This window comes from Gammaproteobacteria bacterium (assembly GCA_041395445.1).
Classification (GTDB): domain Bacteria; phylum Pseudomonadota; class Gammaproteobacteria; order Xanthomonadales; family Marinicellaceae; genus NORP309.
Map to the genome: position 1 here is coordinate 532,501 of JAWLAO010000001.1, position 57,671 is coordinate 590,171.

Annotated in this window: 52 protein-coding genes, 2 tRNA genes and 1 pseudogene (2 of these 55 only partly in view); 24 read left to right on the top strand and 31 right to left on the bottom strand. The window is 38.4% G+C overall.

The window, feature by feature from the left end; genetic code table 11:
- Window positions 1-426: the 5' end (the start) of a polyprenyl synthetase family protein gene (locus R3F25_02455; GenBank protein MEZ5495680.1), read on the bottom strand. Its footprint begins 546 nt before the window's first position; the window shows 426 of its 972 coding nt (coding positions 1-426); it begins with the start codon at window positions 424-426; its stop codon lies beyond the left edge, outside the window.
- Window positions 427-584: 158 nt separating this feature from the next.
- On the opposite strand from R3F25_02455, the gene R3F25_02460 reads away from it, so the two are divergent.
- The 3 genes from R3F25_02460 (at window position 585) to R3F25_02470 (ending at window position 6,997) form a co-directional block, all read left to right on the top strand.
- Complete coding sequence (locus R3F25_02460) at window positions 585-1,760, top strand: MFS transporter (protein ID MEZ5495681.1); 1,176 nt, start codon at window positions 585-587, stop codon at window positions 1,758-1,760.
- Window positions 1,761-1,830: 70 nt separating this feature from the next.
- Complete coding sequence (locus R3F25_02465) at window positions 1,831-6,717, top strand: alpha-2-macroglobulin (protein ID MEZ5495682.1); 4,887 nt, start codon at window positions 1,831-1,833, stop codon at window positions 6,715-6,717.
- 1 nt (window position 6,718) lies between these two features.
- The gene (locus R3F25_02470; protein MEZ5495683.1) at window positions 6,719-6,997 is read left to right on the top strand and encodes a hypothetical protein; all 279 of its coding nucleotides are present in this window, start codon (window positions 6,719-6,721) and stop codon (window positions 6,995-6,997) included.
- Here the strand turns inward: R3F25_02470 and R3F25_02475 are convergent.
- Window positions 6,994-8,205: a choice-of-anchor Q domain-containing protein gene (locus R3F25_02475; GenBank protein MEZ5495684.1), complete on the bottom strand. Its 1,212-nt coding sequence runs from the start codon at window positions 8,203-8,205 to the stop codon at window positions 6,994-6,996. The two genes, R3F25_02470 and R3F25_02475, sit on opposite strands and share 4 nt — an antisense overlap.
- A gap of 260 nt (window positions 8,206-8,465) precedes the next feature.
- Between R3F25_02475 and pruA the strand changes: the two genes are divergently transcribed.
- The 3 genes from pruA to R3F25_02490 are packed head-to-tail and all read left to right on the top strand — an operon-like array spanning window position 8,466 to window position 10,897.
- Complete coding sequence (gene pruA, locus R3F25_02480; GenBank protein MEZ5495685.1) at window positions 8,466-10,094, top strand: L-glutamate gamma-semialdehyde dehydrogenase; 1,629 nt, start codon at window positions 8,466-8,468, stop codon at window positions 10,092-10,094.
- Window positions 10,095-10,100: 6 nt separating this feature from the next.
- Window positions 10,101-10,406 carry an antibiotic biosynthesis monooxygenase gene (locus tag R3F25_02485; protein ID MEZ5495686.1) on the top strand — a complete coding sequence of 102 codons (306 nt, stop codon included), beginning with the start codon at window positions 10,101-10,103 and terminating at the stop codon, window positions 10,404-10,406.
- A 2-nt stretch (window positions 10,407-10,408) separates the two neighbouring features.
- The gene (locus R3F25_02490; GenBank protein ID MEZ5495687.1) at window positions 10,409-10,897 is read left to right on the top strand and encodes a YdeI/OmpD-associated family protein; all 489 of its coding nucleotides are present in this window, start codon (window positions 10,409-10,411) and stop codon (window positions 10,895-10,897) included.
- A gap of 361 nt (window positions 10,898-11,258) precedes the next feature.
- On the opposite strand, the gene R3F25_02495 is transcribed toward R3F25_02490, so the two are convergent.
- From R3F25_02495 to R3F25_02505, 3 genes are all read right to left on the bottom strand, one after another.
- The gene (locus tag R3F25_02495; protein MEZ5495688.1) at window positions 11,259-12,386 is read right to left on the bottom strand and encodes a DUF4105 domain-containing protein; all 1,128 of its coding nucleotides are present in this window, start codon (window positions 12,384-12,386) and stop codon (window positions 11,259-11,261) included.
- A complete protein-coding gene (locus tag R3F25_02500; protein MEZ5495689.1) occupies window positions 12,386-13,228 on the bottom strand; it encodes a transporter associated domain-containing protein in 843 nt (280 codons plus the stop codon). The genes R3F25_02495 and R3F25_02500 overlap by 1 nt, the downstream gene beginning before the upstream one ends.
- 92 nt (window positions 13,229-13,320) lie before the next feature.
- Window positions 13,321-14,073, bottom strand: coding sequence for a lysophospholipid acyltransferase family protein (locus R3F25_02505; protein ID MEZ5495690.1), 753 nt, complete (start codon window positions 14,071-14,073; stop codon window positions 13,321-13,323).
- Window positions 14,074-14,170: 97 nt separating this feature from the next.
- On the opposite strand from R3F25_02505, the gene R3F25_02510 reads away from it, so the two are divergent.
- Window positions 14,171-15,016 (top strand): polyphosphate kinase 2 family protein, encoded by an 846-nt coding sequence (locus R3F25_02510; protein MEZ5495691.1) that lies wholly within the window; start codon window positions 14,171-14,173, stop codon window positions 15,014-15,016.
- Between the two features lie 90 nt (window positions 15,017-15,106).
- On the top strand, window positions 15,107-17,131 hold the full coding sequence (locus R3F25_02515; protein MEZ5495692.1) for a hypothetical protein: 2,025 nt from the start codon (window positions 15,107-15,109) through the stop codon (window positions 17,129-17,131).
- Between the two features lie 23 nt (window positions 17,132-17,154).
- Here the strand turns inward: R3F25_02515 and R3F25_02520 are convergent, their stop codons facing one another.
- Window positions 17,155-18,099 carry a diacylglycerol kinase family protein gene (locus R3F25_02520; protein ID MEZ5495693.1) on the bottom strand — a complete coding sequence of 315 codons (945 nt, stop codon included), beginning with the start codon at window positions 18,097-18,099 and terminating at the stop codon, window positions 17,155-17,157.
- A 54-nt stretch (window positions 18,100-18,153) separates the two neighbouring features.
- Between R3F25_02520 and nth the strand changes: the two genes are divergently transcribed.
- Both nth and R3F25_02530 read left to right on the top strand, forming a co-directional pair.
- Window positions 18,154-18,786, top strand: coding sequence for an endonuclease III (gene nth / locus R3F25_02525; GenBank protein MEZ5495694.1), 633 nt, complete (start codon window positions 18,154-18,156; stop codon window positions 18,784-18,786).
- An 84-nt stretch (window positions 18,787-18,870) separates the two neighbouring features.
- Entirely contained in the window at window positions 18,871-19,146 is a 276-nt protein-coding gene (locus R3F25_02530) for a polyhydroxyalkanoic acid system family protein (GenBank protein ID MEZ5495695.1), read from the top strand.
- Window positions 19,147-19,195: 49 nt separating this feature from the next.
- Here the strand turns inward: R3F25_02530 and R3F25_02535 are convergent, their stop codons facing one another.
- Window positions 19,196-19,645 (bottom strand): peroxiredoxin, encoded by a 450-nt coding sequence (locus tag R3F25_02535; GenBank protein ID MEZ5495696.1) that lies wholly within the window; start codon window positions 19,643-19,645, stop codon window positions 19,196-19,198.
- Window positions 19,646-19,823: 178 nt separating this feature from the next.
- On the opposite strand from R3F25_02535, the gene R3F25_02540 reads away from it, so the two are divergent.
- Window positions 19,824-19,914, top strand: a tRNA-Ser gene (locus tag R3F25_02540).
- Window positions 19,915-19,989: 75 nt separating this feature from the next.
- On the opposite strand, the gene R3F25_02545 is transcribed toward R3F25_02540, so the two are convergent.
- The 4 genes from R3F25_02545 to R3F25_02560 all read right to left on the bottom strand — a co-directional run bounded on the left by R3F25_02545 (window position 19,990) and on the right by R3F25_02560 (window position 24,658).
- Window positions 19,990-20,901: a hypothetical protein gene (locus R3F25_02545; GenBank protein MEZ5495697.1), complete on the bottom strand. Its 912-nt coding sequence runs from the start codon at window positions 20,899-20,901 to the stop codon at window positions 19,990-19,992.
- A complete protein-coding gene (locus R3F25_02550) occupies window positions 20,891-22,144 on the bottom strand; it encodes a hypothetical protein (protein MEZ5495698.1) in 1,254 nt (417 codons plus the stop codon). Before R3F25_02550 ends, R3F25_02545 begins: the two co-directional genes overlap by 11 nt.
- Window positions 22,145-22,208: 64 nt before the next feature.
- A complete protein-coding gene (locus R3F25_02555) occupies window positions 22,209-23,393 on the bottom strand; it encodes a heme biosynthesis HemY N-terminal domain-containing protein (protein ID MEZ5495699.1) in 1,185 nt (394 codons plus the stop codon).
- On the bottom strand, window positions 23,390-24,658 hold the full coding sequence (locus R3F25_02560; protein MEZ5495700.1) for a hypothetical protein: 1,269 nt from the start codon (window positions 24,656-24,658) through the stop codon (window positions 23,390-23,392). Before R3F25_02560 ends, R3F25_02555 begins: the two co-directional genes overlap by 4 nt.
- Before the next feature lie 218 nt (window positions 24,659-24,876).
- On the opposite strand from R3F25_02560, the gene R3F25_02565 reads away from it, so the two are divergent.
- The 3 genes from R3F25_02565 to R3F25_02575 all read left to right on the top strand — a co-directional run bounded on the left by R3F25_02565 (window position 24,877) and on the right by R3F25_02575 (window position 27,980).
- Window positions 24,877-27,132 (top strand): Calx-beta domain-containing protein, encoded by a 2,256-nt coding sequence (locus tag R3F25_02565; GenBank protein MEZ5495701.1) that lies wholly within the window; start codon window positions 24,877-24,879, stop codon window positions 27,130-27,132.
- A gap of 287 nt (window positions 27,133-27,419) precedes the next feature.
- Complete coding sequence (locus R3F25_02570; GenBank protein ID MEZ5495702.1) at window positions 27,420-27,644, top strand: DUF4238 domain-containing protein; 225 nt, start codon at window positions 27,420-27,422, stop codon at window positions 27,642-27,644.
- Between the two features lie 57 nt (window positions 27,645-27,701).
- Window positions 27,702-27,980, top strand: coding sequence for a hypothetical protein (locus R3F25_02575; GenBank protein ID MEZ5495703.1), 279 nt, complete (start codon window positions 27,702-27,704; stop codon window positions 27,978-27,980).
- Window positions 27,981-28,230: 250 nt separating this feature from the next.
- Here R3F25_02575 and R3F25_02580 read toward each other — a convergent pair.
- Together R3F25_02580 and R3F25_02585 are read right to left on the bottom strand one after the other, a co-directional pair.
- A tRNA-Met gene (locus tag R3F25_02580) sits at window positions 28,231-28,307 on the bottom strand.
- A gap of 85 nt (window positions 28,308-28,392) precedes the next feature.
- A complete protein-coding gene (locus R3F25_02585; protein ID MEZ5495704.1) occupies window positions 28,393-28,836 on the bottom strand; it encodes a MarR family winged helix-turn-helix transcriptional regulator in 444 nt (147 codons plus the stop codon).
- Window positions 28,837-28,936: 100 nt separating this feature from the next.
- Here R3F25_02585 and hppD point away from each other — a divergent pair, with 100 nt between their 5' ends.
- From hppD to R3F25_02600, 3 genes are read left to right on the top strand one after another with little or no spacing between them, the layout of a single operon-like run.
- Complete coding sequence (gene hppD / locus R3F25_02590) at window positions 28,937-29,962, top strand: 4-hydroxyphenylpyruvate dioxygenase (GenBank protein ID MEZ5495705.1); 1,026 nt, start codon at window positions 28,937-28,939, stop codon at window positions 29,960-29,962.
- Window positions 29,962-31,095, top strand: coding sequence for a homogentisate 1,2-dioxygenase (locus R3F25_02595; GenBank protein ID MEZ5495706.1), 1,134 nt, complete (start codon window positions 29,962-29,964; stop codon window positions 31,093-31,095). Before hppD ends, R3F25_02595 begins: the two co-directional genes overlap by 1 nt.
- 2 nt (window positions 31,096-31,097) lie before the next feature.
- Entirely contained in the window at window positions 31,098-32,078 is a 981-nt protein-coding gene (locus R3F25_02600) for a fumarylacetoacetate hydrolase family protein (GenBank protein ID MEZ5495707.1), read from the top strand.
- Between the two features lie 35 nt (window positions 32,079-32,113).
- On the opposite strand, the gene R3F25_02605 is transcribed toward R3F25_02600, so the two are convergent.
- Genes R3F25_02605 through R3F25_02615 form a run of 3 tightly spaced genes read right to left on the bottom strand, consistent with a single transcriptional unit; the run spans window position 32,114 to window position 34,527 of the window.
- Window positions 32,114-33,112, bottom strand: coding sequence for an ion transporter (locus tag R3F25_02605; GenBank protein MEZ5495708.1), 999 nt, complete (start codon window positions 33,110-33,112; stop codon window positions 32,114-32,116).
- Window positions 33,099-33,959 carry a prolipoprotein diacylglyceryl transferase gene (lgt, locus tag R3F25_02610; GenBank protein ID MEZ5495709.1) on the bottom strand — a complete coding sequence of 287 codons (861 nt, stop codon included), beginning with the start codon at window positions 33,957-33,959 and terminating at the stop codon, window positions 33,099-33,101. The genes R3F25_02605 and lgt overlap by 14 nt, the downstream gene beginning before the upstream one ends.
- A 40-nt stretch (window positions 33,960-33,999) precedes the next feature.
- Window positions 34,000-34,527 (bottom strand): GspH/FimT family pseudopilin, encoded by a 528-nt coding sequence (locus tag R3F25_02615; protein MEZ5495710.1) that lies wholly within the window; start codon window positions 34,525-34,527, stop codon window positions 34,000-34,002.
- A gap of 305 nt (window positions 34,528-34,832) precedes the next feature.
- Between R3F25_02615 and R3F25_02620 the strand changes: the two genes are divergently transcribed.
- Both R3F25_02620 and R3F25_02625 read left to right on the top strand, forming a co-directional pair.
- Window positions 34,833-35,390, top strand: coding sequence for a cation:proton antiporter (locus R3F25_02620; protein MEZ5495711.1), 558 nt, complete (start codon window positions 34,833-34,835; stop codon window positions 35,388-35,390).
- An 8-nt stretch (window positions 35,391-35,398) separates the two neighbouring features.
- On the top strand, window positions 35,399-35,926 hold the full coding sequence (locus R3F25_02625) for a cation:proton antiporter (protein ID MEZ5495712.1): 528 nt from the start codon (window positions 35,399-35,401) through the stop codon (window positions 35,924-35,926).
- Here R3F25_02625 and R3F25_02630 read toward each other — a convergent pair.
- Window positions 35,923-37,014 carry a bifunctional chorismate mutase/prephenate dehydrogenase gene (locus R3F25_02630; protein MEZ5495713.1) on the bottom strand — a complete coding sequence of 364 codons (1,092 nt, stop codon included), beginning with the start codon at window positions 37,012-37,014 and terminating at the stop codon, window positions 35,923-35,925. The genes R3F25_02625 and R3F25_02630 overlap by 4 nt on opposite strands.
- Window positions 37,015-37,097: 83 nt before the next feature.
- Here R3F25_02630 and R3F25_02635 point away from each other — a divergent pair, with 83 nt between their 5' ends.
- Entirely contained in the window at window positions 37,098-37,799 is a 702-nt protein-coding gene (locus tag R3F25_02635; protein MEZ5495714.1) for a CsgG/HfaB family protein, read from the top strand.
- A gap of 394 nt (window positions 37,800-38,193) precedes the next feature.
- Here R3F25_02635 and R3F25_02640 read toward each other — a convergent pair whose 3' ends face one another.
- Both R3F25_02640 and R3F25_02645 read right to left on the bottom strand, forming a co-directional pair.
- Window positions 38,194-41,154 (bottom strand): hypothetical protein, encoded by a 2,961-nt coding sequence (locus R3F25_02640; protein MEZ5495715.1) that lies wholly within the window; start codon window positions 41,152-41,154, stop codon window positions 38,194-38,196.
- A gap of 12 nt (window positions 41,155-41,166) precedes the next feature.
- Window positions 41,167-41,910, bottom strand: a complete 744-nt coding sequence (locus R3F25_02645; protein ID MEZ5495716.1) for a hypothetical protein — start codon at window positions 41,908-41,910, stop codon at window positions 41,167-41,169.
- A 141-nt stretch (window positions 41,911-42,051) separates the two neighbouring features.
- Here R3F25_02645 and R3F25_02650 point away from each other — a divergent pair, with 141 nt between their 5' ends.
- From R3F25_02650 to R3F25_02660, 3 genes are read left to right on the top strand one after another with little or no spacing between them, the layout of a single operon-like run.
- Window positions 42,052-42,996, top strand: coding sequence for a sugar-binding transcriptional regulator (locus R3F25_02650; protein ID MEZ5495717.1), 945 nt, complete (start codon window positions 42,052-42,054; stop codon window positions 42,994-42,996).
- On the top strand, window positions 42,989-43,948 hold the full coding sequence (gene deoC / locus R3F25_02655) for a deoxyribose-phosphate aldolase (protein MEZ5495718.1): 960 nt from the start codon (window positions 42,989-42,991) through the stop codon (window positions 43,946-43,948). The genes R3F25_02650 and deoC overlap by 8 nt, the downstream gene beginning before the upstream one ends.
- Before the next feature lie 43 nt (window positions 43,949-43,991).
- A complete protein-coding gene (locus R3F25_02660) occupies window positions 43,992-46,367 on the top strand; it encodes an aldehyde dehydrogenase family protein (protein MEZ5495719.1) in 2,376 nt (791 codons plus the stop codon).
- A 74-nt stretch (window positions 46,368-46,441) separates the two neighbouring features.
- On the opposite strand, the gene rpmA is transcribed toward R3F25_02660, so the two are convergent.
- The gene (gene rpmA, locus R3F25_02665) at window positions 46,442-46,699 is read right to left on the bottom strand and encodes a 50S ribosomal protein L27 (protein ID MEZ5495720.1); all 258 of its coding nucleotides are present in this window, start codon (window positions 46,697-46,699) and stop codon (window positions 46,442-46,444) included.
- A gap of 10 nt (window positions 46,700-46,709) precedes the next feature.
- Complete coding sequence (gene rplU / locus R3F25_02670; protein MEZ5495721.1) at window positions 46,710-47,021, bottom strand: 50S ribosomal protein L21; 312 nt, start codon at window positions 47,019-47,021, stop codon at window positions 46,710-46,712.
- A 281-nt stretch (window positions 47,022-47,302) separates the two neighbouring features.
- Between rplU and uvrA the strand changes: the two are divergent.
- Window positions 47,303-50,116 (top strand): annotated as a pseudogene (gene uvrA / locus R3F25_02675) (excinuclease ABC subunit UvrA).
- An 8-nt stretch (window positions 50,117-50,124) separates the two neighbouring features.
- Here the strand turns inward: uvrA and R3F25_02680 are convergent.
- From R3F25_02680 to ggt, 10 genes are all read right to left on the bottom strand, one after another.
- On the bottom strand, window positions 50,125-50,367 hold the full coding sequence (locus R3F25_02680; GenBank protein ID MEZ5495722.1) for a CDGSH iron-sulfur domain-containing protein: 243 nt from the start codon (window positions 50,365-50,367) through the stop codon (window positions 50,125-50,127).
- 32 nt (window positions 50,368-50,399) lie between these two features.
- A complete protein-coding gene (locus R3F25_02685) occupies window positions 50,400-51,959 on the bottom strand; it encodes a 2Fe-2S iron-sulfur cluster-binding protein (protein MEZ5495723.1) in 1,560 nt (519 codons plus the stop codon).
- Window positions 51,960-51,965: 6 nt separating this feature from the next.
- Window positions 51,966-52,367, bottom strand: a complete 402-nt coding sequence (locus R3F25_02690; protein ID MEZ5495724.1) for a hypothetical protein — start codon at window positions 52,365-52,367, stop codon at window positions 51,966-51,968.
- A gap of 70 nt (window positions 52,368-52,437) precedes the next feature.
- A complete protein-coding gene (locus R3F25_02695) occupies window positions 52,438-52,833 on the bottom strand; it encodes a hypothetical protein (protein ID MEZ5495725.1) in 396 nt (131 codons plus the stop codon).
- Between the two features lie 168 nt (window positions 52,834-53,001).
- Window positions 53,002-53,829, bottom strand: a complete 828-nt coding sequence (locus tag R3F25_02700) for a hypothetical protein (protein MEZ5495726.1) — start codon at window positions 53,827-53,829, stop codon at window positions 53,002-53,004.
- 36 nt (window positions 53,830-53,865) lie between these two features.
- Complete coding sequence (locus R3F25_02705; GenBank protein ID MEZ5495727.1) at window positions 53,866-54,129, bottom strand: hypothetical protein; 264 nt, start codon at window positions 54,127-54,129, stop codon at window positions 53,866-53,868.
- 153 nt (window positions 54,130-54,282) lie between these two features.
- A complete protein-coding gene (locus tag R3F25_02710) occupies window positions 54,283-55,815 on the bottom strand; it encodes an alkaline phosphatase (GenBank protein ID MEZ5495728.1) in 1,533 nt (510 codons plus the stop codon).
- 3 nt (window positions 55,816-55,818) lie between these two features.
- Window positions 55,819-56,214, bottom strand: a complete 396-nt coding sequence (locus R3F25_02715; protein MEZ5495729.1) for an MAPEG family protein — start codon at window positions 56,212-56,214, stop codon at window positions 55,819-55,821.
- Between the two features lies 1 nt (window position 56,215).
- Complete coding sequence (locus R3F25_02720; protein MEZ5495730.1) at window positions 56,216-57,058, bottom strand: MBL fold metallo-hydrolase; 843 nt, start codon at window positions 57,056-57,058, stop codon at window positions 56,216-56,218.
- A protein-coding gene (gene ggt / locus R3F25_02725; GenBank protein ID MEZ5495731.1) for a gamma-glutamyltransferase crosses the window boundary here: on the bottom strand, window positions 57,055-57,671 show its 3' portion. The gene runs 1,033 nt beyond the window's last position; only the last 617 of its 1,650 coding nucleotides appear in the window; the start codon falls outside the window, past its right edge; the stop codon is at window positions 57,055-57,057. The genes R3F25_02720 and ggt overlap by 4 nt, the downstream gene beginning before the upstream one ends.

Below are 57,671 nucleotides of genomic sequence, written 5' to 3' on the forward strand. Positions count from 1 at the left end.
GGTGTTTGTTGCGTTTGCCAAAATGTCCATAATTCCAATATTTTGCAAGGAAACCATCATTTGGAATGAGCGCGAATAAAGAAAATCACCAACAAGCACGCTTGCCGAATTTCCCCAAACTTCATTAGCTGTTTTATTTCCGCGACGCATATCTGATTCATCAACGACATCATCGTGTAATAAGGTTGCGGTATGAATAAATTCAACTATAGCAGCGAGCTGAATATGGTCTTTACCGCTATAAGCCAAAGCTCTTGCCATCAACACAACCAGAATCGGGCGAAGTCTTTTTCCGCCTGAATTAATGATGTATTCCGAAATCTGTTTAATCAAAACAACATGCGAATCCAGGCTATCACGGATGTTAGCGTTTACTTGCTGCATATCACCGGCAACGACATCCAGAACCTGTTCGATAGAATTAATTGAATTGTTAAGAAGTTTATTTTCCGCTTTCAAGTTACCAAGGGATCAATATCAAGAAAGTTGCTATTATACTGATATTATCGCAATTTACTTGGATTTCTTTTTGAAATCGTTATATTAGTCAGTCCTAATCATTTTGCACAAACTACTTTTTAACAATGAGCGGCTTAAATTCAAAAGAAAAGAAAGCAGCGGTGTCTGTTGCTATTCTGATTTCATTGCGAATGTACGGCTTGTTTTTAATTATGCCGGTGTTTTCCGTATATGCGAAAGAAATGCCGGGAACATCTCCATTGCTGATTGGTTTAGCTTTGGGAATTTACGGACTGACCCAAGCGTTGTTGCAAATTCCCTTAGGTCTGGCTTCAGATTTCTTCGGTCGTAAAAAAGTACTGACGATAGGATTGCTGCTTTTTATTACAGGAAGCATCATTGCTGCTCTTGCGGATAATATTCATCTAATCATTTTAGGCAGAGCCATTCAAGGCATGGGCGCAATTGCTTCCACAGGCATGGCATTGATTGCAGATGTTTCCAGAGCCGAACAACGTACCAAAATGATGGCAATGGTTGGAATGAGCATTGGCATGGCTTTTATTCTGGCGTTTATCACAGGACCGATCTTATCAGCCTGGTTTGGTTTAAAAGGTTTATTCTGGATAACCGCCATTCTTGCTAGTTTGGCTTTGATTCAATTGCATTTATTTATTGAAGAACCTGCCAACAAAGTCAGAAAATCATTTAGCTTTAAAGAGATGAGTCATTCACTAAAGGATTTGAAATTGGTGTCTTTAGACACAGGGGTGTTTGTCATTCATGCTGTTATGACGGCCGTCTTTGTGGTTTTACCTTTAATTCTGGTTGAAAAACTCGATTTCCCGACTGCTCAACATTGGAAAATTTATTTACCGGTACTTTTAGTTTCAATATTAATATTTGTACCGATGATAATATTGCATGAAAAGAAGAAAAAATACTTTACCGTGATTTCTTTAGCATTAATAGGGTTGGCTATTTCACAATTGATGTTTGCTGTTCTAGCACCAGCAATTTTCACAATCTCCATAATTCTGGTGTTCTATTTTGCTTTTTTTAACTTTCTGGAAGCCTCAATGCCGTCTTTACTTTCCCGAATTGCGGGAGAAAAGTATCGTGGAGCGGCAATGGGTGCATATTCCACATCCCAGTTTTTGGGAGCTTTTATCGGCTCATGGATTGCCGGAGGTTTAATGTCCGGTGGTTACAATTCAGTTTTTATTGTTACAGCCTTGTTAATACTTCTGAATTCGGTATTTATCGCCTTAATGTCGAAAAAAATTCAAAACCTGCCATAATTCATCATTTCTAATCATTCTTTTGTTATAATTATCGGATAAACTATCACTAAAAATCCGGTAATTATTTATGAAAAAAATACTCATTATTGCTGTTCTGTTCTTTCTTGTATCTTGCTCGGAGCAAACCGAAGAACAAAGCCCAAACACAAATACCCCCGCAAAAACAGGCAGAGTCAATACCGCTCATGAATTGAAATATTCTGAAAATGCTGATTTCAAAGTTTTGAGCATCACCGAAGATCAGTATAAAAATGCGCCGGCCTTGCAAATCAATCTCAGCTTACCAGCAGCCAATCAAATTTCCGAAGGCATTACAGTCACAACCAACAACCAATCGGTGAATGGTGACTGGATTTATAGTGATAACAAACGTGTTTTATACTTTCCATTTATCCAGCCGGAAACCGAATATCAGGTGGCTATTGAGGCCACATTATCATCAATTAATAACAAACAACTCTCCACACCCTTTGCAAAAACCATCAAAACCAATCCTAAGCAGAAAAAAGTTCGGTTTGTTTCTTCAGGCAATACTTTACTGCGTGAAAGTAACAAACTTCCGATTGAAGCCGTCAATGTGAGTGCTGTGGATTTGAAATTCTGGAAAATTCATCCCGACAAATATCATCGTTTTTTGATGAATCCAAATATGAAGGATATTTACTATCTGGACAAAATCTCTGAATTTGCCGACTTGATTTATACCGGACAATTTGCGATAGATAGTGAAAGAAATAAAACCGAAGTTCATAATATTTCTCTGGCAGATATAAAAACCATTCAGCAATCGGGTTTGTACTTCGTGACCATGATTCCTTCAGACAACTATCCTTATGAAGTTGAAAGCAGCTGGTTTTCAGTTACCAATCTGGGTTTACAGTCCAGAATGTACAAAAATTCTATGGCTGTGTTCACTCATAATTTATCGACTTCTGAGCCATTTGCTGATGTTGAGCTGACTTTATATGACGAAAAAGGTAACCAACTGGAAAAACAGAATTCCAGTGATAAAGGATTTGCCCGTTTTACCAATGAAAATATTCACAAAGCCAATTTGTTAATTGCTACCAAAGGATATGAATCAAATATCATACGCATGAATCAAATGCCAATGGATTTATCTGAATTTAATCTTGCTTACCGCAAACATAAACCGCAAGAATTATTTTTATATTCACCCAGAAATTTATATCGCCCCGGAGAAACTGTTCATATCAATGCATTACTGCGTGATGATGACGGACAATTGGTCAAAGCCACACCGGTGCGTGTTGAAATCAAACGTCCCGATAACCGAACCATCAAAACAATCAACTGGCAAGGTGATGAAAATTCATTCTACACAACTGAATTCAATGTTCCCAAAGATGCTATGACCGGAACATGGCAATTTCATGCCAAACTGGCAAATAACGATATTTTCAATTATGAATTTGCCGTTGAAGATTTTATGCCTGAGCGATTGAAACTAGACCTCAACGCCGGAGATAATGGCTCTAATATTTCCAGTTTAGAAACACCGCAGATACAAGTTCAAAGTGATTACCTTTATGGAGCTCCGGCCGCTAAAAACCGTTATGATGCAACAGTCACTATAAAGGCACAAACTCAAATGTTTGAGTTTAAAGACTATGTGTTTGGTTCAAACAACTACAAAGATTACGACTACAATTTCACGACACCATCCAAATTACTGGATGAAAAAGGTTCAGGAGTCATCTCAATTCAACCCAACTGGGCGGAAACACAGTTCCCTTTGCAAATAAAAAGCCATGTCAATGTTTATGAATCCGGTGGTCGTCCGATTTCCAGAAAAATCGAACACACAATCTGGCCTCATGAAATCGCTGTCGGTGTCAAGCAATTATGGGATGGTGATTATGCCAGTCCAAACAGTGATAGCATGGTAGAATTGATTGCTATCAACCGACAAGGTGAAAGAACAGAACTAAATAATTCTGAAGTTTTACTGATTCGTGAAAACTCGCAAAGATACTGGCATTGGGGTGATGATGGCTGGAGTTACAATCAAAGTGAAAAGAATGTGCCTGTTTTCAGCGACATTATCAATATCGGCAAAGATGATGCTTCTGTCATCCAGTTTCCACTCGATTATGGCTATTATCGCCTTGAAGTCCGCGATGAAAACCAAAATCTGATTACCAGCAATCGGTTCTTCTCAGGCTGGCGTTGGTATGACCCTGATTATGCCAATGCTGAAAAACCCGATCAAGTCAATCTGCAATGGCAAAGCCATTCTGTTGCTCCAAATGCGGATGCCAAACTCAAAGTCGTTGCTCCTTATACTGGCACAGCATTGGTGACTGTAGAGTCTGATGATTTGCTTTGGCAAAAAACTATTCAACTCGAGAAGGCGGAACAAATTATCGACATTCCTGTTATGTCCAACTGGAAGCGTCATGACCTCCATGCAACAGTCATGGTCATCAATCAAGGAGAACTCAAACGCAAGCACCTGCCCAAACGAGCTTTCGGTGTGATTCATCTGCCGTTAAATCGAGATAACAGAAAAATCAATCTTGCCATTGAAGCTCCTGAAAAAACACTCCCGGACCGGGAAATCACCATTAAGGTTAAGGCAACTAATCTCGACAAAGAAACTCCTTCCTTCGTCACCTTAGCTGCGGTGGATACCGGTGTTTTAAGTATCAGCAACTTCAAAACTCCAAAACCTCATGACTGGTTTTTTGAGGCAAGAGGTTATATTACTGCCATCCGTGATATTTACGGTTCAATTATCGCATTGATGGATGGCAAGAATGCCACGCAGAAATTTGGCGGTGATGCCGATATCAATCGCGGTGGTGAAGCTCCCGGTTCAGATGTGCAAATTGTTTCACTTTTAAGCGAGAAAACGCCTTTTGATAAAAACGGTGAAGCTGAAATCAAATTCAAATTGCCTTATTTCAACGGTGAAGTCCGCTTAATGGCATTAGCGTTCAATGATAACCAATTTGCCGGAACTGACACACACATGAAAATAGCTGCTCCGGTTGTTATTGAAACATCTTTACCTCGTTTTATAGCCAAAGGCGATCAAACTTTCGCAACCATAGATGTGCACAATACTGAAGACAACGAGCAAACCATTGATTTACAAGTTATCGCATCTGATTCGTTGGGTGGTAAAATATTAAATCAGCAAGTTAAACTGGCTGCTAATGAAAAACAAATTTTGCAACTTCCTTTACTTGCCGAAGTTTACAGCGGAATGGGACAAGTGAGTGTTGTTGCCAATATGAAGCGAAACGATAACTTTTCGGTGAATCGCTCTTGGGGTTTAGGAATCCGTCCCGCCTACCCTGCGGTTGTCAATAGTACGACTGAGGTCATTGATCTCGATAAAAGTTACAATCTGGATAGCAACTTATTTGCAAATCTTGATGAAAGCAACCTGAAATCGGTTTTGAAAATTTCCAATACTCCAGTTCTCAATGCCGAAGAACATATTCAACAATTGATTCAATATCCTTATGGTTGTTTGGAACAAACCACTTCCAGAGCATGGCCATTATTACTGGTTGAAAAGCAGGATTTAGGCTTGTTCACTTCAGAAAAGCAAGCAGAAATTTTCTCCAAACGCACTGAGTTAATCGAACAAGCCATCGGCAGAGTGCTTGGTATGCAACGCTATGATGGCAGTTTCGGCTTATGGAACAATGACAGTCCCGAAGAGTATTGGCTAACCGTTTATGCCACAGAATTTTTATTGAAGGCCCGTTCTCTCGGTTACACCATATCGCAACAAGCCATAGATAATGCAGTTAAGAGACTGCAATACTATGTCAAAGGTCGTAATTATCTCTATTCCGATTTGAAAAAATATTTATCCAACGAAAACTATTACAAATTGAGTTATCAAGCGTATGCCGCCTATGTGTTAGCGTCGGTGAAAAGTGTCAACTTGCAGGATGTAAGAAAAATTTATGATTCCAACTACCAAAACTCAAAAGGTCCGTTACCACTTGCCTATTTAGCTTTAGCTCTGGAACAACTCGGTGACAACCAACGTGCTAAAGATGCCTGGCAACGAGCGATTGATTTTAAATGGCAACAAAACCGTTACAGCTATTACGGTGATTATGGTTCTAAAGTTCGAGACTATGCTCAAATCATCGGACTCAGCCTGCAAAGCAATCTGGCTCAAAGTTTGCCAAGTTCAGCATTGCAACTTGTCAAACCATTACAAAGCGAAATCCTATCCAATCGTTGGTTATCCACTCAGGAACGCGGAGCTCTGTTCCGCACCGCCAAAGAGCTGGATAAAAACAGAAATGGTAACGAAAAGTGGAATGCCAGTCTCAGCATTAATGATGAAGAAAACATCTATAATCAAGCCGAAGATTTGATTAAAGTTTTACATGATAAAAAAGCCAAAAGCAGTATCACCATCACCAACAATGGAAATATGCCTCTGTATTTAGACTTCAAAACACAAGGCTACTCCTTGAAACCACAAGCTGAAAGCAATGGCATCAAAGTGAAACGTCGTTATTTTAATCTACAAGGCGACAACCTAGATATCAGCAATATCAAAACCGGCGATATGGTTTTGGTTCATATCAATATGACGTTGGATAAAAAATACTCCTACCTTCCTGATGCCATGTTAGTTGAATTACTGCCGGCAGGACTGGAATTGGAAAATCAAAATTTGGAACATTCAATGAAACTGGATGAAATCAAAATTGATGGCAAATACATTTACGACTGGACATCAAATACTTATGTCAAACACAGCGAATATCGTGATGATCGTTTTATTGCTGCATTATCGCTTTCTTCATACAAAGATAACGATTTATTTTACTTGGCTCGTGCGGTCACACCCGGAGAATTTACTGTTCCGCCATCTTTAGTTGAAGATATGTATCGTCCGGAAATCCGCGCTGTTGGCAAAGCAGATGGACAAATGGTAATTACAGAGAAGTAGAATGAGTTTGAAAAGATTATTGATTATCCTTTCAATTGTATTAAGTATTTTATTGATACCATTTATTGCTATGTTTTATTCAGAAGAAGTCCGCTGGGATCTGGCGGACTTTCTGATAATGGGAGTGCTTTTGTTTACAGCCGGATTAGCTCTCGACTATGTCATCCGCAAAAACAGTAAAAAGAAAGTTTTTCTTATAGTCTCAATTGTACTTATCTTTTTGCTGACTTGGGCAGAACTGGCAGTCGGTATTTTGGGTACTCCGTTTGCAGGAAGTTAATCAAAACCACTTGCAAAAATTAAATCACGTTCAATTGCCCCAATATCACAATGATCGCCAATTGGACGCAAATCACCTCTTTGATCAATTGTCATAGGATTTGCAAGAAACCCAATACAATCACCGACAGGAATCTGATCAATCAAAGGACTACCAACTGATGGCATATGACTGATCATATTACCACCATTTTGATGAAGTGGTTCCAGCATCGGGTCGATATCTTCCATATCACCAATATTCATCAAACCACAGGAGCTATCATTCAAAACATTATAACCTAAAGAAACCGGAACACCTGAAGACACACAATTTCGATTAGCCACACGCTGAAACGCTGAAAATCCTATCTCAAATAAATTGCTACTATCAAAACTGTAAAGTGCTAAGTTCCCCTCAGTGTTATTATAAAACGTACTGAAACGTATCGACGCATCTGAATTTTTTGCAAAAATCCCCGTTCCTGCATTTGTGCTAAAAGTGGAATTAATAAACTTGCCGGAACCTTCTTCCACAAATATGGCATTAAATGCATCATAGTTATTGGTAACCTGTGTCGAGTCCATTATAAAATCACAATAAAAGCAACTCACCGCAGCACCAAATTCATTATTACCAATGCTAACGGCATAATTGCTATCAAAGATACTGTTTTTGATACTTCCTGCACCATTCAGAAATGAAACCGCTCCGCCGTCGTTGGCTCTGTTATTTATAAATTTTACATTATCAATCGCAACCTCTGTCATTGAACCCCCTTGAGTGAGAATAGCACCACCATGACTGGTCGCCAGAGCATTACCGCCATTTCTCAATGTCAGATTGGATACGCTTCCGCTCACACCAAAAAACTGAAAGATCCGATCAATTCCGCCACCATCAATGATTGTCAAATCCATTCCTGCACCGACAATATGAACTTCTTCATTAATATCCAAATCACCCACAAAGGCATCTAAATCCTCACCTGGTATTGTTAAGGTAAATATTCCTACAGGAAGATAAATAGTATCAACACCACCAAGTGCATTGCTTTCCATGATGGCAGCTCGCAATGTGCATTGAAACAATTGTTCGGTTGCGTCACAATTACCATCGCCGGGACTATCATCAATTAAGTCACTAAAGGAATTGACAGTAAAATCAACACTAAAAGATAGTGAAGTTGTAAACAAAAACGCTAAAGCGATAATAGTTCTGAGTTTCATGATTTTTTCTCAATTTTTTATGTATTTATTCCTTGTTACGGAATAGAGAAAAAATTTATGACATTTACAGTAAATTTTTTTAAGTTAATTTCTTCCTATCAATGCTTTAAGATGTTTCCTGTCAAAACTTGAAGACAGCAAGCCGGTCAATTAAAATACTCCCCCAAAATACCGTCATTCCTGCGCAGGCAGGAATCTTTTAAATATTAATCCAGTTTTTATTTAATTCCCGTCTGAATGGGGATAACACGAGAAAAATTATGATAAGTTCACATATTCCAAGCGTTCCTCATCCGGTCAACGAGCCGGTTCGTCAATATCTTCCCGGTTCTGCCGAAACTTTGGCTCTTCAAGCTGAGTGGGATAGAATGGCAGCGATAAAATATGAAATTCCTTGTGTTATCAACGGTAAGGATGTTTTCACAGATAAAACTGAAAATGTGGTGATGCCACATAATCATCAGCATATTCTTGGAGTTTCTTATCTAGCGGGCGACAAAGAATTGAATAATGCTGTTGATGCCGCTTTAGCTGCTCAGGAACAATGGCGTTCCATGCCATGGCAATCTCGTGTTGCGGTTTTTCTGAAAGCAGCTGATTTGCTTGCAGGACCTTATCGCAACACTATCAATGCGGCGACGATGTTGGGACAATCGAAAAACTGCTTTCAGGCAGAAATTGATTCGGCCTGTGAATTTATCGACTTCCTCAGATTCAATGCCTATTACTATCAGGAAATCATGCGTGAGCAACCAATTTCTTCCGAAGGAATCTGGAATCAACTGGACTGGCGTCCGTTGGAAGGTTTTGTGTTAGCAATTACACCGTTTAATTTCACCGCAATTGCCGGCAACCTGCCCTCAACTCCGGCATTGGTCGGCAACACCGTGGTTTGGAAACCATCTCATACACAAATGCTATCGGCACACATTATTATGCAGGTTTTCAAAGAAGCCGGACTGCCCGATGGTGTGATTAACATGGTTGCTGCCGATGGTCCTGATGCGGGTAGAGTTTTGTTGCCTCGTCCGGAATTATCCGGCGTGCATTTCACCGGTTCAACAGGAACATTCCAACACATTTACAAAGAAGTCGGTGGAAATATCGACCGTTATCACTCCTATCCGCGCATGGTTGGAGAAACCGGTGGTAAAGATTTCGTCTTTGCCCATCAATCCGCCAACCCTAAAGCCGTTGCCACAGCCTTATCTCGTGGTGCTTTTGAATATCAGGGACAAAAATGTTCCGCAGCCAGCCGTGCTTATATCCCGGCATCAATGTGGGATGCGGTTAAAGATTATTTACAGGAAGATTTAGCCAGTTTTAAAATGGGCTCGACCCGTGATTTCGGCAATTTTATCAATGCCGTGATTGATGAGCGTTCATTCGATAAAATTTCAAACTACATCGAATTTGCTAAAAATGCCGATGATGCCAATGTGATAATCGGCGGAAAATGTGATAAATCAGTTGGCTACTTCATTGAACCAACTGTTGTTTTAACCACCAATCCGAAATTTAAAACTATGACCGAAGAAATCTTCGGACCGGTTCTAACCATCTACGTTTATGATGACAACCAACTGGATGAGACATTGGAATTATGCGATAAAGGCTCACCTTATGCTCTCACCGGTGCGATTTATGCCCAAGATCGTTATGTTATCAACCACATGATGGACAAACTGCGTTTCGCAGCCGGAAACTTCTACATCAACGATAAACCGACAGGAGCCGTGGTCGGACAACAGCCTTTTGGTGGCGGACGTGCTTCAGGAACCAACGACAAAGCAGGAAGTGCCCTCAATCTCTATCGCTGGATGTCTCCAAGAACAATTAAAGAAACTTTTGTTCCGCCAACGGATTATCGTTATCCATTTTTGGGGTAAGAAAATATGATTGCAAGAATATGGCATGGGACTACCAAACTTTCGGATATGGAAGAATACACAAAATTCATGAAAGCCAAGGCTGTCCCAGACTATAAAAGTACCGAAGGATTTGTAAAATTATCTTTTTTGAGACATGTCACAGATGATATTGCTCATTTCACCCTTATCACCTATTGGAAAAATCTGGAAGTGATAAAAAACTTTGCCGGCGAAGACTATGAAACACCTAAATACTACGATGAGGATAAAAACTTCTTACTGGAATTTGAAGATAAAGTGACTCATTATGAAGTTTTTGCTGAGGAATGACGATGATAGATAAATCTTTAGTAGGAAAGCTTTTCAGTTTCGATGCAAAACTAGAGAATTGGGCTGAGGGCATGGATTACTGCGCAGTTCGTGTGCCCATGAAGATCACGAATTCACTTGGTACTAGAGGTCCTGTACTAGTGAATGCAAGTGTAAACAATTCAGAGTTATTTCAGGTAAGCCTTTTTCCAGTAGGAGGTGGTAAACACTACATTCGAATTAAGGCAAAAATTCGTAAGCTTACAAAAACCAAGTCGGGTGATCGAGTTAAGCTGGACTTTGTGGTTTTAGACCCTAATGATGTAGATGTTCCTGATGAATTATTGGATTTATTAGAAACTGAAGGGATGATAGATGCTTTTATGGATATCCCCCCCGGAAAGAGAAATTATTTGATTCGTCGTATACAGGAAGCTGTAAAACCGGCCACCCGAGAAAAGCGAATTTGTGAAGCACTAGATGTGGCTATTGAGAGAGAACATAAAGCCTAATGGCAATGCATAACAAAGCGCATCAAACGAAAAATTTTCCCTTGCGCTCCAAATTTTCCTGTTAACTCCACATTAAGTTTCCAACAAAACAATAATCCCCCTTAACTCTCACCGAAATATTTTTGAAAATTTGGATTTACGTTTGCTTATGTTTGAATGTCGCTTGCGACATGAGTTCAAGCAAACGCCAAATTAGTGAAAATATTTTGGGAAGCCAGAGGCTGAGAGTTTGGGGTGTGTTTTGTGTTACTTTTCGCACAAGCAAAAGTAACGAGAAGAAAGATGATGAAACAAATCAGGCACGATAATTTTATAATTTAGATTTCTCGACTACGCTCGAAATGACGGTTTTTCTTTGATATCAAACTAAGTTTTTCGATTTGGACTTCAAAATCATCTGATTCGCCACAATCACATTAATCATCATAAATCCGAAAAGATATATGCTGGTGAATACAATCGCTGCAATTAGCCACAGCATATTGATAATGACATAGAAAGTAATTAACTTTTCTTTTCTTAATGTTTTGAAGAGAAACAAAAAAGCCAGAGGGAAAAACAAAAGTACATTTACATTATTTGCTGCAACGCTGTGACTGGTAAAAAACCATAATAGCAATAACCCTATTCCGACCAATGATTGTAAAATTAGCCAACTATTGACAGCGATCATCGCCGTTTTACCGTAATGCAATAGAATTAACATGAGGATGACAATTGCAAACATTGCGTAGTGAGTTTTCCAGAAACTGTATTGACTGAAAACTGACTCTTCCGGTTTTGGTTGATGAACCAACTCTAGTTTGCCAACCCACTCTGCCTTGATATTCTCCAAATCTTGGGCAAATACATCAGGAAAAATTGATAGCTGCCATTGATTGCGGTCTTTATATGCAGGCAAACCATAAGCGATGGCAATTCCCAAATTCATCCAGCTTTGGTTTTTTGCAGGAAATGTTAAGTCATACCAGCTTTGTCCGTTTTCGATGGAGTGTAATGATGTCAATATTTCACCATGTGTCACATCATCAATAATGTCGCGGATTCTTGAGGTGCAATTGTTACGAAAATAATCGTATTTGTAGTAACGGTTTTCAGGTTGAGCCAAATAATTGAGTTTACGAATTAGTTTGGCTTTTTCTTCATGATCGAGATTCAGCTTTTGCTTCCAAACGGTTCGTCCGCTTTCTATTGCAGACTCAAGCGCTTGTTGGGTGGGTTCGATTCCTAAAAAATAACGACTCTCTCCTTTGGCAAATTTAAGGAAAAAATCCTCTTCGTTAAAATCAAAATAACCAAAGCCATAAACATAATCATAGCTACTTGATTTAACCCGGATTGCAGTATGTCCGAAAGCTTCCCAGTAATCAGGACCCACACCTATGGTGATAAGATCAACTTCAACATTATCGGCATGATTTTGTGCACCAGAGTTTTGCCATAAAAGCAAAAGAAGCAAGAATATTAGCAGTGAAACTGTAAACTTCATTAAACCAATGTTAATTCCAAAGTTTTCAAACGTCTGTTATCGCTGGATAATACTTTGAATTTAAAATTGCCGAAATCAATCTCTTCATTCACATCTGGTAAACGACCTTCAGCATTGACAATCATGCCACCGACGGTGTCAAATTCGCTATTGTCGAATTCGGTGCCAAACTCTTCGTTAAACTCTTCAATAGTTAGCAGAGCATTGATTCTGAAAAGACCGTCAGATACTTTTTGAACAAACGCTTCTTCTTCCTCATCGGTTTCATCATCAATATCACCAACAATTTCTTCCAGTAAATCTTCAATGGTTACCAATCCGGCGACGCCGCCATATTCATCAATAACGATTGCCATGTGGTTGCGGGAAGTTCTGAATTCATGCAATAGGATATTGACTCTTTTGGATTCAGGAACAACGACAGGTTGGCGGATAAATCTCTCAATGTCAAAATCATCATGCGATTGGGTGAAATAACTGACTAAATCTTTTGCCAACAATATACCTTCCACTTCATCCTTGTCTTCGCCAATCACAGGGAAACGGGAATGACCGGACTCGCTGATGATTGAAAGAATTTCTTCAAATTCAGAATCTCTGGGAATCACAATCATTTGAGCTCTGGGAATCATGACTTGTCTGACTTGCATATCAGAAACTTTTAAAGCTCCTTTAATCATGTCAAGAGCATCGGCATCAACGATATTGTTTTCGTGAGCTTCCTGCAATATTACAAGTAAATCTTGTATGTTTTTCGGCTCGCCTGAAAAGGCATTAGAAAGGCGCTCCAACCATGACTTTTTTTCCTGGCCGGAACCGGTGGTACTGTTCTCTTCGTTCATCGAAGTGGATAACTTCCTCTTAATTGAATGGCTTTATTGTATCAAAAGTGACTTTTCAGACACTAAAACAGGTGAATTTTTTGACGTTTTACTCAGTTTTTTATCTCTAAAGCGGATGCAATTGCTGTTTTTGACATAGAAGACAATTCATTCACATCTTTTTCCGAATAAACTTCCGCGCTTATCGGTTTGTGAATGGTTAGTGAAACTTTGGCTGGAAATATAGATAAACTCCCCGGTGTCATCACGCTGTTAGCACCATTGATAGTGACTGGAAGAATGGGCAAATTTAACTCCTTTGCCATTCGAAAAGCTCCTTTTTTAAATGGTAAAAGCAAACCACTTTTACTGCGTGTTCCCTCCGGGAAAAAGAAAGCCGAAACACCATCTGAAATTAAATGTTTAGCGGCTGATAACGATTGTTTGGCTTTTTCTGTATTGCTTCGGTCAACAAAAACATGCCCCATAGTTTTACACGCTAAGCCAACGAAAGGCATCTTTTCCAACTCTTTCTTCATCACCCATTTGATTTCTGCAGGCAAATGTCCATAAACGAGCAGAATATCATACAAACTTTGGTGATTGCAGACGATGATATAAGATTGTTTTCGGTCTACATTTTCCGCCCCGATGACTTTTGCAGGACTGAAAGCAATCCAGAGTAAGACTTTACCCCAGGCTCGACCAATCACTTTACTCGCCCAACGAGGACTGATTAATTTTGAAAAAATTAAAATCAATGTTGAAACAATGGCTGTCATTGCCCAGGAAATCGGATAAATAATCAAAACTGTATAAATCTGGAACACCTTTCCAAAAACAGTTTTGGAGGTGATTTCTGGCATCTTGAAATTGGTAATATTATCAAACATACAGTTCAAAAGTACGATTTTAATTACAGATTTGTTAGAATCAAATTCATTGAATCAGGGGATATTCTACATGAAGCTAGAAACTTTTAAAAGCACAACAAACTCGCTGAGAGCTTCTCAAGCAGAAATCAATAAACTTTATTATGATGTTAAGAACACCAAGAAACTGCAAACGAAATTATCCAAACAACTGGCGGAACTTCAATCCCAAATTCAGGCAGAAAAAAAACATGCCGTTTTAGTCATTTTTCAAGCAATGGATGCCGCCGGCAAAGACAGTACCATTCGCAATGTTTTTGCACAATGCGATATTGGAGGCATCAATAATGTTGCTTTTAAACAGCCATCAAAAGAAGAGAGTTCGCATGATTTTCTTTGGCGTTGCAACAAACACGTTCCTCAAAGAGGACAACTTACTATTTTCAACCGAAGTTATTATGAAGAGGTTTTAGTTGTTAAAGTGCATCCCGAATGGCTTGGTTCGCAAAAAGTAGAAGTGCCTGTTACAGATAAGTTTTGGCAGAATCGTTATGACAGCATCAATGATTTTGAAAAGCATTTGAGTTTATCAGGTACAAAAATCATCAAATTCATGCTGGATGTTTCGCAAAAAGAACAGCACCATCGTTTTATCAGAAGATACAAAACACCATCCAAGCAATGGAAATTCAGCATTGGGGATCTCAAAGAAAGTAAACTTTGGAAAGAGTATCAAAATGCTTTTGATGATTTGTTAAAACAAACATCTACAGAAACCAATTCCTGGTATGTGATTCCAGCCGACAGTAAACCTTTTATGCGTTTGCTGGTGACTGAAATTCTGATTAATGAACTCTCTCAATTGAATCCGCAATATCCGCCCATGGAAAAAATTGATGAAGAAGATTTAAAACTGATAAAACATTTAATGCCTTAAAAGCCCGAGAATTAACTGCCACGATTGGATTTTTCTCGTCAAAAGGTGTATAAAATAAGGAAATTCTATAAAAAAAAATGGGGAAAAGTCATGAAACGATTACTACTATTATTGTTTTTGTATGGATTGACCGCTCAATCAAAAGAATTTGATGTTGAAGTTACTGTCAGGGCGGATCAACCGAATGAACTGGTAGCTCTCATTGAAAATGCCATGAATGGCACAGGTTCGAATAACATCAAAATCATCCCTGGAGAAAATGGTGAGAAACAAATGTTTATCACTGATGATTATATGGATTCCGGTCATGTTTTCCCTGACATAACCAAACCGCTGAAAATTTCTGCCAATGAAGCCGATGATATTCAAATCATTTTGAACTCAGACACTGCAGTTACCAATAAAAGCCACTTAAAGTTTTTTGCTTTTTTGGTATATGCAGATGCAATTTTACATCTACATCATTTAACATTTAAAGGGTTTTACAGCGAATCCGGTGGTGGTGTGATTCGAGCAAGAGGAGCTGCTCTTCTCTATCTCATTAGTGTGACTTTCATAAATAACTTTGCTGCTGTTGAAGGCGGAGCGATTCATTTGTTTGAAAACGCTATTCTCTATGCCTTTCATTCACGTTTTTTACAAAACAAAAGTAACGGACTTGGTGGAGCAGTCAGTATTCGTGGTGCGGCTTTTGCTGTTATTTTCTTATCAACTTTGGTAAATAATATCGCCAGTCCTTACGGGTGTGATTTTAATATAAACTCCAATCCGGTTGCAGATGTTTATGCTTTGATGCTCATCAATAGTGTAGTGATTTCCAGTTGTACCAACGTTCTTTTTGAAAATCCACTGGGTAAAATGTTTTTGATGATGAATACATTTTACGGAAGCGGCAATTTAATTGACTCCACCGCCAAAGTTTATTTGTTTGCAAACATTATCAAATTAATTACCGGCAGTAGTGCAACTTCAACCGAAAAAGCAATTTGTAACGATTTTGGTACAAATTCAATTGAATCGCTTGGTTTCAATATTTCCACTGAAAGCAGTTGTTCTTTGAATCAGGCATCGGATATGGCAAATACTGACCCACTTATCAATCCTCCGGATGAAAACTATCAAATCATTCCGATGAGCAATTCACCAGTCATTGATGCCGGTGCATTTGAAATATTTACAGATGAGTTAGGCAAACAAACCTTACCTTGTTCTTATAAAGATTCTCGTGGCTTGGGTCGTCCACAAGATGCAAATGGTGATGGAGTTTTTGAATGCGATATTGGCTCAGTGGAAATTCAAGGCGGAGCTGATCTCACAAGTGCACAAACAGGAATGTTTTATGATATGGATCGCTCCGGCGAAGGTGTTATGGTTGAGATGTTGAGAAATGGAACAGCATTAGTCACTATGTTTACATATGCTCCAAATGGAAATGAGCAAATGTGGTTAATTGGAGTTGGAAATATCGTTGGGAATTCCATTGTTGTTGATGAACTACTTAAAACAACCGGAGGTTTCTTTGGTCCCGGCTTTAACCCCGATAATGTTACCCATGAAAGTGTTGGTAGTTTATCTTTAGTCTTTTCTGAATGTAACTCAAAAACCAACCCGGGGAAAATGACTTTCCAACCAAACAGTCAATTTGAGAATGAGTTGGACAGCATGCTTGTCAAAAGCAGACGAATCACTAATGTTGTGGAATGTGATAGTTTAGAACAAAGCAATCCAATGGGCGGACGTTCGGGCTTATTTCACGACCCTACGCGATCCGGTGAAGGAGTTTTTGTTCAAATGATTAGCAATAACAGAGCATTAATTATTGCTTACACATATACAATTGATGGTAAGCACCTGTGGTTTATAAGTTCAGATGCTCAAATTAATGGTAATAAAATTACTGCCGAGATGATATATCCTGAAAGTCTCACCAGCTTCGGAAACCAATTTAATTCAGCCGAACTCGATTTCAAACCATGGGGAACAATTAAATTAGAATATCAACCCGAATGTGACAGCCTGACTTACTCTTACAATTCGGTTGTGGAAGAATATGGTTCCGCAACTTATAACTACCAAAGAGTGACAAAAACCGAAGGAACAACTTGCGATTTATAAACGACCGCTCAACTCAGGCAGAGTTAGCAAATAAAGTTAATTCTGCCTGCCAAACATTTTAGGTACATTGGTGCAAAACCAACCATTTCTCCATCCATATCAATAATAATTTGGCGGCAGTCAGTCGGCTCCACAATAATTTCTTTCACTTTATGATAGCTTATTTTCTCATGAACCAATTTTCGGCATTTTCTAAGATTTTTCAAATTCAACAAATAGGTCAATAATCCAACTTCTCCAATAATCACCAAAGAAAAATGTCCGTCGCTAACATCAGCATCAGGTGCTACTCCCAATGAATTTCCAAAATATTTAGCATTGGCAACAATCAGGTTTAATGCCTCTCCATTCCAGTTGAAATCATTATTATAAGCTCTAAGTTTGCATTTTTTGAATGTCAGCATTGTTTTCACAATAGATAGAAAGTAGGTCATTTTTCCACTCAACCATTTTGGCATTTTCGATTTGGCAAGTAAAACTTCTCCGCCGATTCCAACATCTGCAATATTGATAAAATAGCTGGATTGCTTTTGATGTAATTCATCATGACTTTGTAACCAGCCGACATCAATCCAACGTGAGGAGTTAGAATCAATATTGTTAATCAAAGTATCAATGCTTTCATCTAAATCAACTGATTTGATGAAATCATTTCCACTACCTGCCGCATAAACACCGATTTTAATACTCTTAATGGCTTGCCAGTCAATGCTCTCCGGCAAATTCGAATCACCTATTCGGAAGTGTTCAATCAAACTATTAAGCCCCTCATTCAAAGTCCCATCACCTCCAACAAAAATTATATGATTAAAACCGTGGCTCAAAGCATCCGAACAAAGCTGCTTTAAATGCCCCGGATATTCGGAGATAAATATTTGATGTTCATAATTGGAAAAACTCTTCTCAACATCTGACTTTACAGATTCAAATTTTCGAATTGAGCCGTTAATTAGTATTGCAATTTTCATTCGATTTGGTTTAAATCCAAGCTAAGTTAATTGACGAGTTATACACCAGTTTCCATGAATAAACAAAAACGTATCGAAATTTTCAAAAGATTTCAAAGAATCAACCCTCATCCAACAACCGAACTGGAATACTCAAATCCTTTTGAATTACTCATCGCTGTTATTTTATCTGCGCAAGCGACCGATGTCGGAGTGAATAAGGCTACCATCAGATTATTTAAGGTTGCAAACACACCTCAAAAAATCCTCAACCTCGGCCTGGATACACTCAAAGATTATGTTAAAACAATCGGATTGTATAATGCAAAAGCTGAGAACATCATTGCAACATGCAAAATTCTCGTTGATAAATTTGATTCTACTGTTCCTGATAATCGCCAAGATTTAGAGTCTTTACCTGGGGTTGGCCGAAAAACAGCGAATGTTGTACTAAATACCGCATTCGGACAACCAACCATGGCAGTTGATACGCACATCTTTAGAGTTTCCAGACGCACAAAAATTGCACATGGAAAAAATGTTCTTGAAGTTGAAAAAAGCCTGTTACGTTTAATCCCGGAAGAATTTTTAATGGATGCTCATCATTGGTTGATATTGCATGGTCGCTATACTTGCAAAGCCAGAAAACCAAATTGTGCTGAATGTATTATTAATGACTTATGCGAATACAACTCCAAAACCCTTTGATTTTTAAAATAGTCAACAAATTGAAATGTTTGCAAATACAAACCGATTGAGATATATTTATTTCACTTTTGCAAGAACACAACAATGTCATCCATTCTAATCATACACAAACATAACTGTAGCAAAAATGAAGCCTGTCAACGTGCCGAACACATGCTTGATGATATCGCCAATGATTACAATCTCGAAATCGAACATGATGGAGATGGACAGATTTATTTTTCAGGTTCAGGAATTCAAGGAGAGGTCGAAATTAACCAGGAAGAAATACATATTTCAGCCTCACTTGGCTTTTTAATGCTTGCCTTCAAACCAATTATTTCCGATAAAATAAAAAATAAACTGGAAGAAATATTTTAACTTTGAAAAGCCCCAAGAAGTTTAAACTTAAGCTTCTTGGGTAAAAGATTTAAGAATATTTTTTTATCAAATCAATAATTTCGTCAGAATTTCTTCTGAAAATCGAAACAGACTCAATATGAGAGTATTTCAGTTGCATTTTATTATCAACCAGAAAAATTCCTCTTTTAATACCAAACATACCCAGACAATTGTAATCTGAGGCAACTTGTCCTTTCTCATCAGTTAACAAAGTGAATGGAATATTGTGTTCTTTTTTGAAAGACTGATGATACTTGCTGTCATTACTACTGATACCAATAATTTCGACATCCAGTTTTTTAAACTTTTCTTCGTTATTACGGAAATCTGCAAATTGATTGGTACAAACAGGAGTTCCATCACCTGGATAAAAAACCAGTAAAACTTTGTTTTTAATCTTGTTAGACAGCTTGTATGGCTTTCCATTATCAGCTACAAGTGAAAAATCTGGTACCGCTTTTCCGACTTTTAACGACATATTATATTTCCCATGTTTTAACCAAGTTGCGTATTGTATAAGCATGGAAAGCAAATAGAAACCCCGAAACTGAAATATCGCAAATAAAATGATTTTTTTATATATTTAGATAGATTTAATTTTTTTTTATGATATAGTTCGCTTCCTGACTTTATCGAGTCAATTCAAACACAATTTCGGAGAGGTGGCAGAGCGGCTGAATGCACCGGTCTTGAAAACCGGCAAGGGTTAATAGCCCTTCGTGGGTTCAAATCCCACCCTCTCCGCCAGTATATATTCTTAACCATCTTCAATATTTCAAACTCGTTGATATTATCTTTTTTCTTTGTGTTGCTAGTCTAACACTATCTATAAACATTCTCAAAATATTGTAATGCCACTTGCAAGTCGTTTTTTTGCCCGGTTGTGAGGATGTTTTCAATGTATTGATTATAATTTAAGCCACAGGCTTCTTGGCTGCTCAGACACATTCTTATCATAAACTGGCTATTTGGACCACATTCGGTGCCTAACTGACAGAGGTATAATTGCTGAGCGTATTCTTGCATTAGCTTAACATAATCATAATTCCGATTTTGCAATACATATTCCATATCCCAGTGAATCACTTCTTCATAATATTCATAAAATATTTTTGGCGCTAATGATAAAACCGACAAACGATTTTGTTTTAACAAGTCCTTGATTTGAGAATGACCCAGAGTCTCAACGTCAATCTCGCCACTGAGTATCTGACCCCACAGGCTATTAGGTTGAGAATGTTTCAAGCGCTCTTTCACTTCTTTGTAATTATCCAGTTGCAGGCGAGGTTTTTGGGTATTTAACTTGTCACAATACTCAAAGTGACCATCAAAGAATTTGGACTGCTCATCTTGGAGTCTGTGCGACATTCTTTTCAATGATTCTGAGAATTTGGAAGACTGTTTGGTGCTAATATAGTTGTAACATAGTTCGTTATCATGCAACATCATTTGAGTTTCGACGTATGGGTCAGGGTCATAAATATAATCATCAACAGAACTCATCAGGTCTGAGTTCTTATCCTGATTCATTTCTGATTTTTGCTTAACAACATCCGGTAATTTGGATTCTGACTGATTATCTTCATTGGGAACAATGGGTTGCTTATTTTCGGTTTGGGTTAATGTTTGTTCTTTTGTTGGAGTAACCTCGAATTGGTTGTTTTGCTTGAACAACATAAACGCCACAATTGCCACAAGCAAAAGTATGAATGAAACAGTCAATTTACTTTGCATACCTTTCCACCAAAAAGTTGAAATAAGCATAAACATCTGACAATTGATTGTTACCGATATAATGTGAGAAGTAAAAATCCTCTAAATTAGAACCACATGCTTCATTAAACATACTGTCTTTTAAACCCAAACAATAACTGAGGATATACTCCGATTCGGCATCACAAGGATAGTTCATTGAACAAGCAACTAATGGCAACACAACTCCATTAAGAACATTCAAATACAACGAATCTTTGATTCCTGTTTTTTGTTTAAGAAGCTGAATGACTTGTGGCTCTCCATAAAGCAATTCAATTTTATAAACCACCCCCGCCAAAACCAGAAAAGCATCCGGCGATGTCACAGAATGCATATAATCCTCCATGGAGTTTCTATGCCCGAACATGGTTTTTCTGGCGATATCGGCTTGCTTGAAATTGATGTATTTATTTTCATCAAGTGATTTTCTTAATAGCGCAATCTGATCAAGCAAAGCCTGAATCTGTTGTTTTTCATCCTCTCTCAATTGCATCAAGTCATCATGATCTAAGTACCCTGAACTTTCATAGACTTCGTATAATTGTTGATTAAGCTGTTCAATTTGAGTATTTATCGCATTCACTTCTGTCGCCGGAAGATTGATTTCGGCAGAAAATGAATTGTTATATTGTGCGACAAATTGATGATGTTGTTCGACAAGTTTCAGGGCATGTTCCAACTGTTTGGCTTCCGGAGTCTTTGGTTGAATTCTTTGAAACCGTTGTTCCAGTTTAGACATAATCTGATAGTAATCGTCATTTTCATCATCAATTAATGACTTACAAACATCAACATGATACTGATAATAAATATTTTGCTGAGGTGTCGGTTCGTTCTGTGACTCACGAGGGTTGTATTGAAAACGCTCTGCTAAAGTTTGCAACGGGTTTTTATTATTGTGAAAATCTTCAACATCAGTGTAGCAGTTCTTAAAATATTGCCAATCTCGATATGCCGTTATGTAATCAACTTCGCTATCCTCTTTAGGGTTGCTCTCAATGAAAATTTCAGGAGTTTGTTGTTCTAAGTCTTGTTTTGAAGGCGTTCTTATTTGTTCTTTTTTTTCTTTTTCAGTACTTGTGTTTTTTTCTTTTTCAATATTTAGAGGCTCGATAATTTGGGAGCTATTTTGAGGTTTTTCCGGTTTTTGTGGATTTTTAAAATAAAGGACAAACACAGCAACAATGATTATAAATCCAATCAAAATTGTGTGTTTTTTCATAAACCTGCCTTATTTACACTTGGTAAAAAACTATTTGATTCCTTGTTCTCGCACGGGTTCAATTTTATTCTTTAGAAACTTCCGGCTTTGGAAGTGCCAATGGTTTGGAAGTTTCTGCATGACGATAGGCTTCAAGTGCATTATCGGGTTCACCAACCAAATCAAAATATCTCGCCATAAGTTTAAAAGTTTGTTTATCTGCGTCAATATCCAGACTTTTATTTAAATATTCCTGTGCTTTGCCCCAGAGTTGGTTCTTCAAGCAAAGTTCGCCTAAAATTCTTAGCAATAGTGCATTATCAGGAGATTTTTTCAACCATTTTTCCGCTGTTTTGATTTTAGAATGAGTGTCTAATTCCAATTCTGACCAAACTTGCAAGAGTTCATCCGACCAGTCTTTATGCAATGAATTTTCAATCAATTTAGCAATTTGCTGGTGCATTCCCAGTCTTAAACCACTTTTTGCATAAAGTTGGATGAATTGTAAATCGGATTTTTGCTCTTTGCTTAAACTATCCCAAGTGAGTTGTAAATCGTTCTCGTGTTCAGCATTCTGCAATTGCTGTAATATGGCATTTCGGGTGATTCGATTGGTTTCTTCAACCGGTAACACTTCTAATTTTGCAACTTTGGGCATAATCTCTCGAAGCAATTGCCATTGCTGACTTCCGGAAGCTGCTTGCGACAAAATATGCAGGGCTCGAGGATTGTTAGGATAGCTTTTCAAAATTCGGTTGAGTAATTGCACCGCTTTTTGAAATTCGCCGATTTTGACCCAAAGTTCACACCGAGTTAAATCCACAGTTAGCGGATTATCGGTGCTGCTTTCAGCCGCATCGAGATAATCAAAGGCCTGTTCCAATTTGTGTTGTGCCACCGCCGCTCTGGCAGCGGCCATGTAACCCAACTCAGGCGTCGGACTGTTTTTGGTTGAGGTCACCAACAGTTTTTCAGCAACTTTCCAACGCCCTTCACTTAAAGCCAATAACCCTTTCGCAAATGATTTGCGAGAACGATTGGTTGAAAAATTGCGCATGGTTCTTTTTGGAAAGCGGATAAAATATATCAACAACCAAAGTGAAAAGATAAACAGGACAAGCAAACCGAAAGCAACGATTACTCGCATTTCAATTTCATAACCGGCAAAGCGAATATAGAAATACCCCGGATCTTTGATTAACGAAGGTGTCACTAATGCGGCTAAAAGAACCAGTGAGATGATACTAAAAATCGTTATCAGCTTTTTCATAAGCCGGCACTTTTATCTTGTGGTTGGGAATTATTTTCTTCAAGAAAATTAGAAGAATTAAAACTCCTGAATTTTTGTAAATATTTGCTTAAGTCAGGATACTGAGGATTGAGATTAACCGCCTTTAAATCTTCTAATTGTTGTAAAATATCGGAGCTCTCTGTTGAAGAGTTTTGTTTGAGAAGAGATATTATCGCAGCTAAATTGTTTTGCCAGTTTTCATCATTCTTTAAGCGAATGGCTGTTTGTAAACTTTCAAAATAGTTTTGTAGTTGAGCTTGAGCGATTGATAACTCTTCTTTCTTTGGATTGTTCTCGGCTTCGGGTTCAATTTTACGAATGACGATTAAATTATCAAACCATGACGAGTTTTCTTTAGAGTCGTCTGTCTGATTATTTTCAATATGTGATGAAAACAACTGACTGGCTGACTGAGATAGGTAATCAACCTGAGTTTTCAGTCGAGGATAATCCGGAATTTCAACTTGTTGGATTGCATTGATGGCATTATCAACTTCGTTAGCAAAACCGGAAAAATCAGCTGTATTCTCAATTTTTTTACGAATACTTTGCAAAAATTCTTTCGCTTTATTTTGATTTTGATAAATTTCCAATTGCATCTGGGCAGCATCTAACAGTGATTCTACGTAGTTAATTGTTTGTTGTTTTTGATTGATTTGGTTTTCATTGTTGGAGATATTCCCTGAAATCTGAAGTTCACTCAAAGTCTTTTGAAAATCTTTTTTCTGAATATCAATTTGTTGTTGAGCTTGTGTCAAAGAATCTTGTTGAGAATTGATTTTTCTTTTAAGTTCATCAAGCTGTTGAATTATCAATGTATCATCATATTGCATCATTTCTGTATTTTGCGTTTGATTTTCATTGCTGGCCTGCATGGCTAATGCAATATTCTCAATTTTTTCCAGTTGCTTATGCAATTCCGAATTAGTTTGAGTGATTTTTTCTATTTGCAGTGATAATGAAGAAAATTTCTGCTCTGTTTTTTGCTGAAGTTGTTTCAAAGGTTCCTGCCATTTATCAGTTTGCTCTGAATGAACAGGTTGTTGTATTTTTAAGTAAAGATAAACACAACCCGCCAATGCTGCAAGTGCAATTAAAAAGTTTAAAAAACTAAAGAATGAACCCTTGCCGGTACGAGAACCTGAGGTGATTTCTTGCATTTCTACATTTTCCACAACTTCAGAGTCAATCATATCGGAATTTGATTCTGCAACTTCTTCCATACTTGTATCTTTTTCGCTCATATAAATCAATTTTTATTACGCATCGGGATTATAACACTATTCAAATAGACTAATCATCAAATCACAAAAAGTGAAATGTATATTACAACATTATATTTTACTGCTAATGTCGTATGTTTTCAGACCATTTGGAGAAGGATATTTGACATAAATAGAAACTATCTGTATCTTGTTGAACCAGTTTTTTTTGATTTTTAGATATTGTGAGGATTAAAAGTATGAAATTTAGATTAAACAGATTCTGGCGTAATACTATGACCGTATCTGCTTTTGTTGCTATTGCCGGAAGTGCTAGCGCCGGAGGACCTACATATAAAATTATTGTTAACGAATTTTTACGTGCAGGTGATTTGAATACAGGAAACGAATGGGCCGAACTCGTATTATTAGAAGATATGTCTGCAGCTGAGCTTAACACCTATTTTTTGGGTGATTCCACATCCTCAACAAATGCAAAGTTTGCCGGTTATCAGTTTACCGGAATGGAAGGAATTAATAACACCTATTGTAAAGGAACAATTATCACTGTAGCCGGTGATACAGGTCCGGCTTCAGATACCAGTTATAATCCTGCTGTAAATGACTGGAATATTACTCTAAAAACTTCAGGTACCAATCTGACTTCAAATGGTTCGAACGGAGATTTCGCAGGAACTGATGTGGTTTATGTGGATACCGATGGTACAAATGGAAGTGCTGTGCTTACAGCTAATGGATTTGCGATAAACTGGGATAGTTCGCCAGGGCCATTTGGTTCAAACGCAACTTTTACTTTGACGAATTCACCGGCTAATAATACCGGAGTTCAGTTGAGTGATATTGTAGACAATGCTCATCTCGATGGCTCTTGGGCCTCTGATGTCGCTCAAGCAAGTTTAACTCCGGGAGTTCCAAATGGAGGTAATAATTCTTCCAGTATTTTTGCATTAAGAGATTCATTAGCAAATATAGCTTCTGGTGATGTTTCCTTAGATGAAGGAAATGCAGGAACAACAGCCTTTGTTTTCACAGTTACCAGAACAAATGGATGTCTTGGTGCAACTGTCTTTTACGATGTGAACCCTACTGGAGCAAATGCTGCCGATGCAGCTGATTTCGGAGGATCGTTACCTACTGGTTCTGTGAGCTTCAATGCCGGAGAAACCTCTAAAGATATTACAGTATTGGTTTCTGGTGATACCACGGTTGAAAACGATGAAACTTTCATTTTATCAGTTTTTGACGGTCCGTTACCACCGGCTCCAGTAGAAGGTGGCGGTTCACTATTATTGACAACTGCTACCGGTACTATTTTAAATGATGATGTCAATAACGCAGATATTACAATTGATGACGTTACCCAAACCGAAGGTAATGCCGGAACAACAACATTTGATTTTACTGTTTCAATCACTCCCGGATTTACGGGAGATATCTCTGTTGATTTTGCCACAGCTGACAATACTGCAACCACTGCTGATAATGATTATGTTGCAACCTCAGGAACAGTTGATTTTAGTTCTGATAACCCGGGAGTTGTTACACAAACTGTATCGGTAACTGTCAATGGAGACACCACTGTTGAAAGTGATGAAACATTTTTTGTAAATCTCAGCAATGTACAAGGCGCAGCAGTCATTGCCGACAGCCAAGGTTTGGGCACAATTCAAAATGATGATGTTGCAAACATTTCAATTAATGATGTCACCCAAACTGAAGACAACGCAGGAACTTCAACTTTTAACTTCACTGTAAGTATTGATCAGTCAGTTACTGCTTCAGTTGAAGTGAATACTGCGAACGGAACGGCGACTGCCGGTAGTGACTATACTGCAATTGCCGGACAAGTTGTAAACTTTACTTCAGGTGGTGTAACCTCACAAACTGTCTCAGTCACAGTTAATGGTGATGTTACAATTGAGCCGAACGAAACATTCTTCGTCAACTTGAGCAATGCATCAGGCGCACTTATTGCTGATAATCAAGGTCAAGGTACTATCCTGAATGATGATAATGTTCAGGCTGTGCTTTCAGGCACTAAATCAGTGTCAGGGGATTTGGTTCCCGGTGGAACAGCAACCTATACAATCGTGTTGAGCAATACCGGTCCAAATCCGCAAAATAATAATCCGGGTGATGAAATGACGGATACACTTCCTGATGGTGTCACATTTGTCAGTGCAAATGCCACTTCAGGTACTGTTAGCAATGTTGGTAATATGGTTTCGTGGAATGGTTCAATTCCAGCAGCAGCTTCTGTTACCATAACTATAAATACAGCCATCAGTAATAGTGCTGTAGGACAAATTGACAATCAAGCAACTATTAATTTTGATAATGATGGCGACAACAGCAATGAGTCATCTGCGTTAAGTAATATCGCCGGATTCTTTATTCCGTTTGTTATTCCAAGTTTAACTATTTATGGAATTGCATTGTTAATGCTGTTAGTTGTCGGGTTTATCTTTGTGAAACAAAGAAAATTTAACAATTAAATCTTAGCTGAGAAGCAAACTAAAAAGCCATGATGAATTTCATGGCTTTTTTATTGCGACAATTTACGAATTATCAACAAACCCGTTAGCATCAGTATAAAGCCTAAAAATAATCCCCAAATACTGGCAGTGATTCCTGCAAAGATAAAAGCAACCGTACAGCACAATCCGTTAATCAACACATAGGGAAGTTATATTTTATAATGGTAAAAATGAAAGAATTGGATTTAGGAAGTTATTAAGCTGTGTTCTAATTAATATAAATACTCTATCAAATATTGAAAGAAATGAAAACAAAAAACCACTATGTTCCTAAGAACTATTTGAAAAACTGGTCAGATAGTGAAAATAAAATTTATATTTATAATTACTTGGTTAGTCATCCAAATGTACCTGAATGGGTTAAAGGCTCAATAAAATCAAATGCAATTCAAAAAAATTTATATACTTTTATCGAATCCGGTTCAGAGAATGATGAAATTGAAAGATGGTTTGATGAAGAGTTTGAATAGCCTGCTGCTCCTATAGTTAAAAAAGTAATAAATGATAAAAATCTAACTTATGGAGAAATGAAAAAATTAGTAAAATATATGGCACTTCAAGACTTGAGAACGCCAAAGCGTTTACTGGAGTCACTGAAGAGACAGGAAGAAAACATTAGTGAAATCTTGCCTAATGTCTTAAATTCATTATCTGAAAAACTTCATAAAAGAAAAAGAGTTGTACCTAATAAACTAAAATTCAATAAACATTTATCAATAAAAATATCTAAGAATATTGAAGATGGTGCTGATTACGGAGTTCTAAAAGTTAAAACTCCTGTTGGCAGGAAGCCTTGGTTTAATTAAGAGCCTTAATCCTTTTTCATCAGTCAACCACAAATCCTTTAACTGTGGCTTTGTACGCCTTATTTTTAGGTCTGTTAGAGCCATTTTGGTGCTACCTACATTTATTGAACTGGGTAATAGCACCAAATATAGCACCACAACACATGAAAAACAATGAAATAAACTGAAACAGATTGAAACCAAAATGGCTCTCAAAACCTTATTTTACAAGGGTTTTTGATACAAATTAAAACAGTGCGAAACAGGAAAATGGTGGCTATGGGTGGACTTGAACCACCGACCCCAGCATTATGAATGCTGTGCTCTAACCAGCTGAGCTACATAGCCATTGAATGGACTGCAAATCAGTAAATGACTTGAGGGCGAGAATTTTCATATTTATCTAATATTTTGTCAAGTACAAATCTTCAAATTATGAATTTTCTTGTAATATTTTGTCGGTTTGCTGATTAAGGATTTCAATTGTATTTCTGAAATCATTCAGTTGTTTCTCACTAAGCATACTTATCAATAATTGTTCATATTCCAATGCCTTTGGTTTAACAGCTTCTATCAAGTCATTTCCGGAGTTCGTAAGTTTGTATTTCTTGGAGCGAGCATCATTTTGGCAGACTTTCTGCGTGATTAGCTTTTTATCCAATAAAACTTTGACGGTTCTGCTGATACGAACTTTATCCATTTGACTATATTCGACTAACTCCTTCGCAGTCTGCTCGCAGTTTTCTGACAAAATAATCAAAACACGCCATTCAGAAATACTGATATTGTGCTGTTTCCTATAGGATTTGGAAATCCCCTGACTCACTTTGTTACTCAGCACTGAAAGCTGGTAAGGAAGAAATTTACTGAGTTGCATAATCATTTAGTTTCATTTGTAACTAAAACCACAAATTTAGTTTCATTTGAAACTAATTATGCTTAAAATGTTGCCAATTACAAGTTTGAGGTGAATTATTATGAGTGAAAATACAATCAACGGATTTGGATTTGTTGAGTTTGCTTCTCCTGACGCACATGCTCTTGACACATTATTCAGAAGATTGGGATTTAATGCTATTAAAAAGCATAAAACAAAAGATATAACACTTTATCGCCAAGGTGGCATAGATTTTATGCTGAATAATGAAAAAGCTTCATTTGCAGAGTCATTTAAAAATCAACACGGTCCTTCAGCCAATGGCTTCTCGATTGTGTTTGATGACGCTAAGACAGCTTTAGATCATGCTGTTGACAATGGTTCTGAACCCTTACAGGGTGATTTGGATTTACCGGCTGTTAAAGGGATTGGCGGTGCAGTTTTGTATTTGGTTGATAAAGAAAACTATGGGCGTTTGCTCAAAAATGATTTTGTTGAGATTCCCGGAATGAACCAATACCCGAGTGGCTGGGGAATGACATTCATTGATCATTTAACTCACAACGTCCACTATGGAAACATGGAAAAGTGGGGACAGTATTATGTTAACCTGTTTAATTTCGAGCAAATTCGCTACTTCGATATTCGTGGACAACAAACAGGGCTGACCTCGAAGGCAATGAAGTCTCCAAATGGTTCAGTCAAAATTCCGTTGAATGAATCATCTGACGAGAAATCACAAATCAATGAGTATATCCATGAATACAATGGTGAAGGTATTCAACATATTGCTCTTTACACCGAAAATATCTACGAAACCATTGAGTCAATGAGAGCGACCGGAGTCGATTGTCTGGTGACTCCCGATACCTATTACTCAATCATTGATCGAAGAGTTCCTAAGCATTCGGAAGATATTGAACGTCTGAGAAAAAACAAAATTCTTATTGATGCTGATGAAGAAACCGGTGAAAAGATTCTGTTACAAATTTTCACCGAAAATTGCATAGGCCCTATCTTTTTTGAAATTATACAACGTAAAGGAAATGAGGGTTTTGGTGAAGGAAATTTCCAGGCTTTGTTTGATTCTATTGAACTTGAACAACAAAGACGAGGTTATCTATAATGAAGAACTGGATTCAGACTTTTAAAAAAGAAGGAACAGTAGCCAGACAAGCTCATTATGATTTGCCTGAAGGAACTTACGAGAGGGAAGTCGGGAAAGAGGGTTTCTTTGGTCCGGTCGCGCATTTTTATCATAAAAACCCGCCAACAAATTGGTCAGAGTTTGAAGGCGAATTACAACCTCGCGCTTTTGATACTAACAAGTTCACTCAGGTTGATGACTGTCCATTCAAAGCTTCGGTGATGTTGCACAATTCATCCATCAAGGTTCGGATGTTTAAAACAAACTCCAACATGGATCATCTAGTCAGCAATGCTGATGGCGATGACATGCTTTTCATCCACAAGGGAAACTTGGAGATTTTTTGTGATTATGGACATATTTCACTGGTTGAGGGCGATTACTTCACCTTGCCCCGCTGCACTCGCTGGCGTTTGGAAACAACAACTGATTGTGAAGTTTTAATGATTGAATGCACCAATGGTCATTATCAGCTTCCTGACAAAGGATTACTTGGACCAAATGCCATTGTCGATCCGGCGGTGTATGGAGTTCCTGCGATTGATGAACAATTTTTGGATCAGCAAAGTGATGATGAAGAATGGACTGTTTTGATTAAGCATCGAAACAAAATCAGTCGTCAGGTTTTTCCATTCAATCCCTTGGATGCTATAGGTTGGCGTGGAAATCTGATGCCGGTTCAACTGAACTGGAGAGATATATCTCCAGTTCTTAGTCACAAATACCATGTTCCTCCATCAGCTCATACGACATTTATGGGTAATCGTTTTATCATTTGCACTTTTGTACCAAGACTTTTTGAGACAGCGGAAAAAGCATTGAAAATTCCATTTTTTCATAATAATGATGATTATGATGAAGTCCTTTTTTATCACATGGGAAATTTTTTCTCGCGCGACAATATTCATCCGGGAATGTTAACATACCATCCTCAAGGATTTGCACATGGCCCTCACCCCGGAGCTTTGAAAAAAGCCTTCAGGCAAGAAAACGCAATGACTGATGAGGTCGCCGTAATGATTGATACTCGTGACCCGCTGGAGGTCAGTACTGAATTTGAACAGGTTGAGTGGACTGAATATGTTCATTCATGGAAACTGAAAGGAGAATAACAATGAAATTAGCAACTTTAAATAATGGCACTCGTGACGGACAGTTAATTGTTGTCAGCAGAGACAACAGCAAGGCGGTTGCAGTCAAAGATATCGCAGCTACAATGCAGAGCGCTTTGGATCATTGGGATGATATTTTTTTTGAATTACAAGAAGTCTATACAAAATTAAACAACAATCAAGCCACAGATGCATTTGATCTGAACACCAAAGATTTATTAGCCCCTTTACCAAGAGCTTACCAATTTCTTGATGGAAGTGCTTATCTGGCTCATGTTGAGCGTGTGAGACGAGCCAGAGGCGCTGAAATGCCTCCGAGCTTTTTGGAAGATCCGTTGATGTATCAGGCAACCAGCGACAGTTTTCTACCGGCGCATGCAGATATTGCAGTAACCAGCGAAGACTATGGAATTGACTTTGAGGCAGAGGTCGCGGTCATCGTTGATGATGTACCAATGGCTGTTTCTGTTGAAGACGCGGCAAAACATATCAAACTGATTTGTATTTTGAATGACGTTTCTTTGCGAAATCTGATTCCTGCAGAGCTGGCAAAAGGGTTTGGCTTTATGCAATCCAAACCGCCTACTTCATTGTCTCCTTTCTTTGTGACACCGGATGAACTTGGTGATGCCTGGCAAGATTCCAAAGTCCACTTACCACTTCATAGCACATTAAATAGTGAGTGGTTTGGACACCCTGAAGCAGGTGTTGATATGCAGTTTAACTTCGCCCAACTGGTCGCACATGCTGCTAAAACCAGACCTTTAGCCGCCGGAGCAATAATTGGTTCAGGAACGATTGCCAATGAAGATGAATCATTAGGTTCATCCTGTTTGGCTGAAAAGCGTGTTCTGGAAATCATCAATGACGGAAAGGCGACAACTCCTTTTATGAGTTTTGGCGATGACATTGAAATTAAGATGCTGGACAAAGATGGCAACAATATTTTTGGAACCATTCATAATACAATTGTAAAAGGATAAAACGAAACTTTTTGATTTAAGCCACGATTTAACTCTTATTCGTGGCTTTTTTTGTGTCTGATTTTAATATTATCCGAGTAATGTTCAATTTCAATAGGATTGTTACAATGAGGACAATTTAGTTCTGTGATTTTGAGTTGGAGCCTTTCTAAATCCCATATGATATTTTTAACATATTGAGCCGGAATACCCAAATCATGAGCCAGAATGCGTAGTTTTTTTTGTTCGTTTTTATCCAGAATACCATCAGATAAAAAACTGATAGCCTTATTTCGAAATAACTCTTTTCTTCTTTGAATTTCCTTTGTAAATCCGGCTGCGAGAATACCTGCCGGTAGTGCAGCCATGCCAATACCTGAAATCAGAATAACGATACCAAATATCCTTCCGGCTATGGTTATTGGAACAACATCTCCATACCCAACAGTAGTTAGTGTCACGGTTGCCCACCAGATTGCACGTGGTATTGTGCCAAAGTTCATAGGTTGTTCTTCACCTTCAACTAAATGCATCCCTGTTGCAGCTATAATAATTAATATACTTAAAACAAAAAATGCTGAAAATATATTTGCACTTTCATTCTTTAGAACTGAAGTCAGTAGATTCATAGAGCGTGAATAACGGGTTAACTTAAAAACCCGAACCAACCGTAACCCTCTTAAAATCATAAAATCACGATACACAATAATACCAAACCAAACGGGTAATACTGCAAGTAGATCAATAATAGCCATTGGAGTCAGCATGTATCGGACTCTCCCTTTTATTCCTTTAAAATCCCTGCTTTCCACACTTGACCAAACCCGTAAAATATATTCTATGGTAAAAATTATTAAACTAATAATTTCAAGAGTTTTGAAAAATAAAAAATATCTTTTGTACAATTCAGCATCACTTTCTAGAATAACTGCAATCACAGTCAGCAAAATTAAAATCATTAATAAATAATGAACAAACTCGGCAAACTTGGAGTGAGACTCACGCTCAAGAACCATGAATGTTTTTTTTCTGAAGGTGTGTTTATTTTTTCGCATGAGCTTTATTGCTAAAGATTCCCGAAATAAATACCAAACCGAGGATTAAAATAGGCACAGTTAATATCTGCCCCATTGTCATCCAGTCAAACAGAATATAACCTCGGTTTTCATCAGGCTCTCGGAAAAATTCAACGATAAACCTAGAAATTCCATAACATATCAAAAATGTGCCGGTAACAACACCTTGTCTTTTAACCATTCTGGCAACAACCCAAACAATGATAAAAGTGATTAAACCTTCAGAAAATGCTTCATATAACGGAGACGGATGCCGTGCAAATTCATTTAAAACTCCTTGAGAATTGAGTTGATGCAATTCCTCAATATTTGCATTACCATAAGAAAAAGGTAGGGAATCCGGAAAAATCATTCCCCAAGGTTTGTCTGTTAATCGCCCCCAAAGTTCTCCATTGATGAAATTTCCAACCCTAACCGAACCAATTCCTAAGGCACATAAAGGAGCAATGAAATCTGAAATCTCAACAAATTTCTTTCCCGTTTTGCGGTGGAAATAATAAATGGCAACAATCACTCCAAGTAATCCACCATGAAATGACATTCCGCCATCCTGAACTTTGAATGGTAAAAACGGATCATCCAAAATTGAGGTGTCGTTATAAAAAAGAACCCAACCAATACGACCACCAAAAATAACTCCCAAGGCCCCGTAAAACAAAAAGTCTGAAACCTGCTCCTTTGTCCATGAAGTTTGGTACTTTTTAACCTGATAATTCCCTAAAATTATGAATAAAGCAAAACCAATCAGATATGTCACAGCGTACCAATGGATTTTAATTATTTTTAAGTCCAGAAATACAGGATCAAAATCGACTAAATAATGCATAAATAAGGTCTGGTGAAAATTTTATTTTACCCTGAAAATATTATCTTGTACAAACATTGCCTGAATTTGCATCAGATTGCCTCACTCGACCGGAATTATTTATTATCAAGTTTTTTGCATAGTCAATGCCTCGATCATCACAAAACGTAATTGTGACATTAGTCCCAGGCGAAAAACCGGTTCCGTCATATCTGATTTTTGAACGGTAAACCGATGAAGTTGCTGAAATTTGTGTTTTCATGGGATTTTCAAATCGCAGTATTTCATCAGTTGCATCCAGTTCTCGGTTTCTATTCTCATCAATAAAAACAATCCAACCGTTATGCCAGTTGGAGTCAGCATCACAAGATTCCCCCGAAATACTTGGGCAAACAACTGTATATTTTTGTGAGTTGATTGCGTAACTTCGGGCAAAAGTCATTGATGTGGTTAAACGACTCCTTTCCGTATCCAAATAATTATTCAGCATAAAACCGGAGAAATTTGGCAGACCATAACCCAATAAAATTGCCATAACAGATAGTGTTACCATCAACTCAACCAAAGAGAAACCACTTACTTTTTTCATAAAAATACCTATATGTTTTGAATGTGTAAATGATAGTTTTTAGGGAAATAATTCAAATAGGAAACTCCCTTTGCTTTCGTAGGAATTGGCTTTGAATGTTGTAGGAAAATTCGTATTTTCGTTGTAGAATGATATTGAGTTCTAAGAGGTATTTTGCGAATAAATCATGATTTAGCAATTTTAGCGGTAATTTGGTTCAGTGTTTTTATTGCTTCTTACATGGCTGATAAGACACGATTAACGCCGGTTCTTTGGTACTTATTTTTGGGCTCTTTATGGTGAATTTAGGGATAGTCCCAGAGCAAATGCCTGAATTCATTCATAATTTCTCTGAGTTAGGGATTATCATTATCATGTTTGCTTTAGGATTTGAAGAGAACACTGATAACTTTATCTCCGGAATCAAAAGAAGCTGGGGCATCGCATTCTTTGGCGCATTAGTCCCTTTTGTGGTTGCCTATTCATTAACACTCTATTATTGGAATGACAAAAATATGGCATTGCTGTGCGGGCTTGCCATGACTGCGACAGCTGTATCACTCACTTTGGTATCTTTGAATAGTGAGGGCTTAAACCGAACCATGGCAGCAACAGGAATTATGACTTCTGCTATATTGGATGATATTGCTTCTTTGGCACTAGTTGCTATCCTTGTGCCGATTGCCGCTGGCGAAACAGGAACTGATATTATCGGAATTGCGATTATATTGGCAAAAGCTGTTGGTTTCTTTCTTATTATTGCAGTGTTGGGCAAGTGGATTTTTCCATCAGAAAAAGGGGTTTTGAAATTTATTCCTGCTTTCAATCTTTTTAGCCTCAAGAATGTGTTATCCATGGGCAAAGGAGAATATATGCCGTCTTAAGTTTATTATTGATTGCTGTTGCCGTTGGATTGCTTGCTCATTATTTTGGCTTTCACCCGGCGATTGGAGCTTACATGGCAGGTTTGGTCATCCATTCCGATTATTTTGATTTTCATAAAGAACATAACACCAACTACTTCGAACAATCCCGACGAATTGTTGATAATGTGGCTTTCACCTGGATTGGTCCGGTGTTTTTTGTGGCATTAGGAACTAAACTCATTTTCTATCCTGATGTCTTTATCTCAGTGTTACCTGAGTCTTTACTGTTGTTCGCCGGGTTATTTATCGGACAAATTGCCTCGGCTGCTATTGCTGCTTATTACACCGGTAAATTCGACTGGCCTTCGAGTTTGATGATTGGTTTTGGGATGTTGGGTCGAGCTGAGTTGGCATTTGTTGTCATGAATATTGCATTCGTACAATACAAAATCATGACTTTGGAGGCATTCTATACACTCATGCTGACTGCATTTTTACTCAATGTTTCTGTTCCATTGAATATTCGTTGGTGGAAAACCAAATTTAAAAATTAAGGGGCACAACGAGAATTACTATAAAGTTGTGCTTTTTGCATAATTTTCACGAAAGCCTGTTCTTGGTTATTGCTTATAACTGTGATGATTCTTTGTACAGCATCGCCTAGCGCATTGAGTGTCGAACTGGAATAGTTATTCAATTTTTGAATTTCAAAGTATAAGTGCGGATTCTCTGAAACCACATTTTCGCCAATGGCAAATTGCGCATCAAACGTCGTACTTGATAATTTAGACAAAGTTCCTGCGGCTTCACCGGATTCAGACAAAACCAGCATAAAGGCAATGTTTACAATATGAGATAGTCCGAGAATATAAGCAACCAAACGATCGTGGTCTTCCAGTTGCATATCAATTTGCTCCGCCATAGTTGGTTTAAATAACTGTTTGACCTTTTCAACAGATGCCGAATCACCCATATTGATAAAAATCACGTGCTTATTGGAAAGTAGTTTCACATCGGGACCAAACATTGGATGAATTGAAACCACCTTACAACCGGCATCCGATAACTGCATCAGTGGTAATTTCAGCGGACTCTTAATCGAGCCAATATCTAATACAATTCCTTTCGGTTTGAGAGTTGCCAAATCTTTTAGAATTTTTCCGCTGGCATCAATGGGTGCAGCAACAATGATATAATCATAATCCAGTTTCACAGTTTTATAATCGACATTATTCTCTTCCTGATTAATATCAGAGATATCAACTCTAAAACCTTGATTACTCAGGAAACGAGCAAACCATTGCCCCATTTTTCCGCAACCGCCAATAATTAAAGCGGACTTTTCAAACCCGAAATCCGATGTGTTTATCTTTTGATTTTCCTGTTTTTCCAGAGAAGTCTTAATAATTAAGGTAAAAATTTGCTTAACAATATCACTGTCAACATTTTTTTGTTTGGCAACTTTTATAACATTATCAATAACTTGCTTCTCTCTCTCATAATCTCTTGTGGGAGATTTTGTGTCAAGTTTCACAGAACCGATTGCATCAACATTCATTTGTCGTTCAGCCAAAAGGGCTACAATTTGCTCATCAATTGTATCAAGGTTCTTTCGCAATTCATTGAGTTTTGATATATCCATTGGAGAGGGGTTTATCTTCGTTAAAAAATGGGTTAAGATTGTAGCAATTATTTACATTTATACTTAGCATTTGAGGAATTATTATGAAAAAAGTGTTGTTTGCATTATTTGCAGTAATGATGGCAGGCACAGCTCTGGCTGCTGATGACAGACCGGTTGTTGCCGTTTTAGAATTTAAGAATGAAACTCAAGCCTACTGGTGGCAAAGTGGTGTCGGCCGTGAGCTGAGCGACATGTTATCCAATGAACTTATGAATACAGGTGTATTCAAAGTTGTTGAGAGAAGAAAACTGGATGGTGTACTTTCTGAGCAAGACTTAGGCGCATCCGGACGTGTTTCAAAAAGCAGTGCTGCAAAAATGGGACAATTAACCGGTGCAAAATACTTGGTTACCGGTTCTGTTTCCAATTTTGAAGAAACCGGCGGTAAAGGCGGTGGGGTCAGTTTTAAAGGAATTTCTGTTGGTGGCAATAAGAAAACTTCAACAATCGGCATTGATATCAGAGTAATTGATTCAACAACAGGAGTTGTTGAATACGCAAGAACTGTTACAGCAACAGCTAAAAGTGGTGGAATGAGCCTGGGTCTAAGCCGTGGTGGCTTTGGCGGTGCGTTAGCTAGCGAAAAGAAAACTCCGGCCGGTAAAGCGATTCGTGCAGTTATCATTGAAATTACAGACTATTTGGCTTGCGCAATGTATGACCAAGACTCATGTATGGATGAATACAGAGACAAAGAACGCAGAAGACGTAACAAAGCAAAAGGTGATGTTGATTTAGATTAATAATGGCATCAAAGTGATTGAAAAAGCCGGATTAACTCCGGCTTTTTTTATGCTACAGAATATTCAATACATGAACTTGTCCATGCCCGACAATCTATAAACTTATAAATAATTGTAAAAACATAAACCCATGGCCAATCTTTTGGGGCTTTCGAATACCTTATTAACAATTAGCTGTTTTCTAAATGCCTCAGGTTGTTTTTTTAGTATTCAATTATCTGGAATATAAAAATAGCAATACCACTAATGATAGTATTTATGTTATTCGAGCATTTCGCCTGGATTAAGACTTGTCGATTCATTTTACATTGTATGTAAACTTATGATTCTCAATAAAAAACCCCTGAGTTCATCAGGGGTTTAATTTATGTGTCTAATTCAGATAAAACACTGTTTATGGTGGTGGCGGAGAACCTTCAAAACCATCCATAAATATTAAATCAACAGGCACATCACAAGTACCAAATGAACCGGAATTAGTAATAACAATGTCATCTATTTTCCAATCACCACCACCGACACTTTGGTCTGTACCCATTCTCCATCTAATTTGAGCGACTTGTGCTTGGTATGGAGATAAATCAACTTCGATTAGTGTAAATGATGCTTGTTGTCCATTCCATGCGCGTCTTGCTCCTAATGGTTGACCAAATCCTCCATTCAAAGTGACATCGTAAGAACCTGTTGTCATGTTCGACTCCAAATCAGTCCAGTTAGCGCCACCATCAACAGTTATTTCGAGAACCCCACCATCATAACTCGTTTCAAAGTTATATTTATGATAGAAACTCAAGACCGAAGTTGCTGAAGGAGAGAACTCCCTGGTTATTATTGATTTATCTGAAGCAGAACTTACATCGGTTGAAACAAAAGCAGCACCTGTGCCATTGGTATTATCATCCCCGATTTCAATACGCCAATCATCGGCACCTGTAGCTGCATTATGAGACCAACCAGCAGCTTCGGCATCTGAAATTGTTGTATAACTTTCTAAATTATCATCAAAAGGTTGTGGTGTAATTGGACCGGTTGGAAATGCTGAATCCTCTGTGATATTGCTGTCTTCTACTGAATTATCAGTATCATAAGCTCTAACCACGTAGAAATAATCCACATCAGAAGTTAGACCACCAATATTATCAAGAAAAGTATTAGCATTGACTCCTGTGGCGATTTGATTAGCCGGTGATGGAGTAAATCCACTTGTAGTCGAACGATATACTGAATAATTTAACGCACCTTGACTGTTCGGACACTGGGAGCTCGCTGCATCCCAATTGAGTGTAACACTACAAGATTGCGTCGCATTGTTACTCGCAGAGGTAATTCCTGCAAATGTTGGTGCAAGTGTGCATAAACCTGTAGCGGTTGCATTCACTTCATTTGAATTTGATGTCAAACACGCGCCACCATCAGAAGCTTTAACAATGTAATAATAAACTGTACCACCCGAAACTGCTGTATCATTATAAGTATATGATCCCGTACTTCCGGTACCCGGACTAGTATCTGCTACCGTATCAATGAGTACATAACCAGTCCCCATTGTTGTTGAACGATAGATTTTATACTCTATCATTTCAGGTGTTGCTGAGTCATCCCATGAAACATCAATTTGATTGTCATTTGGAACAGTTGCTCCGGTTACATTAATGGTATCCAATGAAAGCTGACATCCGCATTGCTCAAATTTGAATGCACCAATTCTTGTACTCCAATTTGAGGAAGCGTTGTATTGAGCTGTATACCAGAATGTACATTCGTCAACAGGATCGACATTCAATGATGAATAGTCACCATATCTTCCTGAGCTATTTGAGCCACTGCCTTCAATAATTGAATTCTCACCTCTTGGCATTGTTCCGGCAGGATCATCTGTCAAACGTCCGGCATAACGCATACCCGGGAAAACAGAACTACTGGATGTGTTGTAACCGATTGCAATATTGCCATCACCATCCATAGCAGCTGATGCCATCCAACGATGAACTCCATCATTGAGAGTATATGTTCCTTCATCTTTAAGAACCCAGTCATTTCCGCTTGTTGAAGCTGCCGGTCTTTCCAGTTGCCACCAACGAACACCATGATAATCATTGCCATCAACATCAGTAACCATATTACCGACTAGATATTGTTTATCATCAATCGTTCTGTGTTGAACTCGCCACATCAAAGGTTGTTTCAAAGGAAATAGATTGGTTGCTCCGTTTGGTTGCGGAACAGATAAATCACCAAAGTTACTTCCGCCAAGATGTGTATCGAACTCGCTGACATGAATGTTTATCGGACCTGTTATGGCACTGTTTGCAGGAGTATCAAAATCAGTTGTGAACTCCCATAATTCCAATACATCATCCGGAGGATTATCACCATGATACTCACCATCACGGTGACGCATGAATATTCCCGGAGCCCCTTGTGGCGGTAAAGTTTCACCATCGGCATCAGCAGGCATCATGTGTTGAAAACCGAAACCCGGCAATCCAACTGTTGTAAATACTTGATATCCTCTGGCAGGATTACCAAGTAACATATTCTCTCTGTCGAAAGCATATTGACGATTGCTTTCATTCGCACCGGCATAATAAGCATCACCCCAGACTCCAAATTTAGGATAATCAGGCAAACCTCCGGATGCTGAAGTGAATTCATAGATATACCAAGTGCTGCTACTTTGTCCTAATGGATCATGAGTTTTTGAAATGTACATACAAAAGGAATTACTGGTAAACTCAGTAAATACCCAACGACCTTTCGGTTGACCTTGACCGTTATCAGCAAACTGATCAAACAGAACAACAGGGTCACCTCGTCCGCCACCGCAACCGGTACCTGAACCATTTGCTATCGTATCCATAACAAATTGTGCGGCTGTAGAACCATCAGATTTATCAATAATCATAATAATTGAACTACTACTGTTATTGATTGTTTGAACATAATAATTGATACCAACATCGCCATTCGTATCAGAAGGATTTACTCCGGTGAATCCTGCACCATCCAAGTTATAGAGAAGATTATCAAACGGATCTGTTCCAAATGTAGAGGCAGCATCCACTTGTTTTTGTGCCAAAGCATCAAAACCAAACCCACGGCCTGCAGGCTGTGGTCTAACCCAGTCTTTCGGACGATTGAACTTGACCGGAATTTCCTTTATCGGATCACCCGGTTTCCATTGAGTTGGAGCCGGTAAATTTTTCAAATTAACCGTGACTACGGCCGGTGTGACTGTGTCTCCAACAAATTCTGCACCATAACGTGTCTGCGTGCTGTCAGCAGCAAATATCGTATTTGCAAATAGCAAACCCAACACAGAAAGTATAGGCTGGCTTTTTTTCGATTTTATCATTTCTACCTCTCTTTATTTATAAATTTGTTCAATTTCAACCAGTTGAATAAAACCGGTATCTGTTTGAATCTTTGCTGTATCAAAAAATTTATCTTGATTGTAACTGGCTACTCTGTTTTCAATTTTTTTATTCTTCAAAACATTTAAAGAGTTACTAGTTACAACACTTCCGGTAATAGTTTGCACAAAGGGCCGGTTATCTTCATGAAAATATAAAGAAACACTTCCATCATATGTTTTCAAGTTCACTTCATCTGATGATTCGTTACTCAACAATGTGTATGAAATATTCCCGTGTTTGGTAAATAAATCTGCGAACCCAGTCGATTTTAGCTCAATATCTGAAGATTCAGAGACAACTTTTAATTGATTTTCCAGTTTTTTACTACTGAGATTCCCTTTCTCAATTTTTATGTCTAATTCAACTCCTTTGGGAACAATTATTGCCACATCAACTCTTTCCAATGAGTTTTCTGTTGGCAGATTTTTATAAGAAACTTTTAACGATAAGACTCCATCTTTGAGTTCTTCATCAATACTTGCTCTGAATGTTTTGGAATACTGCGAAACTGCATGAAATACCAAATTCTTTTCAGTCGTTTGTCTCAACCGAATATCGCCATGATTATTCTCGATGATAACTTTTGAAATTTTAGCTGTATTTTTTTCTATATGAAAACGCTCTGCTTCAATTAAACTCTGCTCTGCAACAGCAACAGACAGAGCCATAATCAGTAATATTGTTATTGTTTTCAACAATGTCTCCATAATAAACGCATCCTTACAATAATATCTTATAACAATATGTTTTAACAATTATTCCTTAATTTTTATCATTTTGAGTTGCAAACAATGATTACATGAAATATATTTCACTTATTGAAATTAATTACAATCATGAATCAGCTCGACTTAGCAACAAAAGCAGCATGGCTTGCATACATTGGCGGGTACACTCAAAGTGAAGTCGCCAAAAAACTGAATATCTCATCGGTGAAAGCTCACAGGTTGATAGCTCATGCTCATGCTAATAATGTCGTCAAAATTTTTGTTGAGGGCGAAATTATCGAGTGTGTGGAACTTGAGGAAAAAATTTCAAAACAGTTTAACCTTGATTCGTGCATCGTTGCTCCAACAATTGAAGGAGTTGATTCTTTTAAGTCTGTGGGTGCTGCCGGTGCTTCTTTTTTATACAATTTACTTAAAAACAATAAAAATAAAACAGTCGGAGTGGGAAAAGGTCGGTCTTTATCGGCAGTTGTCGAAAACCTTCCGCATTTTCAAACTGAAAACATCAAATTTGTTTCTGTTTCCGGCGGATTAACACGCCGATTTTCAACAAATCCCTACGATGTGATTCACAGACTGGCAGAAAGAACCAATTCAGAGGCATTCTTCTTGCCGGTTCCATATATGGCCAAAGATGAATCCGAGAAACAGATGTTACTTGAGCAAAACAGTGTCCGGCAAATGTTGGACTTTGCTAAACAAGCAGAAATCTACTTAGTTGGAATTGGTTCGATTGAAAGTAATGCTCATGTTCATGAAAGCGGACTCATTGAAGAGTCAATCTGGGATAAAATGATTAAAAATCAAGCCGTTGGCGATTTTATGGGTCGTTTTCTTGATACCAATGGCAATGAATTACAAGATAGTGACAACAATTTATCACTCGGACTGTCTTCTGAAGATATCAGAGGAAAAAAAGTGATTGCGATTGTTGGTGGCAGTCAAAAAGGTAAAGTCACACAAGCCGTTTTACAAAGAAATATCATCACCGATTTAATTATCAGTGAAGAATCAGCAAAAGAATTAATTAAATTAATGAAATCCTATGAATAGTAAAATTGAAAGAAATCCCGGAGTTCCTTTTAATCCGGATTGGGTTGAATGTATTCAAGTCAATAAAAGTGCCGTTGAACGTCGAGCTGCTTCCTACAGCGGAAGACGTTCGATCAAAAAACAACACCAGGCTGCCTGGCTGTTAAAGGCTATCAGTTGTATCGACCTCACAACTCTCTCCGGTGATGACACCGAAAGACGAGTCCGCAGACTTTGTGAAAAAGCCAAGAAGCCGATTCGTAATGATATTGTGAAAGCTCTGGGAATTGAAAAGTTAAATCTGACAACCGGAGCGGTTTGTGTTTATCATGAAATGCTGGAGTCTGCAAAAAAATATCTGCAAGGTACAAATATTGGGCTGGCAGCAGTTTCGACCGGCTTTCCGGCAGGTTTAACACCTTTTGATATGCGTGTGGAAGAAATCAAACGGTCGGTTGCAGCCGGAGCCACAGAAATTGATATCGTTATCTCTCGTCGCCATGTTTTTTCGCAAGACTGGAAAGGACTATACGATGAAATCACTGCCTACAGAGAAGCCTGTGGCGAAGCTCACCTGAAAACCATTCTGGCAACCGGTGAAATTTCTACACTGAGAAACGTCGCCAAAGCATCCATGGTTTGCATGATGGCAGGTGCTGATTTTATTAAAACATCAACCGGTAAAGAAAAAGTCAATGCCACTCTTCCAGTCAGTTTGGTGATGGTGAGAATGATTCGTGAATACTTCGACAGAACCGGATTTAAAATTGGATATAAACCGGCCGGCGGTATCAGTACCGCAAAAGAAAGTTTGCTATACCTCATTCTGATGAAAGAAGAATTGGGCAGAGATTGGCTCGAACCGGAGTTGTTCCGCTTTGGGGCATCGAGTTTACTTGGCGATATCGAAAGACAGTTAGAACATCATGTGACAGGTAAATATTCTGCCGGATTCCGTCATGCTATCAGCTAAAGCCTAAACATTAACAAGCAAACCAAATAATAAAGTGAAAACAATGAGTATTATGAAAATTTTTGAAGAAATGGATTACGGAAAAGCTCCTGAAAGCATTGACGCTGCCAATGAATGGTTGAAAAGTCATAGTTCAAAATTTGGACTTTTTATCGACGGTGATTTTATCAACAGCAAGAACGCAAAATATTTCAACACTTACAATCCGGCAAACGGAGAAAAACTGGCACAAATCACTCAGGCGAGTGCAAAAGATGTCGATATGGCTGTTACTGCTGCCAAACTGGCACAACCCGATTGGGAAAAATTAAGTGGATTTGACAGAGCCAAATATTTGTATGCAATTGCCCGCTTGATTCAAAAACACTCGCGCTTATTTGTCGTTTTGGAAAGTATGGATAACGGCAAACCCATTCGCGAAAGCAGAGATGTGGATATTCCTTTGGTGATTCGCCACTTTTACCATCATGCCGGCTGGGCACAACTCATGGAAGATAAATTAGATGATTACCAAGCTCTTGGTGTTGCCGGACAAATCATTCCATGGAATTTCCCATTGCTAATGCTGGCATGGAAAATTGCTCCGGCACTGGCAGCCGGAAATACGGTTGTCTTAAAACCGGCTGAATACACCAGTTTAACGGCATTATTATTTGCTGAAATCTGTCAACAAGCCGGATTACCAAAAGGAGTTGTCAACATAGTAACCGGCGATGGCAAAACCGGTGCCGAAATTGTCAAACACAAAGATATTAATAAAATTGCTTTTACCGGTTCTACCGATGTCGGTCGTATCATTCGTGAGCAAACGGCAGGAACCGGCAAAAAACTCACATTGGAACTTGGTGGAAAATCCGCATTTATCGTATTTGATGATGCCGATGTGGATTCGGCGATCGAAGGACTGATTGATGCCATTTGGTTCAATCAAGGACAGGTTTGTTGCGCCGGCTCACGCTTATTGGTTCAGGAAAGCATCGCCGATCGTTTTCATGAAAAACTGAAAGCCCGTATGCAAAAACTTCGCATCGGAGATCCATTGGATAAATCGATCGACATTGGTGCAATTGTCGATGAAAGCCAAAAACAAAGGATTACTGAATTGGTTAAGCAAGGTGTAGCTGAAGGTGCTGAATTGTTCCAACCGGATATTCAACTTCCTGAGTGCGGTTGTTTTTATCCGCCAACATTACTCTCTGAAGTTGATACTTCACACTATGTTGCCAACGAAGAAATCTTCGGACCTGTACTGGTTTCGATGACATTCCGTACTCCGGCAGAAGCGGTTGACTTAGCCAATAACGTCCGCTACGGGCTGGCTTGCAGTATATGGAGTGAAAACATCAACTTAGCAATGGATGTCGCTCCGCAAGTGATTGCCGGTGTGGTTTGGATCAACTGCACCAATCATTTTGATGCCGCTGCCGGATTTGGAGGTAAGAAAGAATCCGGTTTCGGACGTGAAGGTGGAATTGAAGGCATGCATGCCTATGTCAAACCAAAATATGAAAAAGGTTTGAAAAACTCCAAAGCAGTCAAAATCAATGAACTCAATAACACAGAGTCTTTGTCATTTATTGACCGCACACCGAAATTTTACATTGGTGGCAAACAAGTCAGACCCGATGGTGGTTATTCGCAAGCAGTGGCATCGCAGGATGGTAAATTATTAGCTCACATAGGCAAAGGTAACCGCAAAGATATTCGAAATGCTGTAGAAGCCGCCCGAAAAGCCAATGGCTGGACAAGTACTTCTGCTCACAATCGAGCTCAAGTCTTATTCTACATTGCTGAGAATCTGGCACTCAGAGCCAATGAATTTGCCGAAAGTTTGAAAAAACTCACAGGAGTTTCAACCAATCAGGCTCAAAAAGAAGTCAATACAGCCATTGAACGAATTTTTTATTATGCATCTTATGCTGATAAATTCGATGGTGCGGTTCATAATGTTCCGCTCAGAGGTGTGGTACTCGCTATGCCGGAAGCCAATGGGATTATGGGAATTGCCTGCCCTGAAGAATCTCCATTCCTGAGTTTTGTATCATTAACCATATCTGCGATTGCCATGGGTAACCGAGTTGTAGTGATTCCTTCGGAAAATTATGGATTACTGGCGTTAGAGTTTTATCAAATTCTCGAAACTTCTGATCTTCCCGGCGGTGTTATTAACATCATCACCGGAAATAAAAATGAGCTGACTAAAGTTCTGGCAGAACATTATGAAGTGGAATCGGTTTGGTATTTTGGCGATGCTGATGGCTCAACAGAAGTCGAAAAATGCTCGGCAAGCAATTTGAAAAAGACTTGGGTTAATTACGGAAAAGCACGCGATTGGTTCAACAATAAACAAGGTCAAGGCTTGGAGTTTCTAAATCAGGCAACAGATGTTAAGAATATCTGGACTCCTTACGGAGATTGATAAGAGGTAGTTTTTCACAGACAATAAAAAACCCGGAATTGAACCGGGTTTTTTATTAAATATTTTAAATTTGCTTACTCAGAAACAACACTCACATGCTGACGTTTTTGAGGTCCTTTTTTAGCAAATTGAACGTGACCGTCTTTTAATGCAAACAATGTGTGATCTTTACCGATTCCTACATTTTTACCAGGATGAACTTTAGTACCTCTTTGACGCACTAAAATATTTCCGGCTTGAACAGCTTCACCGCCATATTTTTTAACGCCAAGGTACTTAGGATTAGAATCGCGACCGTTCTTGGTACTACCCGCTGCTTTCTTATGTGCCATTGCTTATCTCCTACGCTTTAATTGATTTGATTTTGATTTCAGAATAACTTTGACGATGTCCTTGTTGCTTCATGGAATGCTTACGTCTTCTGAATTTCAAGATTTTTACTTTTTTAGCACGTCCGTTGCTCATTACTTCAGCTGAAACTTTTGCACCTTTAACATGAGGTGTTCCAACATTAATTTTTTCGCCGTCTGATGTCATCAACACTTCATCAAACTCAACTTTTGAACCAGGCTCCAAACCTAATTTCTCAACACGAAGGACATCGCCTTCTTTAACTCTGTATTGTTTACCACCAGTTTTAATAACTGCATGCATGATTTTTCTCCAATAATTAAAATGTGAGGTTTAACCTCAAAACGCTACGACCCATGTATCAATGCGGACAAGGACGTCAGCTACAAGGACGGCGATTTTACTTGTTCCGACCCAAAGTTTCAATAAATAAAGCATTAAATCCCTGATTTATGGAGATTCTTTAGCCAATATTTGATTTGATAAAATGCTATCATGAATATTTTATGACATTGTGATTTTGTTGAAGCAAACAATTTAAAAATCAGTTAAACTTATCGGTTTTCCGATATCAACCAATAATCATGACATACATTTCTTTACGCGGAGCGAGAACTCATAATTTAAAGAATATCGACATTGATTTACCTCGTAACCAATTGATTGTGATTACCGGTTTATCTGGTTCGGGAAAATCCTCTCTGGCTTTTGATACCATTTACGCTGAAGGACAAAGACGTTATGTGGAGTCACTATCTGCATACGCCAGGCAGTTCTTATCGATGATGGCAAAACCGGATATCGACCATATCGAAGGATTATCACCGGCAATTTCCATTGAACAAAAATCCACTTCGCACAATCCGCGTTCCACTGTTTGAACGATTACAGAAATCAATGATTATCTACGTTTGCTGTATGCCAGAGTCGGAACACCTTGCTGTCCGGAACATGGAATCAAACTGGAAGCCCAAACAGTATCGGAAATTGTGGATCGCATCATGCAATTAGATCCGTCCCGTAAATACATGTTGCTGGCACCTTTAGTCCGAAATCGCAAAGGCGAACACACTGCCATGCTGGAACAATTGATGGGTAGCGGGTATGTTCGCGTACGCATTGATGATAAAGTTTATTCGTTGGAAGATTTACCCAAAATCAACCCTAAAACCAAACACACTATTGAAGCCGTTGTTGATCGTTTTCGCATAAAAGATGACATGGCGCAAAGACTGGCTGAGTCCATTGAGTCCGCTTTAGTTTTGTCCGAAGGACTGGTACAAATCGCAACATTTGATGATGGTGACCCCATTGAGCATCTTTTTAGCGAATTATTTTCCTGCCCGATTTGTGATTACTCATTGGAAGAACTGGAACCTCGGTTGTTTTCTTTTAATAATCCCAACGGGGCTTGCCCCGAATGTGATGGCCTGGGAATCAGCCAATATTTTGACCCTGACAGAATTGTGCAAAGCTGGGATTTATCATTAGCAAACGGAGCTATTCGTGGTTGGGATCGACGCAACGGATTTTATTATCAAATGTTATTGGCACTAGCAGAACATTACAAATTTGATTTGGAAACTCCATTAAAAGATTTACCAAAGAAAATTCAGGACATAATCATGTTCGGCTCTGATGAGCAAATCATGTTCAAATACTCATCTGACAGCATTGAATTCAATCGCATGAGAGAGTTTGAAGGTATTGCCAATAATATGAAGCGGCGCTATAAAGAAACCGAATCCAATATGGTTCGTGAAGAACTCAGCAAATACATCAGCAACAAAGAATGCGATGTTTGTTATGGCGAACGTCTGAATGAAGCTGCCAGAAATGTCTTCATTGCCGATAAAACTCTACCTTACATAAATAAACTATCCATTGAGGAATGCCATCAATATTTTCAGAATCTGAAATTAGAAGGCAAGAAAGGCGAGATTGCCGAAAAGATTCTCAAAGAAATCAAGGAGCGTTTGGAGTTTCTGGTGAATGTAGGTCTGAATTATTTAACATTATCCCGCAATGCCAATTCCCTCTCTGGAGGTGAGGCGCAAAGGATTCGTTTGGCCAGCCAAATTGGTGCCGGATTGGTTGGCGTGATGTATGTTCTGGATGAACCGTCCATTGGTTTACATCAAAGGGATAATGAAAAATTACTGCAAACTTTGACACGTTTGCGTGATTTGGGAAATACTGTGATTGTTGTTGAACATGATGAAGATGCCATTGCCACCGCTGATCATGTGGTTGATATTGGTCCGGGTTCAGGAGTTCACGGTGGCGAAATTGTCGCGCAAGGTACACCCGAAGAAATTAAAAACAATGAAAAATCGCTCACCGGACAATTTCTTTCAGGGAAACAAAAAATTGAAATTCCCAAGCAACGCACTCAAATCGCAAAAGATAAGGTGTTTTCATTGAATGGAGCATCCGGTAATAATTTAAAAGGTGTCGATTTACATCTTCCGGCCGGTTTATTCACCTGCATTACCGGAGTTTCCGGTTCAGGGAAATCAACACTTATCAATCGCACACTTTACCGAGTTTTGGCAAAGGAATTAAACCGTAATCAAAGCCGCCCGGCTCCGTATAAAAACTTTGAAAATATTGACCTCTTCGATAAAGTCGTGGAAATCAACCAAAAAGCCATAGGCAGAACACCACGCTCTAATCCGGCGACATATACTCAGTTATTTACTCCGATTCGTGAATTATTTGCCGGTACTCAGGAAGCAAGGGCTCGCGGTTATAAATCAGGTCGATTCAGTTTTAACGTCAAAGGTGGTCGTTGCGAAGCCTGTCAGGGCGACGGACTTATCAAAGTCGAAATGCACTTCTTACCCGATGTTTATGTCACCTGTGATGTGTGCAAAGGCAAACGCTACAATCGGGAAACTCTCGACATTCACTACAAAGGCAAAAATATCAACGATGTGTTAGAAATGACCGTTGAAGATGCCGCTGAATTTTTCACAGCGATCCCAACCATTAAAACTAAACTGGATACTTTAATGAACGTCGGATTGAGTTACATCACCTTAGGTCAGAATGCGACAACCTTGTCCGGTGGTGAAGCTCAACGCATCAAATTGGCTAAAGAATTGTCGAAACGTGATACCGGTAAAACAATTTATATTCTTGATGAACCGACAACCGGATTGCATTTTGCTGATATTAAACAATTATTGGCTGTTCTTCATGAATTGCGTGACCGTGGAAATACCATCATTGTTATTGAACACAATCTGGATGTGGTTAAGACCGCTGACTGGATTGTGGATTTAGGACCGGAAGGCGGTGATGCCGGAGGTGAAATTGTTGCTCAGGGAACTCCGGAAGAAGTTGTCAAAAAATACAAAACTCACACTGCAAAATTTTTAGCAAAAATGTTGTGAAAGATAAACTATTCGTCTTTTAGATGTGATTGATCACAATAAGGCGGATTTTTTGTTTTTTTGCACCCACAAAGATTGATGTAACTCAGTTCATCCATACGAATAGGCACGGGTAAAAAATCGGTTCCCTTGTGTGACTCATTATCGCAATAGGGTTGATTTTTACTGCGTCCGCAAGCACACCACAAATAAGTTTTATTTGCTTGAAGCATCACTCCGTACGGACCATTTTTTGGACATTCCGGTTTCATAATTTAATCCCACAACAATTATTTTTTAGTTATTAACCTCGGCATTCGTTACAAAACATCTCACCGGTTAAATCATGATAATGAACTTTTTCTCCCGGTGAAAGCTCTTTATGACAGCCATCACAAATTCCACCAATATCCAGTATCATTTCTTCATAACCTTTAATCGGTTTAACTTCACCTTTATCAATTCTGGGCCACATTCTGGTTTTCACAATAGCGGCTCGATAACTTTCATTCAGCTCCAGCATTTGTGATAAAAAAGGCTCTTTAAATCCAAATTTAATACAACTATCAGCAAATAATTTTTCTCGATAGTTAAACAACTTATCAGAAATAATCATCCAATGATGCGCATTGCGAGGCCGGTCGCCAAAATAACAATCTTTGCCGGTAAAAATTTGGTTCAAAAAAGCGTATTGCTTGCCGACGATATGGCTTTTTGTGACTCCTTTGAAAAATGGAGATAGTAAATCATCGGCTAATACTTTGTCATAAAAATCATTCAAAATTTGATTGAGTAATTTACCCTCACCCAATGCTTTCCACATTTCAATATCAGGAGTGAACTGACGTTTTTCTTCCTCTACAAACTCCATTTTATTGGAATCTTCTTCCGATTGGAAATACTCCGGGATTTGCGCATATTCAAATGCATCACTGATAATTTTTTCTTCCTGAACTCCTTTATTTCTTGCTGTCTGAATAGAGGCTTTAACAAGTTTCGGGTTTCCGTATAAATAAACCTCCCAATTTTCTAATAATCCAAATTCACCAAAAATTGAGTCCACACATTCTGATGAATCATTATCAGTTAATATTTCAAATTGAAAATTTGGATATTGATTAGATAAGTTTTTCAGTTCTTCCAGATAGTACAAATCTTCTTCGCTTTTAACAACATGAACTAAATGAACTACTTTGTCATAACCATCATTAAGAGAAGCCTTGGCAATTGCATAAGCTGCACCTAAACCAGAACCGCTGGCAATTAATAATTTTCCTGTGACTGAATTATCATGAGTGACATAACTGGCACCCAAAGGATACTGAACTTGTATTTCATCACCAATATTTGCATTTTCAAAGACCCATTGACTGAAAACTCCACTATCAATTCTTTTTACATGAATCGAAATAATACTTTCGCTACCTTGAAAATGATTGGTAATTGAGTAACTACGGACTTTATTATCAAGTTTTGTACGAATATTAACAAACTGACCTGTTTTAAATTCAAGAGTTTCTGCATCCGGCTTAAATGACACTGAAAAAATCGTTTCCGAAAGCTCTTCAATTGAAGTCACTTTGGCTTGAGAGAAAATATCCTCAATCAAAGGAGGAGATAAAACCATATCACCTTCGGGATAACAGCGACAAGGAAGTATATGATTTGATTCTTTTAATTGCTTGGATAACCCGGATTGGGAAGGTTCGCAAATTTTTCCTGAGACGACTTTGGTTACGCAAGCATGACACGTTCCATTTCGACAGGAGAATGGAATATCAACCTTATTCCTAAAAAAAGCATCCAACAAATTTTCATTATCTTTACAATGAAAATGATGAGTGCCGAAAATTATTTTTGGCATGATAACTTACATTAGGTTTTGTTCGTCCAGAACCTTATTGATTTCCTTAGTCGTTATTTTCGCAAATGTAATCATTTTTCCTAAATTTACCAAACGATCACATATAACCCCAAAAAACAGAGAGTCTTCTTTATCCTGAACTTTAAAAAGCCCAAGGATATTTTTATCCATGATTACAATATTGTCTTGCAAAGTTTGTTTTAACAATTGAGAAGCTAAAGTTTCAGAAATACCCAAAACTGAACCTGCCATTGGTGAAACCTGACCTAGTGGATGCTCGAATCGGGAGCGATCCAGTAATAAATGTCCATCTAATGTCGCAATAAAAACAGATTCCGTACTGCTGACATTACCTAAATAGTCATTCAATACACGTTTCAATTCAACCAATAAATCTTTTTCTGACATAAAACTCCCTTAATAAAGCATGCTTGAGGATCACCCAAGCACACTCAATTATCAAACATATAATTAAAATTTAGATGCTATCATTCTTCAGGATGGTACGTCCCTTAGTTACCACCAATCCCAAGTTTGCATCTATTCTACACACAACTGTAGCAACAATCTGTGGCATAGAAGGAACACGCATAAACAAATGAATCAGGTTTTTTGAGTTCACAATTATTTCCTGAAAGTAAGGCTCCGTACTGGAGTCTCCTCTCGATTTTTTGAAAGTTTTATCAATCATCATTGACATGTCACCTTCAAAAAGCTCTTTGGTAGCAGCTGCCAACATATCCATAACTTCTTGCGGATGCGAATCAGTCGTTTTAACTCCTAGCAACATTCCGGTTTCCATATCAACCAAACCGGCAGCCAATGCTTTCGGAACTTCTCCCAATAATGACTTACAAATTGAATCAGCACTCATGTTTTTCTCCTCAATATTTTAATAGAATTATTTTTTTTATACAACAATGTTGTTGCTTATATAATGTTATATGATTAATCACGCTTTGCAAAGCGAAACATAGATTAAATGTGAGCTTCGTCACAAAAATTGTTAGATACAACAAATTAATCCAATATCACCAAAATGTTATGATTTTATCAACTTCAATCCCTTTGAGTCTTCAATATCCCCTTTGTTTTCAGTTACTTGAATAAAATTTTCTGAAGATAGATTTTCGACAACATCCTCTAGCAAAATTAAGACATCTTCTTTATTTCTAGGGTCAATGTTATAGATTCCTGACAATTTAGGAAACTCACTTTCAATTAAATCTTTAAATGTAGCCAAATCACCCGGAAACAAATCGCAATGAGTGAGTGCACAAAATACATTTTTGGAATTTCCAATCTCGGTGTGTAAAAATCTCAGATAGAACTTTAAGTACATCATTGGCTCAGGTCGCGATAAATCCATTAATATCACAAATGCATCTGCTGACTTTCCAACTACATCCCATAGAAAATTAAATTTAACCTGCCCGGGTGTTCCAAATAGTTGTAACTTTAAGCCATCATTGACTTGTACCTCAGAGTAATCAATACCAACTGTGGTTTTTTCCTTGTCTTTAGCAACAATATCTGTGGCTGCAACTTCGGAACTCAAGGCTGTTCCACCAGATACAGTTTGTAAAGCGGTTGTTTTTCCTGATCCCGGACTGCCTAAAAATACCACTTTTTTTAATTTAATTTGCTCAAGCTGAATTTTCTGGGTGATGCGACTGATAAATTGTTTTTTACGGTCTTGCTCCTTTTGGGCCATTTCCCGACCTTTTCGACCAAGGAAATTACTTCTTATATTCTCAAATGCGGTTTTAAAGCGACTGGCTACTGATTTTTTCTCGGAATGATTTGGTTCTTGAGTTTCTTCATTACCAATTGGCTTGAATTGAAATTCTTTGGATATCCTATTTAACACTCCACGAATTTTGGTTGCATTGAGAGGAGGATCAATTTAATATTTAAATTTTTCTCCATCGATTTTCACTTTTGCAGTCTTGTTTATAACCACAAAAACCTGTGCATCAGAGCCTTTGCTATTGGCAAGGGTTTCAGTGTAATCATCACGAACAAAGCAAACATGACAATCAACAAATTCATCGGCAAATAACCAGTTGTCCGTTAAGCTTCCACGTATTAGATTACAATAGGTTCTTAATTTTGTTGCATTACTCGGGCAAATTCCTGCTGTCGAAAGAATTCTATCATTCTTCATCATAAACCACCTCTCTCTATCATGTATTCCAACCAAAAATGGTTCATATTAAAGCAGTTGCTAATATAAGTCAATGTAACCCATCGGTGCTTTCTGTCAACAATTGTTAACTCGAAGTAACATTTGTCATAATCTTCATAATGAGTATAAAATCTATTAAAGATCTAACGCATGTCGCATGATATGATAAATCACATTTTGCTCTATGGTACCGTGAACCAACTGACTACCTGCACCTATGGCAAATATTGCCACATCTTCACCGCTGTGGGTTTCTGAATACAAAGGAATTGTCGCTGCTTGTTTATAATCCGGAGTTGTAACATCAACATGAGACAAATCCGGTCGGTTATCGCCATTCACATATCCCGGACCATTAGCATAGGATAATGTTGTATAGGGTTTTCCTTGATCATCTTTTGCGAGTTGACCGATTACATTTCCTTGTTTATCAGGGGTTTTGACTAAACCCAATATAGGATTCCCTCTTTGAGGATAGCCTGAAATATTGAAAGTATGAGAGTGATCGGAGGTAACAATAACCAGAGTTTCGTTCAAATTGACATTTTCAACGGCAGTCTGAACCGCATTACTGAGTTCTATGGTATCAACTAAAGCCCGATAAGCATTTCCGGCGTGATGGGCGTGATCAATTCGGCCGGCTTCAACCATCAGGAAAAAAGGCCTCTCTGTATTTTTCAAAATGTCCAGCGATGTCTTAGTCATTTCTGACAAACTAGGCTCACCGGATTGATCTTTTGGATTATCATGCTCATATTTCATGTGTGATGGTTCAAACAAACCAAGCAAATGTTTCGTTTTTTTGGTATCAAGAGCATTAAATTGTTCGCTGTTCCAAACCACTTGCGAATCGGAATGTTTAGCTTTCCACTCTTGCATCAAATTTCTTTGATCCAGTCTGACTCCTTTTTTATTTGGATATTCGGGGTCATTCATTTCATTAGGAATAAAATGCTGGCGTCCTCCCCCCATTGCGACTTCGATTCCATCACCATAATTAAAATCAATCAATTGACTGGCAATATCCTTACATCCTTTTTCTCTTTCAATTTCAGGAATTTCGCTATCCGACTCCCAACCACGACTCACTGCATGCGCATAAGTTGCCGCCGGTGTCGCATGTGTTAAACGGGCTGTAGAAATCACTCCTGTACTCATTCCAAGTTTTTCAGCTTGTTCAAGCAAAGTAATTTGGCTGTTATTTTTGCCTGAGTCACAATCTCCAACTTTGACGTTACCATTCACAGAAATCACACCACCTTTTGTTTTAATCCCCGTCATCATTGCCGACATGGTTCCAGCTGAATCAGGAGTTTGCAGATTGGTGTTATAAGTTTTTGATAATGCCGTTTGCGGAAATTTTTCAAAACTCAGTTGGTTTTCTTCCCCACTTTCCCCTCGTCTTTGACCTTCTAAAATCCGTGCCGCAGTTATCGTGCTGATATTCATGCCATCGCCAATAAACAATATGACATTCTTGGCCTTCATCGGAAAATTTTGTTTCTGTGATAATTGTTTAACACGATTCTGTCCTTGTTGATACCACCATTCCGGAGATTCAACCTTCAAAGGAGCATTGGTTGCTTTTACAGATTCATTGCTGACAGTTTGTGCACATGCGATAAATTGCGTGCTCAAAAGCAACGGCATAAATTTTGAAATTTTCATAAATTAAATTGTTTTAAGAAGAAATTGATAAATATTGAGGCATGATAATCCAACAATTGAAACCCAGGTTATAGCAGTTCCATAAAATCGACCAAAAGAAATCCCTGATGAACCGGAAAGTCCAAATGCATGCAAAATTCTGGCAACAACGGAGATAATTCCTATGATATGTAATGCCAACACAGCACCGCCATTCAACTCATAAATTGCCATCAAAATAATTAGCATCGGAATATATTCAGTGGCATTGGCGTGAACACGAATCGCTCGCATTCCAAGTTTATCACCATTATCACCTATTCCGACTCGCTTGGTTTTACGGAAATTTACAACTTTGTATGCAAGGAATATAATCAATAAACCAAGAATTGAAGCATATAGTCCTGTGATATGTAACATGTTATCTTTCCTCTAATAGAATTTTTTGTTCATCGGTTGTACTGAAACGTCCATCATTGAGTTGCACTTTTGCAACAGAGATTTCGGGGTCATGAGTAAAGAAAAAACGATGATTCAATTGGCAATGATCATTTAAAAAATTGGTCTTTTCATCAATCAATAACTCAGGAAATCGGTCATAACCCATAGAAATCGGCACATGAATCCAAGCCTTTCCCGGTATTAAATCTGCACAGAAAACCACATCAGCAATGGTCGAATGCATCATGCCGGGTGTATGCCCATCGGTAAACTCAAAAGTCACTCCCGGAAGTAAATCACAACTGGAATCATTGACAAAAACCAAACGTCCGGATTGTTCGAGCAATGCATTTAATTTGGGAATAAATGATGCGCGATCTCTCGGGTGTGGATTAATCGCTCTATGCCAATGTTTTTCAGAAACCAGATATTTGGCATTCGGAAATAACAATTCCGGTTCTTTACCATCTTCATAAGCTGACAATAATCCACCGGCATGATCAAAATGAAGATGGCTTAAAACTACAAAATCAATATCCTGATGAGTCATTCCATGCTGTTCTAAAGAGTCCAGCAAGATATGGCCCGGCTCATTAACACCAAATCTTTGTTTTAATTTTGGCTCAAAAAATGCCCCAATACCTGTTTCAAACAAAATATTCTTGCCATTAAAATCTGTTGCCAACAGACAACGACAGGCAATACTCATTCGATTTAACTCATCGGTCTCAACCCAACGAGACCATAATGCTTTCGGAGCATTGCCGAACATGGCTCCGGCATCCAGCATTTGTGAGTTTCCTTGTAACGAAATCAGTTTCATCGAACAGCAGCCTCTCCTCGAGGGTCGGTTGCTGCTTCGGCTTGGCCGGTTTTCTTATTCCAATGAGCTGCGTTCATATTTCCCCAAGTGTGATCCAATTCTTTTAATTGATGTCCACGAGCTTTTAACCCGGGAAGTGTTTCAGCGTCAATCGCGCCGGATTCATAAAACAAAATATCAGGAACATATTGGTGATGATATCTGGGCAATGCCGTCCATGAACTCACTCCATTCCCATCGAAATAATCCAAAAGACCAAGCAATACCATGGTTATTATTCGGCTGCCACCGGGAGTTCCTAATACCGCCACATCATCCTCACCAATAACAAAAGTCGGTGTCATACTGGATAACGGTCTTTTCCCGGGTTGAATGGAGTTTGCTTCGCCACCAATCAAACCATAAGCATTCGGTTCACCAGGCTTAGCTGAAAAATCATCCATCTCGTTGTTGAGCAAAACACCGGTGCCATCAGCAACAAACTTGGAAGCAAAAACAGTATTGACAGTCTGAGTGACTGCAACCAAATTCCCTTCGGTATCAATGATTGAAAAATGAGTGGTATCATTGCCTTCACGCAATTCTGCTAATCCCGGAAGATAGTCGCTTGGCA

Bases quoted from the DNA above. Each gene is read 5' to 3' on its own strand.
- R3F25_02460 (MEZ5495681.1), top strand. From the start codon at position 585: ATGAGCGGCTTAAATTCAAAAGAAAAGAAAGCAGCGGTGTCTGTTGCT.
- R3F25_02465 (MEZ5495682.1), top strand. From the start codon at position 1,831: ATGAAAAAAATACTCATTATTGCTGTTCTGTTCTTTCTTGTATCTTGC.
- R3F25_02470 (MEZ5495683.1), top strand. From the start codon at position 6,719: ATGAGTTTGAAAAGATTATTGATTATCCTTTCAATTGTATTAAGTATT.
- R3F25_02475 (MEZ5495684.1), bottom strand. From the start codon at position 8,205: ATGAAACTCAGAACTATTATCGCTTTAGCGTTTTTGTTTACAACTTCA.
- pruA (MEZ5495685.1), top strand. From the start codon at position 8,466: ATGATAAGTTCACATATTCCAAGCGTTCCTCATCCGGTCAACGAGCCG.
- R3F25_02485 (MEZ5495686.1), top strand. From the start codon at position 10,101: ATGATTGCAAGAATATGGCATGGGACTACCAAACTTTCGGATATGGAA.
- R3F25_02490 (MEZ5495687.1), top strand. From the start codon at position 10,409: ATGATAGATAAATCTTTAGTAGGAAAGCTTTTCAGTTTCGATGCAAAA.
- R3F25_02495 (MEZ5495688.1), bottom strand. From the start codon at position 12,386: ATGAAGTTTACAGTTTCACTGCTAATATTCTTGCTTCTTTTGCTTTTA.
- R3F25_02500 (MEZ5495689.1), bottom strand. From the start codon at position 13,228: ATGAACGAAGAGAACAGTACCACCGGTTCCGGCCAGGAAAAAAAGTCA.
- R3F25_02505 (MEZ5495690.1), bottom strand. From the start codon at position 14,073: ATGCCAGAAATCACCTCCAAAACTGTTTTTGGAAAGGTGTTCCAGATT.
- R3F25_02510 (MEZ5495691.1), top strand. From the start codon at position 14,171: ATGAAGCTAGAAACTTTTAAAAGCACAACAAACTCGCTGAGAGCTTCT.
- R3F25_02515 (MEZ5495692.1), top strand. From the start codon at position 15,107: ATGAAACGATTACTACTATTATTGTTTTTGTATGGATTGACCGCTCAA.
- R3F25_02520 (MEZ5495693.1), bottom strand. From the start codon at position 18,099: ATGAAAATTGCAATACTAATTAACGGCTCAATTCGAAAATTTGAATCT.
- nth (MEZ5495694.1), top strand. From the start codon at position 18,154: ATGAATAAACAAAAACGTATCGAAATTTTCAAAAGATTTCAAAGAATC.
- R3F25_02530 (MEZ5495695.1), top strand. From the start codon at position 18,871: ATGTCATCCATTCTAATCATACACAAACATAACTGTAGCAAAAATGAA.
- R3F25_02535 (MEZ5495696.1), bottom strand. From the start codon at position 19,645: ATGTCGTTAAAAGTCGGAAAAGCGGTACCAGATTTTTCACTTGTAGCT.
- R3F25_02545 (MEZ5495697.1), bottom strand. From the start codon at position 20,901: ATGCAAAGTAAATTGACTGTTTCATTCATACTTTTGCTTGTGGCAATT.
- R3F25_02550 (MEZ5495698.1), bottom strand. From the start codon at position 22,144: ATGAAAAAACACACAATTTTGATTGGATTTATAATCATTGTTGCTGTG.
- R3F25_02555 (MEZ5495699.1), bottom strand. From the start codon at position 23,393: ATGAAAAAGCTGATAACGATTTTTAGTATCATCTCACTGGTTCTTTTA.
- R3F25_02560 (MEZ5495700.1), bottom strand. From the start codon at position 24,658: ATGAGCGAAAAAGATACAAGTATGGAAGAAGTTGCAGAATCAAATTCC.
- R3F25_02565 (MEZ5495701.1), top strand. From the start codon at position 24,877: ATGAAATTTAGATTAAACAGATTCTGGCGTAATACTATGACCGTATCT.
- R3F25_02570 (MEZ5495702.1), top strand. From the start codon at position 27,420: ATGAAAACAAAAAACCACTATGTTCCTAAGAACTATTTGAAAAACTGG.
- R3F25_02575 (MEZ5495703.1), top strand. From the start codon at position 27,702: ATGAAAAAATTAGTAAAATATATGGCACTTCAAGACTTGAGAACGCCA.
- R3F25_02585 (MEZ5495704.1), bottom strand. From the start codon at position 28,836: ATGCAACTCAGTAAATTTCTTCCTTACCAGCTTTCAGTGCTGAGTAAC.
- hppD (MEZ5495705.1), top strand. From the start codon at position 28,937: ATGAGTGAAAATACAATCAACGGATTTGGATTTGTTGAGTTTGCTTCT.
- R3F25_02595 (MEZ5495706.1), top strand. From the start codon at position 29,962: ATGAAGAACTGGATTCAGACTTTTAAAAAAGAAGGAACAGTAGCCAGA.
- R3F25_02600 (MEZ5495707.1), top strand. From the start codon at position 31,098: ATGAAATTAGCAACTTTAAATAATGGCACTCGTGACGGACAGTTAATT.
- R3F25_02605 (MEZ5495708.1), bottom strand. From the start codon at position 33,112: ATGCGAAAAAATAAACACACCTTCAGAAAAAAAACATTCATGGTTCTT.
- lgt (MEZ5495709.1), bottom strand. From the start codon at position 33,959: ATGCATTATTTAGTCGATTTTGATCCTGTATTTCTGGACTTAAAAATA.
- R3F25_02615 (MEZ5495710.1), bottom strand. From the start codon at position 34,527: ATGAAAAAAGTAAGTGGTTTCTCTTTGGTTGAGTTGATGGTAACACTA.
- R3F25_02620 (MEZ5495711.1), top strand. From the start codon at position 34,833: ATGCCTGAATTCATTCATAATTTCTCTGAGTTAGGGATTATCATTATC.
- R3F25_02630 (MEZ5495713.1), bottom strand. From the start codon at position 37,014: ATGGATATATCAAAACTCAATGAATTGCGAAAGAACCTTGATACAATT.
- R3F25_02635 (MEZ5495714.1), top strand. From the start codon at position 37,098: ATGAAAAAAGTGTTGTTTGCATTATTTGCAGTAATGATGGCAGGCACA.
- R3F25_02640 (MEZ5495715.1), bottom strand. From the start codon at position 41,154: ATGATAAAATCGAAAAAAAGCCAGCCTATACTTTCTGTGTTGGGTTTG.
- R3F25_02650 (MEZ5495717.1), top strand. From the start codon at position 42,052: ATGAATCAGCTCGACTTAGCAACAAAAGCAGCATGGCTTGCATACATT.
- deoC (MEZ5495718.1), top strand. From the start codon at position 42,989: ATGAATAGTAAAATTGAAAGAAATCCCGGAGTTCCTTTTAATCCGGAT.
- R3F25_02660 (MEZ5495719.1), top strand. From the start codon at position 43,992: ATGAGTATTATGAAAATTTTTGAAGAAATGGATTACGGAAAAGCTCCT.
- rpmA (MEZ5495720.1), bottom strand. From the start codon at position 46,699: ATGGCACATAAGAAAGCAGCGGGTAGTACCAAGAACGGTCGCGATTCT.
- rplU (MEZ5495721.1), bottom strand. From the start codon at position 47,021: ATGCATGCAGTTATTAAAACTGGTGGTAAACAATACAGAGTTAAAGAA.
- R3F25_02680 (MEZ5495722.1), bottom strand. From the start codon at position 50,367: ATGAAACCGGAATGTCCAAAAAATGGTCCGTACGGAGTGATGCTTCAA.
- R3F25_02685 (MEZ5495723.1), bottom strand. From the start codon at position 51,959: ATGCCAAAAATAATTTTCGGCACTCATCATTTTCATTGTAAAGATAAT.
- R3F25_02690 (MEZ5495724.1), bottom strand. From the start codon at position 52,367: ATGTCAGAAAAAGATTTATTGGTTGAATTGAAACGTGTATTGAATGAC.
- R3F25_02695 (MEZ5495725.1), bottom strand. From the start codon at position 52,833: ATGAGTGCTGATTCAATTTGTAAGTCATTATTGGGAGAAGTTCCGAAA.
- R3F25_02705 (MEZ5495727.1), bottom strand. From the start codon at position 54,129: ATGATGAAGAATGATAGAATTCTTTCGACAGCAGGAATTTGCCCGAGT.
- R3F25_02710 (MEZ5495728.1), bottom strand. From the start codon at position 55,815: ATGAAAATTTCAAAATTTATGCCGTTGCTTTTGAGCACGCAATTTATC.
- R3F25_02715 (MEZ5495729.1), bottom strand. From the start codon at position 56,214: ATGTTACATATCACAGGACTATATGCTTCAATTCTTGGTTTATTGATT.
- R3F25_02720 (MEZ5495730.1), bottom strand. From the start codon at position 57,058: ATGAAACTGATTTCGTTACAAGGAAACTCACAAATGCTGGATGCCGGA.